Consider the following 57,096-nt stretch of genomic DNA (forward strand, 5'->3'; position numbering starts at 1 on the left):
GCCTCGTAGTGACCGTAGTCCACGTCGCCGTGACCGCCGTCGTAACCCGCGTCCATGTCGCTCATGTGGTGTCTCCCCAGGGGTGTCGTCCTCGTTGGTAAGAACGGTACGGGCGCGGCGGGGTCGGTTGATCCCCGAATCGTGCCACCGTGACCGCCATTCGTACGTTGACAGGGGACGCGGCGGTGACCACCCTTGGCCAGCACGAACTGCTGGTCTGCCGGGGAGTCACCGCTTCATGTCGTACCGTCACCGGATCATCGGCGCCGTCCTCGCCGCCGGGCTGTTGGCCGGGGCCGGCCCCGGAGCGTCCGCGGGCGTTCCGGCGGTCGTCGGCCGGGTCGAGGTCGTCAACAGCGCCACGCACCGGCCGGTCCTGGGGCTCAGCCCGCTCACCGACGGCACCGTGGTCGACCTCTCCCGGCTGGCCGGCATCGACCTCGGGCTGCACGCCGAGGGCGCCCCCGCGTTCACGGTGACCGGGCCGGACGGCGACACCCACGAGTGCGCCGACTCGGCCGGCTGCGCGCCGCTGCACGCCCCGGGCCCGCACACCCTCACCGTGGCGGGCGCGCCGCTCTCGGTGCGCTTCACGGTCACGGCCACGGCCGGCACCGGGCCGGCGCTCGACGTGCTGTTCGTGGGCAACAGCCTGCTCGGCACCATCAACCACGGCTCCGGCGAAAACACCCCCAACCTGGTGCGCCACCTGGCCTCGGCGGCAGGGCGGGCGCTCAACGTCACCGAGGTCATCCACTCCGGCTACACGCTGCGCCAGACCTGGAACGACGGGCTGGTCACGAAGGCGCTCGGGGGCGCGAAGCGGTACGACTTCATCGTGCTGCAGGAGTACAGCACCCTCGTGGCCACGAACCCGGCGGCGGCGAGGGACACGCTGCTCGACGTGTACGGCCCCAGATTCGAGCGCGCGCTCAAGCCGGGCGGCCGGGTGGTGCTGTTCAAGAACTGGGCGCTGGCCGACCCGGCCCCGTTCCCGTCCCGCGCCGCCGCGAAGCGCGCCATCGACGCCAACTACGCGGCCCTGTCGGCCGCCCTGCCCACCCCGAACCTGCTCGCCCCGATCGGCGACGAGTTCGAGACCGTCATCGCCGGTAAGGGCGTGTCGTACCTCATCGTCCCCGACGGCAAGCACCCCAACGACACGGCGATCTACCTGGACGCGGTCACGCTGTACGGCATCCTGTTCCGCGAGTCGCCCCGCGACCTCGCCGACCTGTACGTGCCCGCGCCCGACGCCGCCGAACTCCGCTCGGTCGCGGCCTCCGCGATCGGCTACTGACAGCAAAACGGCCGGGCATCCGCCCGGCCGTTTCGTGTGCTTGGAAGCTGTTAGTTGGAGGCCATGCCCAGGCCGGCCTGGCCGCCGTGGAACTCGGTGCCGTTCATGAACGCGGTGTCGAAGCGCTGCGAGAGGGCGTCCATCTGGCCGAACTCGGCCTGGTGCGCGTTCTCGCTGCCCTCGGCGGCGAAGACGTGGTCGTCGACGTTGGCGTCGTGGCTGTAGTTGGTGTAGTCGTCGGCCTCGTAGTGCACGGCCGGGCCCTGGTCGAACTCGACGTGCGTGCCGTGGTTGTAGTCCGTCGACGTGTCGGCGTGGTGGTCGTTCTCGTACACGCCGAACTGGTTGTTGTAGTCGGCCTCCGACCCCTGGGCCTGGTGCAGCTGGTCCACACCGTCGTGCTCCTGGCCGGCCTCGAAGTGACCGTAGTCGACGTCGCTCATCGTGTTATCCCTTGTTCGTCTTCTTCGTCATCGCTGTTGAGAAGAACGGTACGGGCGCCGCGACCACGACGAATCCCGGAAACGTGCCACCCGGGGTGGCCTGGACAGGGGCATCGCTTTGTGCGGAGATGATCGCAACGAGCTCTGAGGGGTGGCCATGGAGTCGTACGACGTCATCGTGATCGGCATGGGCGGCATGGGCAGCTCGGCGGCGTATCACCTGGCCGCCCGCGGGCAACGGGTGCTCGGGCTGGAGCAGTTCGGGCCGGCGCACGACAAGGGGGCCAGCCACGGCGGCTCGCGGATCACCCGGCAGTCGTACTTCGAGGACCCCGCCTACGTACCGCTGCTGCTTCGAACCTACGAGTTGTGGGAGAAGCTCGAACGCGACTCGGGGCGGGACCTCATGACGCTCACCGGCGGGCTGTTCATGGGGCCGGCGGACTCGCTCACGGTGGCCGGCAGCCGGCGCAGTTCCGAGCAGTGGGGCCTAACACACGAGGTGCTCGACGCGGCCGAGATCCGCCGGCGGTTCCCGGTGTTCCGGCCCGGGCCCGACGACGTGGCGCTCTTCGAGGCGAAGGCCGGGATCCTGCGGCCTGAGGCGGCGGTCGAGGCGAACCTCACGCTGGCCGCCCGGCTCGGCGCGCAGCTGCGCTTCCACGAGCCGGTCGAGGCGTGGTCGGCCGACGGCGACGGGGTCACGGTTCGCACCGGCGTCGCGACGTACCGCGCCGGCTCCCTCGTGATCTGCCCCGGCGCCTGGGCGCCGCGGCTCCTGGCCGACCTGGGCGTGCCGATGACGGTCGAGCGGCAGGTCCAGTTCTGGTTCGCGCCCGAGGGCGGGATCGAGCCGTTCCTGCCCGACCGGCAGCCGATCTTCATCTGGGAGGGGCCGCCGGGCACGCAGGTGTACGGCTTCCCGGCGCTCGACGGGCCCGACGGCGGGGTGAAGGTGGCCTTCTTCCGCCGCGGCGAGGTCACCGACCCGGACGCGATCGACCGCAGCATCCGGCCGGAGGAGGTCGCGTTCATCGCCGAGCACCTGCGCACCCGGGTGCCGGCGGCGGCCGGGCGCTTCCTGCGCGGCAAGACGTGCATGTACACCAACACCCCGGACGAGCACTTCGTCGTCGCCCGCCACCCCGGGCACGAGCGGGTCACCGTGGCCTGCGGATTTTCGGGGCACGGGTTCAAGTTCGTCCCGGTGGTGGGCGAGATCCTGGCCGACCTGGCCCTGACGGGCGCGACCTCCCACCCGATCGCGCTGTTCGACCCGGGGCGGCCCATGCGAGGGTGACGGCGGGGGTCGAGCCCGGCGGATCGGCGATAGCGTCCATCGAGGTAGAGAACAATCTCGATGTGGAGGGTACCGCATGATCCGTCTTCGAAGAGCGCTGCTCGCGGTCGCGCTCCTGCTCGGGCTCGCCGGCGCGGTGGGAGTGGCCGGGCCCGCGGCGGCGGCCGAGACCGACATCAAGGCGCGGCTGGCGGCGGTGCCCGGGCTGACCGTGATCGAGGAGCAGCCGGTCGCTGCGCCCTACCGGTTCTTCATCCTGAGCATCACGCAGCCCGTGGACCACCGCAACCCGCGGGCCGGCACGTTCCAGCAGCGCTTCACGCTGCTGCACCGGGGCACCGACCGGCCGACGGTGCTGCACACCACCGGCTACAACGTGCCCGAGTACGCGTTCCGCTCCGAGCCCACCAGGCTCATCGACGGCAACCAGATCTCGGTCGAACAGCGGTTCTTCACCCCGTCCCGGCCCGCCCGCCCGGACTGGGAACAGCAGCTCACGATCTGGCAGGCGGCCACGGACCACCACCGCATCGTGCAGGCGCTCAAGCCGATCTACTCGCAGAAGTGGATCTCCACGGGGGCGAGCAAGGGCGGCATGACCTCGGTGTACCACCGCCGGTTCTACCCCGACGACGTGGCCGGCACGGTCGCCTACGTGGCGCCCCAGGACGTGGTGAACAGCGAGGACTCGGCCTACGACCGGTTCTTCACCAAGGTCGGCACCCCCGAGTGCCGGGCGGCGCTGGACGCGGTGCAGATCGAGGCGCTGCACCGGCGGACCGAGCTCGTGGCGCGCTACCAGGCCTGGGCCGACGCCAACGGGCGCACCTTCGGCATCGTGGGCAGCGCCGACCGGGCCTTCGAGTTCATGGTCAACGGCACGACGTGGGCCTTCTGGCAGTACAGCCTCCAGAGCGACTGCGCCGATGTGCCCCCGCCGAGCGCGTCCAGCGATGACCTGTGGGCGTGGCTGGACCTCATCTTCGGCGTGGACTCCAACACCGACCAGGGCATCGAGCCGTTCATCCCGTACTACTTCCAGGCGTCCTACCAGCTGGGCTACCCCGACATCAAGCTGCCCCACCTGGCCGGCCTGCAGCACTACCGCGGCCAGGACCGGGCCCAGTCCTACATCCCGCAGGAGCTGGTGCCGCGCTTCCAGCCGCTGGCGATGCTCGACATCGACGCCTGGGTGAAGTTCGCCGGGCAGCGGCTGCTGTTCGTGTACGGCGGCAACGACCCCTGGGGCGCGGAGCCCTTCCGCCTCGGCCCCGGCACGCGCGACTCGCAGTGGTACGTGGCGGCGGGCGCCAACCACGGCGCGAACATCGCGAAGCTGACCCCGGCCGAGACCGCGACCGCCACGGCCGCGGTGCAGCGCTGGGCCGGCGTCTCCGCCCCGGCCGCGTCCCTGGCCGCGCCGGCGCGCATCGCGTCGCTGGACGACCGCGACCCGGTCATGGACCGGCGCTTCAACCGGTAACCGCCGCGCGGCCGGGCCGACCCGCGAGGGCCAGGCCCGGCCGCGCCCGGACTACGCCACGTGATGTTCGCGCTGACGGTCTTGTCGAACAGCACCTGCGGCGCGGTCGCGTAGTCGCCGACCGCTACCGTGACCTGCGCAGCCGCGTCGCGGTCGCCGGTGCCGCCGGTGGCCGCCCCGCTGGCCCGGTCGGTCATGTTTCACCCGCACCGTCGCGCCCGGCCGCAGCGCCACCGCCGCCTGGAAGGACGTCACGCCGCCGTTCCACTGCTCGAAGGCGTTGCGCACCCGGAAGTCCAGCTTCTACGCACCGGCCGGGCATCTGCCCGGCCGGTGCGTAGAAACGTGCCACCCGGCGCACCTGCAAAACGTGGCCCGGACACGACGAAACGGCCGGGCAGCTGCCCGGCCGTTTCGTGAAAAGCTGTTAGTTGGCGGTCATGCCGAACTGGCCGCCGTGGAACTCGGTGCCGTTCATGAACGCGGTGTCGAAGCGCTGCGAGAGGGCGTCCATCTGGCCGAACTCGGCCTGGTGGGCGTTCTCGCTGCCTTCGGCGGCGAAGACGTGGTCGTCGACGTTGGCGTCGTGGCTGTAGTTGGTGTAGTCGTCGGCCTCGTAGTGCACGGCCGGGCCCTGGTCGAACTCGACGTGCGTGCCGTGGTTGTAGTCCGTCGAGGTGTCGGCGTGGTGGTCGTTCTCGTACACGCCGTACTGGTTGTTGTAGTCCGCCTCCGACCCGTGGGCCTGGTGCAGCTGGTCCAGCGCGCCGTGCTCCTGACCGGCCTCGTAGTGACCGTAGTCCACGTCGCCGTGACCGCCGTCGTAACCCGCGTCCATGTCGCTCATCTTCAAGAACCCCCAGGAGAAGTCGCTGTCGTTGGTAAGAACCGTACGGCCGGGCCCGGCCCGTCGAATCCCGGAAACGTGCCACCCGGGCGAGTCACCCGCGGGGTTGTGGGGTGAGGAGCGGTGGCGCCGACGGTGGGTGGAACGGCGGGGGGTTGTCGATGCCGGCCGCCCGGGCCAGCAGCGCCACCAGGCCGGCCCGGGTGGCCACCACGACCATGGTGTGCGTGCGGTCCAGCGTCCGCCAGCGGTTCTGCTCCGGGGCCCAGAAGGTCTGCACGCCGACCCCCAGGCCGGCCCGCCCGGTCTGCACGGCCACCAGGCGGACCAGGCCCGGCTCGCTCACCTCGCGGAAGTACGTGCCCTCCAGCTGGGAGCCGGCGCCGACCGGCACCTCGGCCAGCAGCAGCACGCGGCGGCCGACCGGGATGGTGTCGATGACCTCGCTGCCCACCATGGAGGCGGCGAAGGCGGGCGCGGCCAGGTACGACACGCTGCGCGACAGGTCGATGTCGAACGCGGTCTTGATGCGCCGGGCGAAGTCCTCCTCGAAGAGGCGCAGCACGACCCGCAGCTTGACGTCGGGGTCGGCCCGCCGGGCCAGGTCGCGGCCCAGCAGCGCGGCCTCCAGGTTGGTCACGTCGGCGGTGGTGACCACGACCAGGCAGCGGGCGGTGGCCACGGAGGCGGCGGTCAGCGTGTCCGGGTTGGTGGCGTCGCCGATGATGACCGGCAGGCCGAGGTCCCGGCTGGCCTGCACGCCGCGGGCCCGCTCGTCGCGGTCCACGGCGACCACGTCGATGCCCTGGTCGTACAGCTCGCGCACGACTCGGGTGCCGACGTTGCCCAGGCCGACCACCACGACGTGGCCGGAGACCGGCTCGGTGAGGCCGCCGGAGGCGATGGCCAGGCGGGCCTTGACCACGATGCCGACGACGGCGGCGGTGAGCGCCGGGATGATGGCCACGCCGGCCACCACCAGTACGACGTCGACCGCCTGGGCGGTAGTGGTGGCGTCGGGGTCGGGGTTGGCCCCGCCCAGGGCCGTGAGCACGGCGAAGTACACCGCGCGCCAGACGCCGACGTGCCGGGCCACGGCCACCGCGACCGTGCCCAGGGCCAGGATGGCGAGCGAGCTGACCAGCACGCGGCGCAGCCCGCTGCCACGCAGCAGGATCCGCGTGGCCCGCAGCGGGTGCCGGCGCTTGCGCCGCCGCCGATCCAGCTCCGCGCGGCGGCCGTAGACGCTGGCCAGGACCAGGTCGGCGCGGTCCTCGTCGACCGGCAGGCTGTCCGCGCCGGCGGTGTCGGCCAGGGCGCACCGGATGTCGCCGGGGTTGGCCAGGGACCGGTCGGTCGCCACGAGCTGCTGGCCGTCGGAGAGCCGGACGGTGGTCGGGCTGCTGTCGCCGAGCGCCGCGGCGACGAACGCGGGTGCGGCGATCTCGGAGGCCGACAGCACCGCGCAGTTGGAGAGCCGCTCCACGACGCCGGCGCCGAGGACGGTGTTGAACATGCGCAGGACCACCCGGATGGTCGGGTCGACCTCGCGGGCGATGAGGGCGGCGTCGACGTTGGCCACGTCGTCGGTGTCGACGAAGGCGATGGCGTCGGCGTCGCTCAGGTCGGCGGTCTCGAAGACGGCCTTGGTGAGCTTGCGGGCGGCGATGACGACCGGGCGCTCGCCGGGGTCGTCGTCGGCGCGGATGTCGGCGATCTCGGGAGCCTGGTTGGCGGTGAGGTCCGGCACGATGACCGTGACCTGGGCACTGTACGTGTTGATCAGCTCGCCGACCAGCCGGCGGGCGAGCGCGTTGTCACCCCAGACGACGAACTTGCGCACGATCGCGATCGTATCGACACCGAGCTAGCTGCAGGGTGGGGGAAATCCGTCGAGGAGGTTCACGTTGTACAGCAGAATCGCGTATTTCCCGATGTCGTGCCGCTCGGCCGGCGGGCCCCACACGTGCTCGGCCTGCTCCGGGGTCCCGTAGAACGGGCGGTCTTTCTCCAGGACGACGAACCGGGCGTCGTGCTGTTTCGCGTCGTACATCGCCCCCTTCGACTGCCAGCAGAAGGGCACGAGCCGGTCGCCGCCGCCGGTCACCGGGGCCACGGTGACCGCGCGCTCGGTGGTGACCGTGATGTTGTTCGACGCCCAGTAGGCGCCCAGCCCGTAGCCGAGGTTGCGCGAGCGCAGGTAGTCGGCCGCGACCTGGGCCTCCGCGGGGTCGGCGCGCGGCGGGGAGTAGATCACGACCGTGAGCGTGGCGATGGCGAGGACCGCGGCCAGTACACCTTGGCCGATCTTGCGACGCTCGGCGGTGGCGAGCCAGGGCCCGGCGAAGCGGGCGGCCAGGGCGGCGCTCATCGGGAGCACCGGGGCGATCTCGCGGGCGGCCATGAGGTCGACGGAGATGGTGGAGACGATCTCGGCGCCGAGGTCGCAGGCGATCGCCGCGATCATGATGGTGTCGACCCGGTCGGCGGTGCCGCGCACGGCCCGCACGAGGGTGACCGCGACCGCGGCCAGCGCGACCAGGAAGCCCACCAGGTGCAGGAGGGACAGGAAGACCTCGAGGACCGGCGGGTGCCAGCCGGGGCGGTGGGTGCCGAAGATGACCCCGACCATGCGGGCGGTCATCCAGGCCCGGTGCGGCCAGTCGGCGAGCGGGGCCAGCTCGATCGGCGGGTGCGGCGACTGGAAGGCGCCGAGCGCGTCGAGCAGGTGGCGGAAGCCGCGGGAGACGGCCACCGAGACGGCCGCGGCGAGGATCAGGCTCGCCTCGTACCAGCGCTCGGCGCCGCGGGAGCGGATCGCCCGGTAGGCGCAGACGACGATCACGGGCACCGCGCCGACGAAGGTGACCAGCGGGTCGCCCATCGCGCCGAAGCCGAGCAGCGCGGCCAGCAGGACCGGCGTCCAGATTTTGTGCCGCCACCGGTCCAGGACCAGCCAGGCGAGCAGCAGCGGTACCGCGGTCCCGGTGTGGTTGGGGGAGGAGAGCAGCGTCTGGTAGCCGGTGCCGGGCACGGGCAGCAGCAGGATGGCGACCGCCACGCCGATGCGCAGCCAGGCCTCCAGCCCGGTGGCGCGCCCCTTGGCCAGCCACGCGGCGACGAAGACGATCATCGTGTAGGTGATCGCCGCCGTCACGTGCACCTGGTCCGCGGTGACGCCAGTGAACCACTGCACGATGCCGTACTGCACCAGTTCGGTCGGGTAGAAGGACACGTCCGACAGCGCCCAGCCCTTGAGCAGGGGGTTGCCGTGGAACATGTCCCAGGCCTGCAGCGCGTTGCTCGCCCCGTCGCCGTTGATCGGGAAGGCGCGGGCCATCCTGAGGTACGCCAGGAAGAGCCCGACGGCCGCCACCACGGACCCGACACCGATCAACGCCTTCTGCCGCACCCCGGGAGACTAGCCGATCAGGTGTACTCGTCGGCCAGCTCCCGATACGCGGCGAGCACCACCTCCGTCCGTTCGACCAGATCGGGCTCCGGGCGGGAGCGCAGGGTGCCCAGCAGCGCGTCGGCCGCGCTGACCCGCATCCGGGCCCTGGTCTGGGCGTTGCGCTGGTCCAGGAAGTCCTGGCACAGCACCGCGAGCCGACGCAGCTGGGCGGCCCGGCGGCGTACCTCCGCATCGACCTTGGTCAGCCGGTGTGCGATCTCCGCCTGCCGGTCGGTCACCGCGCTGAAGAGGGTGCCGGCGCCGATCGGGTCGCCGACCGAGGCGCGCAGGTCGCGGTCGGCCGCCCGCAGCTCGCCGCGCTCGGCCAGGGCCTGGGCCAGCTCCCACAGCGCGCGCTCGAGCGTGTCGGTCGGGTCGTTCGGGTCGGCCAGCCGCTCCAGGGCCGGCCAGGTCAGCCGGATGCGGTCGGCGTTGGCCACGGCCGCCTCGAACTCCGTGCGGTCGCGGGGGTCGGTGAGGTACCGCCGCATGGCCCGCCCCCGCCGGGTCGGCGCCGCCACCAGCAGGTAGCCGACCAGCAGGAACATCGTCGCCGCGACGACCGCCAGGAACGTGCGGATGACGGCCGGCGGGGCGAGCCAGTTGATCGCGAGCGCGACCCCGGCGGCCGTGGTGAGCCCGGCGGCATAGAGCGCGTGGACCCACTTGTCGACGGGCCAGAAAGGGCCTGCACCTGTACTGCGGGAGCCTCGCGGCGGCACCTCGTCGCCGACCGCGGCCAGGCTGCGCTCGACGGCGTTCCCGCCCTTGCGCAGTGCCCCGACCCGAAGCCCCCGCAGGTACTCGATCACGTGACCGGTCCGGGCCGGCGGCGCCGGCGCCGGATCCGCGCCCCGATGCTGGCCAGGACCAGGGCGGCCAGGGCGCCGAAGATGCCCCACAACGCGCCGCCGAGGACCACCGCGGCCGCGGCGGCCGGGATGGAGAGCGGGCCGAGCACCCCGGGCGGGTGCTGTGCCGGCGCCGCGGCCAGCGTGACGAGGGCCGCGGCGGCCAGTCCCAGCAGCAGGGAGTGCGGGTGCGGCACCGTGGCGGCCAGGCCCGCCGCGAGCCCCACGCCGAGCAGCGGGCCGAGCCACGGCAGGACCGTGAGCAGCCCGACCGCGACCGCGCCGAGCTCGGCGTGGGTCACGCCGCAGGCCCCCAGCGTGGGCCAGGCGATCGCGGCGGCGAGCGCACCCCAGAGGCAGCGGTGGGTGGCGGCCGTGGCGGCACCCACATCGGCCCCGACGTGGAGCACCTTGACCAGCTGCGCCTGCTTCGCCGTGCTCGCCGGGGAACTGGGACTCACAGGAGTCGCAGTTCCCGGGCGCGCTCGACGGCCTCGCGCCGGCGGCCGGCGTGCAGCTTGCGGTAGATGTTCTTCACGTGGGTCTTCACCGTGTTGACCGACACGTAGAGCGTGGAGGCGATCTCCAGGTTCGACATGGTGCCCTGCAGGTAGCGCAGCACCGTCAGCTCCCGCTCGGTCAGCGGCTCGACCAGGTTGCCCTCCCCGCCGCCGCGGGCCCCGCCGGCCAGCGGTGACGAGCCGGCGGCCAGCTCCGCGGCGAGCGGGTGGTAGACCGGCAGCAGCGGTGCGAAGTTGGCCAGCAGGTCGCGCACGGGGTGCCCACCCACGAGGAACGGCCGGCGGAAGCTCTCCTCCTCGGCGATGTCCAGGGCCACCTCCAGGCCGCGCAGCACGCGGTTGCGGTCGCCCAGGGCCCGCCCGGCCAGGCTGGTGAGGATGGCCGCCTGCACGGTCCACGCCAGCGAGGTGTCCGCCGACGGCGTGGCGAACTGCGCGGCGGTCGTCGCGGCCGCGGCCGCCTTGCCCTCGATGAGCGCGGCCGAGGCGTCCACGCACGCGGCCCAGCCCGGGAACACGTCCGGGTCGCCGCCGGTGGCCACCAGGCGCCGGGCCGCGCCGAGGTCGCCGCCGCTGATGCGCAGCTCGGCCTCGGTCAGCGCGAGGGCCCGGTCGACGGAGGGGGCCAGCGGTGCGCCGCCGAGCTCGCGGCGGGCGGTGTGCAGCACCTCGAGGGCGGAGGCGAGCCGGCCCGAGCCGTGGCGGAGCTTCGCCCGTACCGTCGCGATGGAAACCAGCAGGTCGGGGTCGCCGGCGGCGAGGTCGAGGGCCTCGTCGAGCAGCCGGTCGGCCTCCGCGATGCGGTCCCACTCGCCGTAGACGCCGGCCAGGGCCATGCGCACCCAGCCGAGGTCGGTGGCGTCGGTGATGCCGAAGCGGTCCGCGGTGACCAGCGCCTGGCGGCCGAGCCGGGCGGCGGCCCGCAGCCGGCCGCGCAGCGACTCCAGCACGGCGAGCTGGCTGGCCGCGCAGACCTGGGCCTGCGCCATGCCGGCCCGCTGGGCCAGCACCAGGGCGCCGTGCAAGGGGGCGCCGGCCGCGCCCAGTTCGCCGAGGCGGAGCCGGGCCTCGCCCTCGTCGAGCAGCGCGAGGGCGCGGCTCTCGTCGGTGGGCGTTGCATCGGTATTTGCCGATATTTCGGACATCTCGGAGATCATGCGGTGGGGGTCGCCGGCCAGCCAGGCCTCGGCCGCGGTCAGCGCCTTGAACATCGGCGCCGAGCGGTCCCCGCCGCAGCGGCGCAGGAAGTCGCGGGTGCCCTCCAGGTCGCCGACCCGCAGCCGCTCGGCCGCGAAGGCCAGCGGCAGGCGGGGGTCGGTGCTCTCCTCGGAGGCCGGCGCGTGCGGCGCGGCCTCGTGCGGCCGGTCGTAGCGGACCCCGCCGACGATGTCCGGCCAGTGCCGGTCGAGCGTCTCCACCGCGCCCGCCCAGTCCTCGGCCAGCAGCGCGTGGCGCATCGCCTCGGCCGGGATGCCGTAGGTGCCGTGCCAGGCGGCGGCCCGCCGGTGCAGGTCGGCCACCCGCTCGGGGCTGCGGCGCAGCAGCTCGGCGTGCAGGGTGCGGGCGAAGAGGGGGTGGAAGCGGTACCAGCCGCCGGGTCCCGCGTTGCGGGTCAGGAACGCGTTGGAGCCCTTGAGCTCGGCCAGCACCCGGGCCCCGTCGTCGCGGCCGGTGATCGCCTCGACCAGGCCCGCGTTGAGCCGCGGCGCGATCGCCGCCTCCAGCAGCAGCCGCCGGGTCTCGGCCGGCAGCGGGTCGATCACCTCGCCGGTGAGGAAGTCGCCGACCGCGGTGCTGAACGCGCCGCCGTCGTCGAGCACCCGCTCCGGCTCCGGGTGCCCGCGCATCGCCATCGCGGCGAGGCGGACGCCGGCGGGCCAGCCCTCGGTGATCGAGTGCAGCGCGTACAGCGTCGAGCTCGGCAGGACCACGTCGTGGGCGGCCAGCAGCTGCGCCGTCTCGGTGATGGTGAGCGACAGGTCGGCCGTGCGTACCTCGGTCAGCGAGCCGTTGACCCGCCAGCGGTACAACGGCAGTGAGGGATCCCGCCGGCAGGACAGCACCAGCCGCAGCCGGCCCATGCCGTGGCGCACCAGCGATTCCAGCTCGGCCAGCGCGTCGGGGTCGCTGATCTCGCGCACGTCGTCGACGACCACCACGTGGGGCTGCTGCAGCGAGTCCACCGCCCGCAGCAGGTCGTCGCCGTCGCTCTTCTCCGAGTGCGCCGACAGGGCGCCGAGCAACTGCCCGGGGACGTCCGCGCCGTGCTCGGAGTGTGACGTCACCCAGCGCACCACCGGCACCTCGGTGCTGTCGCCGATTCGCACCGCGCGAGCCCACGCCACCAGGGCGGCGGTCTTGCCCCAGCCGGCCGGCGCCGTCACCAGCGTCAGCGGCGATCGCACCGCGGCGTCCAATTGGGCGACCACCCGCTCCCGCATCACGTACCCCGGCGGGAGATCCGGCACCGCCAATGACGGCGGCGCGAAACCTCGGCGATCCTGCTGTACCAACGCTTGTGACACCCGTGCCCCCCGAAATCGCTTTCCCGGCCTGGTTTTCGCTTCGTCTTTCATCCGGGTCAAACGTGACGAGCAAAGCACCGCCGCACGCTGCGGCGCCTCACCCTGGCTGGGTGGTCTGCCAGCCTCCGGTAAGCCGCATTCCCTTACGTGCCAACGGTTCCATCGACACAATTGCACCGCCACGCGCGCCGCCGGAGGCTCACCCGGAGAGGATGAAGCGCGGTCACCATTCTCATCGGCAGCGTTCGCCTGTCGCCCGTCACGGGAACGGGCCGGGGAGGAGGGTGAGCCAGCATGAGCGCGGTTGTGGGCGAGATCGAACTACGCCCCGAGAACGGCTTCGAGCTGAGCCTGCGGGGCTATCATCGCGCCCAGGTCGACCGGTACATCGCCACCTTGCAGATGCGCCTCACCACGGCGGAGACGGAGGTCGCCTCGGCCCGCTACCGGGAGCAGCAGCTCACCGGCCGAGTGGAGAGGCTCGGCGCCGAGCTCAAGAAGTGCACGTGCGCCGACGAGTCCTCCAAGGTGGTGGGCGGGCGCATCCAGCGGATGATCGAGCTCGCCGAGGAGGAGGCGGGCGCGCTGCGCCTGCAGGCCCAGCAGGACCTCGACAAGGCCCGGGAGGCCGGCGAGGCGCTGCTGGTCGACGCCCGCAAGCACGCCGACAACGCGATGCGGGAGTTCCAGGAGACCCTGTCGAAGCGCCGCGCGGACGAGGCCCGCGCCGAGGCGAACCGGCGGGCCCAGTGGGACGCCCGCCGCCAGCGCCAGCGAGAGGCGGCCGAGAACCTCCTGGCCACCACCCGCTCGGTCGGGACCGACAGTGTGCAGGTGACCAGGCGTCTGCTCGACGCGCTGATCGCCGAGCACACCAAGCTGCTGGCCGAGGTCGAAATGGCCGAGAAGGAGATGGCCAACCTTTCGTCCGCATGATGTCGATCCGGCAGGTGCTTCACCCATGACGGGTGACGACGGATCATCCCGGCAGCAGACAGGATCTCTTACGTGACAAGGCAAACGACGGGTGGAACTGCGACGGTGACTGCTGCACCGTCCACAGTGCACCACCCGGTCCCGCCAGCCGCGGGCGTCGCGTCGTCGGTGGTCCCCGGCGCGACGGACCCAGCTGGGCAGGTCGGTGAAAACCGTTGAGCAGGGGGTACTCAACGGTCCAGGAGTCAGCGGTGAACACGGCCCGCGTCCTGAGCACCGGCCGGCCTTCAGCGAGGGCGGCGGGAGCCGATGGGTGGGCGGCTGATCCGGAGGAGGCCGCCCACCCATCGCAAGTCATGACGCTCGTTTCGTAGGCGTTTCCGCTCCGCACGCGTTCCGCTCCATTCACTCCGTGAAGCGTTCTGCTCCACCAGGACGGCGCTCGGCGCCGGCGCGCTCCCAGGCCCGCGCCGGCGCCATACGCGCCGTTTTTCTGCGATGGTGGAGTCCATGGCTTCGTCTTGGTGGCATCGCGTCCGGCACGCCGTAGCCCCGCACTCGCACGACGCCGCCGACAAGGTCGACCCGGCGATGGAGGGCTCCCGCGAGGGCATCCGGGCGCTGTGGATCTCCCTGGCCGTTCTCGGCCTCACCGCCGCCCTGCAGGCCCTGGTCGCGGCCTGGTCCGGCTCGGTCGCCCTGCTCGGGGACACCCTGCACAACGTGGCCGACGCGCTGACCGCGGTGCCGCTGGGCATCGCCTTCGTCCTGGGCCGCCGCCCGCCGACCCGGCGCTACACCTACGGCTACGGCCGCGCCGAGGACCTGGCCGGCATCGCGATCGTGCTGACCATCGCCGCGTCGGCCGCCCTGGCCGCCTATGCCGCCCTCGACCGGCTCCTGCACCCGGCCGTGGTGACGCGCCTGCCGTACGTGGCCGCGGCCGCCCTGGTCGGCTTCGCCGGCAACGAGCTCGTCGCCCGCTTCCGTATCCGGGTCGGCCGCCGGATCGGCTCGGCCGCCCTCGTCGCCGACGGCCTGCACGCCCGCACCGACGGCCTGACCTCCCTGGCGGTGCTGCTGGGGGCCGGCGGCGTGGCCATCGGGTGGCCGTGGGCCGACCCCGTGGTGGGCCTGCTCATCACCCTGGCCATCCTGTTCGTGCTCAAGGACGCGGCGCGCGAGGTGTACCGCCGCCTGATGGACGCCGTCGACCCGGCCCTGCTGGCCGCGGCGGAGGAGGCCCTGTCCGGCACCCCGGGCGTGCGGCGGGTCTCGGGGCTGCGGATGCGCTGGATCGGGCATCGGCTGCACGCGGAGACGAACCTGGTCGTGGCGGCGGAGCTGTCACTGGGGGAGGCGCACGCGATCGCGGTGGAGGCGGAGCATCGGCTGTTGCACGCGGTGCCCCGCCTGGCGGGCGCCACCGTGCACCCGGACCCGGAGTCGGCGGACGCCCACGCCTCGCTGGCCCACCACCATGCGCCGGCCGCCCATGAGCACCGCCACGCGGAGCTGGAGGAGCCTCGGGGGCATGGCCACCACCACGGCCACGACCATCCTCACCACGGCTGAGGCCGGCAGACACGGAAAAATCCGGCACGCCCTTCTGGCTGGGCGTGCCGGATTTTTCGGCTATGCGGGAGGAGCGGCGGCTCAGGCCGCGCCGGTGCCGTGGCCCGAGGTCGGGGTGGAAGGGGAGGCGGGAGAGCTGCCGTGGCTCGGCGGGTACGGCCCGGCGCCGGGCGCCGACCGGCCCGGCTTCTGGTACTCCGGATACTCGCCGGCCTGCGGCTGCTCGCTGCGCTGCGGCTGCTCGGCGCCCTGCGGCTGCTCGGCGCCCTGCGGGTAGTCGGCGGAGTGGGCCGGGGTGCCGCGGGGCGGGTTCATCGGGAAGGCGGTCTCGCGGGGCTGCTGGTCGCGGTCGGCGCGGTGCACGCCGCCGACCGCCGGCGCCGCCATGGTGTCGATCTCCCGGGGGACCCATTGGACGGTCAGCGCGTAGATGATGATCACGTCGAGGGCGATCATGAGGATGGACCACACCGGGTATGCGCCGATGGACCCGATCTGGGCCAGCACGTGCAGGCAGGAGATCACGATCGCCGCGATCCGGGCCGCCGGGTTACGGAGGAAGAGCCCCATGCCGGCCAGCGTGAGCAGCGCGCCGAAGACGATCAGGACCACGCCGTAGCCGGTCAGGTTGACCACGACCAGGCTGCCGCCGTCGATGAACGTGATCTGGCGCTGTATCAGGGCGACAAGGCCCTCGAGGATGTTCAGCACGCCGAGGACGCAGAGCAGTACCGCCGCGAACGTGATCCAGCCCTGCCAGGCGCCGCTCCTGCGGGTGGTGCCGATCTCTGCCATGACCTCTGTCTCCCTTCGACTGAACGAACGAACGACCCAGGAAGCTCGGGAGGGGTCACGGGGCCCGCCGTCCGGCCGCGGCGGACAAGAGAGGAGGCGCCGCGGCCGAATCCGGCGAAAGCTCGTGTGGCTACCTCCCTCCCTTGCACATGCGCTTGTACCGGTTGTTGGATGCCGTACCGGTCTTTTGAAAGCGATGGTTCGGCCGGCCCGGATGACCGGGCATCACCCCGGACGTGTGAATGCACCCCCGGTACCCTCCGAACAGCTCGGAGTTGCTCGATGGGGCCTCACCCGGGGTGGGTGAGGACCAGTCACCCACGGCCGTTCGCACAATGCGCTGGTGGAGATGGCCTGGATCCCCGGTGGCACCTTCGCCATGGGCGCCGAGGGCTTCTATCCGGAAGAGGCGCCCGTTTGCAAGGTGGCGGTCGATGGCTACTGGATCGACTCGCACCCGGTGACGAACGCGGAGTTCGCCCTGTTTGTGCAGGAGACCGGGTATTTGACGGTCGCCGAGCGGCCGACCGACCAGGGCCCGCCGGGCTCGATGGTCTTCGTGCAGCCGCCGGGCCCGGTGCCGCTGCGCGACTGGCGGGTGTGGTGGGAGCTGCGGCCCGGGGCGTCCTGGCGGCAGCCCTTCGGGCCCGGCTCGGACATCCGCAAAAGGTCCGCGCACCCCGTGGTGCACGTGGCCTACGAGGACGCCGCAGCGTACGCCGCCTGGGCCGGCAAGGACCTGCCCACGGAGGCGGAGTGGGAGTTCGCCGCGCGCGGCGGGCTGGACGGCGTCTCCTATCCGTGGGGTGACGACCCCGAGCCCGGGCGGGCCAACATCTGGCAGGGCATATTCCCCTGGCTGGATCGCAGCGAGGACGGCCACGGGACCAGTCCGGTGGGCGCCTTCGCGGCGAACGCGTACGGGCTGTTCGACGTGGTCGGCAACGTGTGGGAGTGGACCTCGGACTACTACCGCTCCGGCAACGCCCGGTTCGGGGAGGTCGAGGGTGAGATCCCGGAGAACCCGCGCGTAGACTCCCCGCCCGGGGCTAGCGTGTTCGCCAGCCGGGTGGTGAAAGGCGGCTCGTACCTGTGCTCGACGGGGTACGACCACCGGTTCCGGCCCGCGGCGCGGCAGCCCGAGGCGATCGACAACGGTAGTTGTCACGTCGGCTTCCGGTGCGTGAGAAGGCCAGCTCAAGCGAGCGGGTGATCACAGCCCGTCATTGGTTCACCCCCTACGGGTGAGGCGACATCACCTTTTGTCGCCTCACAATCCCGTGGTCATCCGCCGTGCTGCGGTGGGTGGGAGGGGGCGAAAGACGTTGGGGCAGAAAACGCTCGTTGACACCATCACCCGTCCCGCACTGCACTTCGCAGTGCCCGAGCCGCCCCGCTATCACGTGCCGCGACCGCGTCTGCTGGACGCACTGGATCGCGCCGTGGCGGGGCCTTTGACATTGATTTCCGCTCCGGCGGGGTGGGGCAAGACCACCCTGCTGGCCGAGTGGGTGACGGCGGGGCGTGCGCCCTGGCCGCTGGCGTGGTTGACCGTCGAGGCGCACCACGGCCCACGTTTTTGGGAGCACGTGCTCGACGCGATCAGCCAGGTGACCGGCGAGCAGCCGGAGCCCGAGGCGAGTGGTGAGGGACCGGGTGAGGCGCTGGAGGCGCTCATCACCGTGCTGCGCCGGGCGGGGCCGCCCGTGGTCCTGATCCTGGACGACCTCCAGGAACTGTCCGTCGCGCGAGTGTGGGGCGAGCTCGAGACGCTGCTTTCCCAGGCGGGCGACCGCCTCCGTCTCGTCATCGCCTGCCGCACCGATCCGGCGCTCACGCTGTACCGCTTCCGGATCCGCGGCGCGCTCAGCGAGCTGCGCACCGGACCGCTCGGCTTCACCCTCGACGAGACCGCGCAGATGCTCGGCGCGCACGGGGTGCGGCTGGCGGAGTCGGCGCTGGTCGAGCTGCACGCGGTGATGAAGGGCTGGGCCGCCGGCCTGCGCCTGGCCGCGCTCGCGGTGCAGGGGCACCCCGAGCCGGACAGCCTGGTGCCGCGGTTCGCGCTGCAGGACCGGGCGCTGGGGGAGTACCTGGTCGGCGAGGTCTTCGACACGTTGCCGGAGGACGTCCGCGAAGTCGTCCTGTGCACGTCGGTCCTCGACCAGGTCAGCTCCGAGCTCGTGGAGGCGCTCACCGGCCGGGTGGACGGCGCACGCATCCTCGCCCAGCTCGAGCACTCGAATCTCTTCGTGGTGCAGGGCAGCAGCAACGCCGGGATGTACCGGTGCCACCCGCTGTTCGGGCTGATGCTGTACGACGAGCTGCGCCACCGCCGGCCGGAGCAGGTGCGCCAGTTGCACCGGCGGGCGGCCGACTGGTTCGCCGCGCACGACCTGCCGGCCGACGCGCTGCGCCACGCGCTCGCGGCGCGCAACTGGAGCCAGGCCTCGGACCTGCTGGCCGCGAGCTGGCAGGAGCTGGTGCCGGGGGCTCGGATGCGCACCATCAAGGAGCTCGTGCCGCCGCCGCCGCAGGAGGTGCGCAACGATCCGAAGCTGGCCCTGGCCTTCGCCGCCGAGCGGCTCGACGCCAGCGACCCGCAGGGCACGGAGACGTTCCTGCACCTGGTCGACCGTTCACAGCACACGCTCGTCGACTCGGCCCGCGCGGCTTTGCGCCCGATCGTGGACAGCTTTCGGATGGCAGAGGCTCATCAGAGCCAGAAGCCGGAACTGGTACTGGCGACAGCGCCACTCCTGCTGAGGGACGACACCGGCCTCGACGACCAGGACACCGCGCGGATGCGCGCCCTGGCCCTCGTCGCCGTTGGCGGCGCGCGGCTGATTCAGGGTGACCTCAACGCCGCCGAGCACGCGCTGCTGGAGTCGCTCAACCTGGCCCGCCGCTGCGGCGGGGTGCAGTCCCAGCTCGCCGCGCTGCGCCAGCTGGCGCAGCTCAACGCGGCCCGAGGGCGGCTGACGGCGGCGATGCGCTACGGCAAGGAGACCCTTGCCCTGGCCGATCGCGAGGGCCAGACGCAGGGCAGCGACGTGGTGTGGGCCCAGCTCACCGTGGCCGAGGTCTGCTACCTGCAGGCCCGCGTCCGGGCGGCCGAGCACTACCTGGACCGCGCCCTGGACGGGGGCGGCCTGGCCGACCCGGCCCTGGTGGCGGTGGCGACCATGACGAGGGCGCACATCCGCGCCGCGGCCGGCGACGCCCGTTCCGCGTGCACCGAGCTGGCGGCCATCCGCCGGCAGCTCGCCGACTGGCGGTACACGCCGCGGATGCAGCACTGCGTCACCCTCGCCGAGGCGGAGCTGCGCCTTGCGGCGGGTGACGTCGAGGCGGCCAAGCGGCTGCTGAACCTCGACCCGGTGGAGATGCTGGCCCCTTGGCTGGGCGTGGTGCGCGCCAAGGCCCACCTGTCCGAGCGCCGCCCGGCGGCGGCGCTGGGCGCGGTGCAGCCGTACCTGGAGTACACCACGGGCTCGCTGGTCTGGACGGTCGACGCCAACCTCACCAGCGCCCGAGCCCTGCGCGCGCTCGGCGACCGCTCGAAGGCCGGCAGGGCCCTCGAGCAGGCCCTGCGCTTTGCAGACGACGAGACCATCCGCTGGCCTTTCGTCGCCGGCGGGCAGCCGGTGCGGGAGCTGCTCGTGACGTACCTCCCGGCCGGCAGCGGCTACCGCGGCCTGGCCGAGGACATCGCCCAGGAGCTGACCGGCTTCGGGCGTCCCCCGGCCGCGGCGGGCGAGCTCGCCGAGCCGCTGACCGAGCGGGAGCTGGCGGTGCTGCGCTACCTGCAGGGCACGCTGTCGGCGGGGGAGATCGCCTCGATGCTGTACGTCTCGGTCAACACCGTGAAGACGCACATGAAGAACATCTACCGCAAGCTCGGCGTCGGCCGGCGGCGGGAGGTGATCGAGCGCGCGCGTGAACTCAATCTGCTGTAACCCCGCCCGAAGAGGAGCGCGGACCCATTCCCTGGGCCGCGCTCCTTTTTGTATGCCCGCCTTCAGAGGGGTCCGACAGGTCGGGCACCACGGCCACGACATAGCCCGAAGAGGAGCGCGGACCCATTCTCTGGGCCGCGCTCCTTTTGTATGTCCGCTTTCAGAGGGGTCCGACAGGTCGGGTACCGCGGCCATGACATACCTGGCCGGCCCTATGCGTGTCCCGTCAGCGGCTACCGGGGGATTGCCCCGACCGCCCTAACACCCCGGTGGTGGCGGACAGGCACAGAAAAGACAGCGGCGGCGTACCCCCGGAAGGGGAACGCCGCCGCTGTCTGGCGGGGTTTGGGGCTCTCAGCGGTTCACGTACGGCCGGGCGCCGATGGCGGCGAGCGGCTCGCCTTCGCCCGGGCCGGAGACGGAGGCCGCGGCGATGGCCGCCTCGCCGGCCAGGACCATCGGCAGCGGGTCGATCAGCGGGTCCAGGGACTCGAGCGAGGCGCGCTGGATCGGGACTCGCGTCTCGTCGGCCACCTCGTCGTCGAGCGGGACCGGGACCGTGGCCTGGCCGATCGCGCGCACCCACGCCGTCGGGGGCTCGCCGACCAGCTCGGCCTCGACCGTCTCCTCCGCCAGGACGGTGTGGACCGGGGCCCCCACCGAGGCGGTCACGACGACCGTGTCCTGCATCGACAGCGGCGCCCCGTCGGGATCCGAAGCGCTGGTGAGCAGGTCGATGAGGATGATGTCGTCGCGCTCGGTGCTGTGGCGGACCACCGGGCGCCCACCCTTCTTGTGCTTGCCGCGGTACGCGTCCGAGCGGCTGTTGCGGCGCAGGGCCAGCTTCGCCGTCGGGGGGCGGGGCGCGGCGACCGGCGGCTCCTCGTCGAGCGCCGGGGCCGCCTCGACGCTGCCCCTCGGCACCGTCAGGATGAACAGGATGATCACGTCCAGCGTGACCATCAGCAGCGACCACGCCGGGTAGGCCCGCAGCATGGCCAGCTGTGAGATCGCGTGCAGGGCCACCACGCTCACGGCGGCCAGCTTGGCGCTGGGCTTGCGGGCGCGAAGCGCGAAGCCGGTGGCCGCGAGCAGGACGCCCAGCGTCACCGTGGCCGCGGCCCAGGTGCCGGCGCTGGTGAACGCCACGTCATTGCGGTCGAAGCCGACCCCTCCGCTGGCGAAACCCACCAGCAGCCCCTGCGAGACGTTCAGCGTGCCCACCAGCGCGAGCATCGTCGTACCGAACGTCCGAAATTCCTTGACCCGCATCCGCCCGTCTTCTCCCTTGAGTGCTTGAACATGTGGCCGCGACCAAAACCGGAACGCCGAGGAAGACAAGGGCGGGAAAATACGTGAGGCCGTGCCGGTCCCCGGTCGAAACCGAAGACCGGCACGGCCTATATCCCCCGTTACTTGTTCCCCCCGGAACAGGCCCGACCCGTGGTGTCCGGTCCCGCCGCCCGCGGCACCGGACACCGGCGCAGACCCCTCCGCGCCGGGCTGCAGGACACCGGTTGATCCCTCCCGCGGACAGTGGTGGATCCCCCGGCCGCCCCGCTCCCGGACATCGGCGCCTGCCTCAGTCGGCAACGTGTCGTGCCTGGGGACATACTTCGAGCGAGGCGGGTGAATGAGGATCACCCTCGATGGGTGAACGGCCGGGTGGCGGATCTGCAGGTCTAGACGGGCTCGGCGGCGAGCAGACAGGCGTCGTCGTCGGGGTTGCCGATCGGGGCGAGGTCGAGGGCGGTGCGCACGCGCTCGCCGGGTGCGGAGGCGCGCAGGGCCAGCCGGACGTCGTCCGCCAGGTGCCGCACGCCCTCGTCGATGGCCTGGTCGCGCTGCTCGACGACGCCGTCGGTGAACATCAGCAGCAGGTCGCCGGCGTCCACCACCACGCGGGCGGTGTCATAGCGGGCGGCCGGGTCGACGCCGAGCGCCATGCCGCTGGGCTGGGCCAGCTGGCTCACCCCGGCCGCGGTGGCCCGCAGGATCGGCAGGTGGCCGGCCCGGGACCAGGTGAGGGTGTGGTCGGACGGGCGGAAGCGGCCGCACACCGCCGTGGCAAGGGTGGTCTGCGGGCGGCGGCAGAGCATCCGGTTGAGGGCGGCCAGGATCGCCCCCGGCTCGTCGCCGGCCAGCGCGAGCCGGGTCATGGCCGCGCGCAGCCGCATCATCGTCGCGGCGGCGGAGCGGCCGTGGCCCATCACGTCGCCGACGGCGAGCATCACGTCCCCGCCGGGCAGCGGGGTAGTGAGGTACCAGTCACCCCCGAGGCCGCCACAGTGGTCGGCGACGGCGTACCGCACGCCCACCCGAACCCCGTTGACCTGCTCACGCACCGCCATAGCCATGCCGCATATCGTGTCCCCGCCACGGTGTGCGGCGGCTCGCCTAACCCGGGTGAGAGGTTAGATGAGGCTCAGTTCTCGGCCCCGTCGCACGGCGTCGCGGCGGCGGCTGACGCCCAGCTTGCGGTAGACGTGCCGGACGTGGGTCTTGACCGTGTTGGACGAGACGCAGAGCACGGTGGCGATCTCGGCGATGGAGAGCATGCTGCGCAGGTACTGCAGCACCAGCATCTCCCGCTCCGTAAGGGGATCGGCCATCTGCCCGGGCGCCACCTCGAACACGTCGGCGGGCGGCTGGGACGGGGCGCTCGGGGCGCTCGGGGCGCTCGGGGCGTCCGGGGCGGACGGCTCGTCGGGCGCGGACGGCGTGACCTGCGGGGGCGGGTCGTCCAGCAGCTCGGCGATCCAGGCGCCGTGGCCCAGGAACGGGCCGCGGATGCCTTCCGGGCCGGCCAGCCGCAGCGCGTGCTGGATCTGCTCGGCCGCCCCGGCATGGTCGCCCAGCTGCCGCAGGGACTGGGCCAGCAGTACCGTCGCGGACACCGTGGTGACGAGGGAGGCGGGCTGCGCGGCCAGCGCGTCCTCCAGGGTGCGGGCGGCCGGCTCGGGCCGGCCCAGGACGAGGCTCAGCCGGGCGTGGCCGAGTGCCACGGCAGGGGCGCCCGGGAAGTGGCGGGCGAGCTCGTCGAGCACCGCGCGGGCCTTGTCCGGCCGGCCTTCGGCCAGGCACAGGTCGGCCTGCAGCACCCGCGCGCTGATCTCGGGGGTCGGCGGCATGGCGCCGATCCGGCTGCCCAGCAGCGGCTCCAGGGCCTCGGCCGCGCCGGCCAGGTCCTCCTGGTCGGCCAGCAGCTGGGCCAGGCTGATCGCGCCGCTCACCCAGCCGCCGTGCGGGTCGGGCGACGCCTCGGCCGTGATGCTCTCGTCGAGGTGGTAGCGCGCCTCGTCGAGCTGCCCGCGCGCCCGGCAGACCGCGGTGAGCACCAGCCGGGCGTGGCTGATGTTGCGCGACTCGCTGATCCCGGCGTCGCGGGAGCCGTCGAGCACCCGGCGGGCGCAGGCGGCGGCGGCCGAGAGCCGGCCGCGGTGCAGGTGTGCCAGCGCCTGCTGCCGGTTGGCCTGCACGATGAGCAGGTTGAACCCGGACTTGCGGGCCAGCGCCGCGCCCAGCTCCAGCGCGGAGTCGGCGTCGTCGATCACGTCGTGGGCGATGCCGCAGCCGGCCAGGGTCAGGTAGCCGGCGGCGCGGGCGGCGTCGGCGGCGTCGGCGTAGAGGTGCTCGTCGACGGCATCGTCGATGTGGCACAGCAACCGCGCGGCGGCTTCGCCGGAGCGCTCCGGGTCCTCGGAGGTCACCGCCTCGGCAAGCCGCATGGCCGCCAGCACCTCGGCGTCGATCGCCTTGGGCGACTCGCCCAGCGCCCGCTCGCCCAGCCGGATGAAGGCCGACATGCCGGCCACGTCGCCCGTCTCGCGGCAGCAGATGGCCAGCGCGAAGGCGAGCATGGGGCGGTCGGCGATGTCCGCCGGAGGCCGCGGGCCGGTCCGCGGCGCCATCGCGCGCGGTCCCGACCCGCAGAGTTCAGGCCAGTACTGCGCGAATAATCGCTCCGCGGTGACCCAGTCGGCGCCGAGCACGGCGTGCACCACCGCGTCGCCGGGCAGCCCGTTGGCCGCGTACCAGCCAGCCGCCGCCCGGTGCAGGGACCGCTCCTCGGCCGCGAGCGTGGTGCGTACCTCGGCGCGCAGCACCGAGCGCAGCAGGCGGCGGTAGCGGTACCACGAGTGCGAGCCGCCGTAGAAGGTGGCCAGGCCGTTCGCCCGGCTCGCCTGGGCCAGCTGCCGGGCGCCGTTGCGGCTGCCGGTCAGGGCCTCGACGAGCCCGGGGCAGACCGTCTCCACGATCGAGGTGCGCAGCATGACGTCGTACACGTCGGGGTCGAGGTGGGCCAGGATCTCCCGCTGCACGTACTCGGCGAGCCCCACCTGCTCGTTCGGCCCGGCCTCGCCGGCCAGCAGGTCGGTGACGACGCGCTCGGGTTCGTGCCGGCCGACCATCGCCGAGAGTGCCACCGCGACCGCGGCCGCCCAGCCCTCGGTGACGTGCCACAGCGCGTGCCGGAAGTGCTGGGCCAGCCGCACCTCGTGCCACTCCGCGAGCCCGGCGATCTCGGCCTGGGTGAAGGCGAGGTGGTCGGCGCGCAGCTCGGTGAGCTGGCCGCGGACCCGCCAGCGGTACAGCGACAGCGGCGGCTCGCTGCGGGCCAGCAGCAGGAAGCCGATCCGGTCGCCGAGCCGGCTCATCAGGCGCTCGACGCGGCGCAGCACCGTGCGGTTGGTGACGTTGTGCAGGTCGTCGAGGACGACCACCGCCCGCTCGGCCAGCCGGCCGCCGCCCCACGCGTAGGCGGCCGGGTCCAGCGCGATGCCGGCCGCGGTCAGCGCCGAGGTGAGCTGCCGCCAGGCGGCCGAGCCGCAGTTGGGCTCGAAGCGCACGTAGGCGGTGCGCCCGAGCGCACGACCCGCGCGCAGCCACGAGGTGGCGAGCACCGTCTTGCCCCAGCCGGTGGGCGCGCAGACGAGGGTGACAGGCTGCTCCACGGCCGCGTCGAGCTGGTCGAGCAGTCGTCCCCGCTCCAGGTGTACCCCCGGCAGGGCCGGCACCTCCCGATCGGCGACGGCGGCGGGCGGCGCGGGCCGTACCTCCAGGGGCCGGACCGTGGCGGCCCAGCCGGACGAGCCGAGGAACCGCTCGGCGGCGTCGTTGTGCGCCAATCTGTCAAGCGTGGTTTCGCCGTGGTGGCTCGTATGCACCGGCACTCCCGTAGCCGCGGGTTTTCGACGCGTCCGGACTGCGCCCTTCCTGTGTGTGACTGGCCGTGTACCGACGTCGAACACCTTAGAACTCGGAGCGTGTTTCGCGCAGTGCCTCATTCATATATATCGATCAGAGAAGCCGTGGAGTGGCCCCCAGTTTCCGTGCCCGGGTGGCAACTTCTTTGAAGATTATCGATATCTTGCGGCCCTGTGGCAAACGCCCCGTGCCCGCGCGCCGCAGCGTTCGGCGGCGTTTGCCCGGTTTTGCCGACGACGTGAGTTCCGACCGGGTGGCCATCGGTTACGGAGCGTGAGTCTGGCAACAACAGACACCAGTCGTCATCCGGCCGTCATATGCGGCGGCGCGATCGTCCGCGGCGGCGGCCGGGCCTGAATCGCCCTCATTGCGGACAGGCGCGGCGTGTCGTCGCCGATTTTGCTCAAATTCAAGTCGATCATTACTCGGGTAGCGCGCAGTTTATCCGGATTGGCTACCCAGAATTACAAGCCTGTCATCAGTGAAATTCCTCTTAGATCGAGGGCTGTTCACTCAAACGCGTGCCAATCTGCAAATTGCACACGTCAAATATTGTCATATGGCGACAATTCGGTCACCGAGCGACTGCGGGAAACCCGCAGTATCCCGCGGGTGTGCCGCGTCAGCTCGCCTGGGCCGCCGAGTCGCTCTCGACCAGGGGTACCCCGGAGGCGACCGCGAAGGACGACAGGCCCTGCATCAGCGCGGCCCGGTCGTCGGGCGACATGCGCCGCAGCACCGCCGAGATGGTGTCCTGCCGCTGCCGGCCCAGCCCCTCGAGCAACCGGCGCGCGGTCGGCGTCAGCACCAGCCACACCTCGCGCCGGTCCCGCTCGTCGGCGGTGCGCCGGAGGAGGTCGGCCGCCTCCAGCCGGTCGCACAGCCGGCTGGCCGAGGACGGCGCGGTGTGCAGCGCCATGGCGAGCTGGGTCAGGTTGACCGAGCCGGCCTGCGCGACGACGCCGAGCACCCGTAACTGAGCGGCGGACACGCCGGAGTTGTCGTTGGCCGCGCTCGTGGCGAGGACGAGTGCCTGACCGGCCGCATCGACGAGCGCCGCGGCCGTCGCCAGGTCGTCGTGGCCTGACGGGTGCGGTGAGGGTCGGCTCCGCACGATCTCCTCCGGTTGTCGCGGGTCACGGGTCGGCTCGGGGCGACCAGTCCAGGCAGATGATCAACGCATCGTCGAGTGGCTCGTCGCCCGCGTGATAGTCACGAAGGCTCCTCATGACGCTGCTGATCGCCTCGGCCGGAGGCTGCAACCGCGTCGATCGTATGGCACGACTCAACTCCCGCTCACCGTACGTCGCCTCGTTCGGCCGTGCGGCATTGTGCACGCCGTCGCTGACCACGAACAGCCGATCGCCGGGTTCCAGCTGGGTGCTTTCCTCGACGTACCGAGTGTCGCCGAACATGCCGAGCGGCAGCTGCGGATCGAGCTCCATGTCGCGCACCTGACCACCCCGCACGAGCAGCATCCGCGGTGAGCCGGCGTCGATCATGCGCAGCTGTCCGGTGACCGTGTTGAGCGCGAGCAGGAGCGTCGAGAGGTGCTTCGCGCCGCCGTACTGCGAGAAGATCGCGTCCGCTGCCAGCTCCGCCTGGTCGACCAGGTCGCCGCCTTGGCTCTGGCCCGCGGGGACGGAGCGACGGGCGTTGCGCATGGCGTTGACCGCGAGCGAGGTCAGCATCGCCGCGTCCAGCCCGTTGCCCATGCCGTTGAGCGCGGTCACGGTGAGCCAGTCGCCGTTGACCGACCAGTCGAAGTGGTCGCCGCAGACCGCGTACGCCGGCTCCAGCTGTCCGGCGAAGCGCACGCCCGGCTGTGCGTAGCCGCGGGCGGGCAGCAGGTCCCACTGCATCTCCGCGGCCATCGTGAGCCGGCCGGTGCGCCGCCGGGCCATGTGGTAGCGATCGGTGCGCCGGTAGGCGGCGCCCAGCGCGACCGCGAAGCACTCGGCGATCTCCTCCAGCCGGGGCCGCTCCGAGGTCAGCCGGTCCGCGTCGAGGGCGACGCTGAGCACACCCACCCGCTCGCCCCAGGCGGTCACGGGCAGGTGCAGCCGCGCCAGCGCCTGCCCCTCGCGGGTCTCCAGGACCGGCGCCTGGCTGGCGAACGCCCGCTGGGCCGGGGCCAGTTGGTCCGCGACAGCGTCGAGCGCCTCGACGCCGGCCGGTGACAGGGTCGTGGTGCGGTAGTCGGCCAGCCAAACGGTGCTGGTCTTGACCCCGTGGGAAGCGCTGAGGTACACGTCGAGCGTTTCCACCAGCCGGTCCGGTGGAGCCGCGCGCAGTGCCTTTTCGATGGAGCCAACGCCGGACATGCGAGCCTTTCGCCAGCTATTAGTTGCCGTGCGGCAAATAATATAAGGCAGCTATCAGGCTCTTCAGTTACCCACTCCTGGTGCCGGACTACACCCAGCGAGACCCTAACCACATTCGGGCGAACCAGTCCGTGTATGAAATGTCCATTCCGGAGTAGATCGGGTAGAAATAGGCGAAGCAGGCGGCGACCAGCAGGACATACGCTCCCGCCACGACCGCGCCGACCATGCGCTGGTCGCTGTCCGGGCGCAGCCGCCGGGGCGGGCCGATGATCGCGCCGAGCACGTAGACGACGGCCAGGACGAGGAACGGCTCGGCCGGCAGGGCGTAGAAGTAGAACATCGTGCGGTGCTCGGGCATCTCGTTGAACCACGGCAGGATGCCGGTGAGCGCGCCGGCCATGATCAGCCAGGCCCGGCCGTCGCGGCGGGCGATCGCGAGCCAGCCCAGGGCCACCAGCGCCGGCAGGAACGACCACCACAGCAGCGGCGTGCCGAGCAGCAGGATCTCGGAGGCGCAGCTGGCCGCGCCGCACGACCCGGACTGGTCCCAGTAGAAGGCCACCGGGCGGCCCAGCAGCAGCCACTGCCAGGGCCAGGACTGGTACTGGTGCTTCGTGCTCAGCCCGGTGTGGAACTTGTAGGCCTCCTCGTGGTAGTGCCACAAGTTGACCAGCGGGTCGATGAACCGGTCGTGGGGCAGGCCGTTGGACTCGGCGTACCAGTGCCGGAAGTAGCCGTTGTCGGAGAGGTACCAGCCCCACCAGCAGTTGAGGTAGACGAACAGCGCGACGCCGAAGGTGGCGAGGAACCAGCCGGCGCCGTCGCTCCAGACGCCCTCGGCGACCCAGTGCTTGAAGCCGGCGCTGCGCCGGGCGCTCATGTCGAACAGCACCATGGCGATCGCGAAGATCAGCACGTAGTAGACGCCGCTCCACTTGACGCCGCAGGCGAGGCCCAGTGATATCGCGCACAGCAGGCGGTACCACCGGAAGCCCAACTTGAGGCGCGGGCCGGGCTTCTCGGGGTCGTAGCCGTCCTCCAGGGCCCGCAGCAGCCGGGCCCGGCGCTGCTCGCGGTCCAGCACCAGGAAGAAGAACGCCACCACGATCCAGAACATCAGGAAGATGTCGAGCAGGGCCACGCGGGAGAGCACGAAGTGCATGCCGTCCAGCGACATGAGCAGGCCCGCGGTGCCGGCCAGGATGGTGGAGCGGAAGAGGCGGTACGCCGCGATGACGATCAGCAGGATGGAGATCGCGCCGACGATGACCGCCGAAATGCGCCAGCCGAAGGAGTTGTACCCGAAGAGCTGCTCACCGACGCCGATCATCCATTTGCCCAGGGGCGGGTGCACGACGTACTGCGGCGTGTTGTCCTCGGGGTTCCACTCGACCCCGCGCTGGAGGAGGTCCTGCGCCTCGTTGGCGTAGTAGACCTCGTCGAAGATGACTTCCTTGGGGTGCGCCAGGTTGACCAGGCGCAGGACCAGCCCGATGCCCGTGATCAGCGCCGCGACGAGCCAGAAGTTCAGCCCGCCGCGGGGCGGCCGGGCGAGACGCTTGCGGACGATGTCGGGCACCGCGCGCAGGGCCGGCTCGGCGACGGGGCTTTCCGGCTCGCTTGCTTGGGTCAGCACACCCGAGGTCATTGGGCGATCGTAGGGCGCGGGATGCCACCATCGCACATGTGCCGTTGATTCTGCTCGGAGCGCCGCTGGGAAATCCCGAAGACGCGTCGCCGCGCCTGCGTGAAACGCTCGCGACCGCCGATGTGGTCGCCGCCGAGGACACCCGCCGGCTGGGCCGCCTCGCCCAGCATCTCGGCGTCGAGATCAAGGGCCGGCTGGTGAGCTACTTCGAGGGCAACGAGGAGCGGCGCACCCCGGAGCTGGCCGACCTGCTCGCCGAAGGGCTGACCATCGCCGTGGTCACCGACGGCGGCATGCCCAGCGTCTCCGACCCCGGCTTCCGGCTCGTGCGGGCGGCGATCGCGCGCGGCGTGCCGGTGACCGCCGCCCCGGGCCCGAGCGCGGTGGTGACGGCCCTGGCGGTCTCCGGGCTGCCGTGCGACCGGTTCTGCTTCGAGGGCTTCCCGCCGCGGCGGCCGGGGGAGCGGCGGGCGTACTTCGCCGCGCTGGCGGCCGAGCCGCGCACCCTGGTGTTCTTCGAGTCGCCGCACCGCATCGCCGACACGCTGCAGGACCTGGCGCTGGCATTCGGCGAGGACCGCCCGGCGGCGCTGTGCCGGGAGCTCACCAAGACGTACGAGGAGATCCGCCGCGGCACCCTCGCGTCGCTGGCCGCCGACGCCGAGTCGGCCCGCGGCGAGATCACGCTCGTGGTGGCCGGGGCGCCGGCGGCCGCGGCCGAGCGGCCCAGCGACGCCGAACTGGCCGCGGAGGTGGCCGCCCTGGTCGCCGCCGGCGTCGATCGCAAGGCGGCGACCCTGGAGGTGGCCAAGCGCCACGCCCTGGCCAAGCGGGACGTCTACGCGGCGGTCATCGCGCACAAGTAGGCCGCCTCGTCGATCTCCTCGTCGTCGGAGGCCCAGGCCACGTAGCCGTCGGGGCGCACGAGCATCCTCGGCGCCCCCGCGGCGACGGCGTGCGGGCACCCGTCGAGCTTCGTGTTGATCAGCAGCGCCTTGCCGTCGTGGAGGTGCTCCGCCAGGCGCCGCCCGTCGGACAGCTCGAGCTCGGGGGCGGGGCGGCCGGTCAGCGGGTGCCCGCCCGGCAGGTCGTAGCCCTGCCAGACGCCGGAGAGGCGGGTGGCGAGATAGGTGGCGCCGTCCGTGGTGTTCGCCAGGTCGGCCAGGACCGCCCGCAGCGCCCGGGCGTGCGGGTCCGGCCGCATGACGGCGATCTGGGCGCGGGTCCAGTCCAGCACCCAGGCGCCGATCGGGTGCCGCTCGGCCGTGTAGGTGTCGAGCAGGCGCTGCGATGCGCGGCCCTGCGCGACGGCGGCGAGCTTCCAGCCGAGGTTCATCGCGTCGCCGATGCCGAGGTTGAGGCCCTGGCCGCCGAAGGGGGAGTGCACGTGCGCGGCGTCGCCGGCCAGCAGGACCCTGCCCTTGCGGTACATCGTGGCCTGGCGGGCGTTGTCGGTGAACCGCGTGGCCGTGCGGATGCCCGTGACCCGTACGTCGGCCCCCGTGACCCGCCGGATGGCCCCTTCCAGCTCCTCCTCGGTGACCTTGCCCTTTCGCGGGTCGCCTTCGCGGAACTCGACCACGAGCACCCGGCCGGGCATCGGCCCCAGGACGTAGACGCCGGTGTCGGTGGCGTGCCAGCCGCCCGGCAGTCCTTCGGTGCCCTCCATGTCGGCCATCGCCTGGTACGCCGTGATCTCCGGCGACGTCCCGGGGAACTCGAAGCCGGCGTGCTTGCGCACCAGGCTCCGCCCGCCGTCGCACCCGACCAGCCAGCTCGTGGTGAGCGGCCCCTGATCGGTGGCGAGCTCGACCTCGTCGCCGTCGTCGGTGAAGCCGGTCAGCTCGACGCCACGGCGCAGGTCCACGCCCAGCTCCCGGGCCCGCTTCTCCAGGATCGTCTCCAGCTGCTGCTGGCTCACCACCGCGAGCGCGCCGAGCCGGGCCGCGGCGGCCAGCTCGGGGTCGGAGCGGTCGAGCCGGTCGGCGTCGATCATGAGCCCGCCGAAGTGCCCGGCGAACCGCTTGCCCGCCGGCGCCTTGGCGAAGGCCTTGAGGTTGGCCGCGGCCGCCTCCTGCAGCGCCGGGGTCAGGCCCCGGCGGTCCAGCGCCTCGATCGTCGGGCTGTTGAGCGAGCCGGCCTTGATCGTGAGGTCGATCTCGGTCCGGCGCTCCAGCACCGTGACCCGCACCCCGGCCAGCGCCAGCTCGCTCGCGAGCATCAGCCCGACCGGCCCGGCCCCCGCAACCACGACGTCCATGCGTTCCTCCCAAAATCATGCTGTCACTAGAAAGATATAGCGACAGTAAGTTTTCTTCAACTAGAGTTTTCGCCGTGGACAGTGAGTTGGGTCTCCGTGAGCGCAAGAAGCGCCAGACGCGGCAGTTGATCTCCGACGTGGCGAGCGGCCTGTTCGTGCGGCGCGGCTTCGATGCGGTGACCGTCACCGAGGTCGCCGCCGCCGCGGGCGTGTCGCCGAAGACGGTCTTCAACTACTTCCCGCGCAAGGAGGACCTCTTCCTCGACCGCTTGGAGGAGCTGACCGGGCTGTTGACGGCCGCCGTGCGGGACCGGGCGCCGGGCGTGGGGGTGCTCGCGGCCGTGCGGGCGCTGGTTCTCGATCTGCTGGCCCGGCGGCACCCGATGAGCGGGTACGCCGAGCCCTCCTACGTCCATTTCTGGGGCGTGGTGACCGGGTCGCCGGCGCTGCTGGCCCGGGTGCGGGAGTACGTGCAGGAGCTGGAGGAGCTGCTGGCGGGCCTGCTGGCGGCGGAGCGCGGCGGCCCGGTGGGCCTGCGGGAGCGCTTCGCGGCGGCGACCTTCGTGGCGGCGTACCGGACGGTGTACCTGGACAGCGCCCGGCGGGTCTTCGCCGGGGAGGACCACGAGGCGGTGGGCGCGGAGATGGCGTTGCTGTACGGCCGGGCCTTCGACGCGGCGGAGCAAGCGGCCGCGGCGCTGTAGCGGCGCTCAACCCGAAATGCCGGGCCGACGTAGGCGGCCCGGCATTCAGATGTGTACGTCAGTAGGCGGCCAGCACGATGGCGGCGCTCAGCGCCACCGGGGCCGCGGCCGTCAGCAGCCACGCCGTGGCCCGCTCCCGCAGCCGCGCGAACCGCCAGGCCCCCGTCAGCCAGGCCAGCACCACCCCGCACAGCACGATGAGCCCGAGCCCCGCCGCCCAGCGCACCCGCAGCCCCGAGGGGTTGCCCGCGTAGGCGATCCGCCCGCCCGGCAGCATCTCGGCCGCCACCGACGCGCCCGTGGCGCCGTCGACGCCCATCAGCCGGGCGCCGTCCACGGTCTCCCGGCCCGGGGCGGCGAAGTCGGCCCGGCAGTGGCGCAGCAGGCCCGAGCCGTGGCAGGCGGTGACCTCGGCCGTGCCGCGCACGCCGTGCCCCATGTCCAGCCAGAAGGGTTCCGCGCTGGTCCACGCGAAGAACCCGGCCAGCAGCCCGATGAGGAGCATCGCGGTCAGGCCGGCCAGCGGGCCGCGGGGCGGGCGGCTGCGCCGCGGGCGGCGGGTCCGGCGCGGGGGAGAGGTCCGGCGATCGTCGCGCGGCTGGCGCATCGCCCGCATCGCCGGCGGCGGCCACTGCTCGGCCTTGCCCGCGAGGTGGTCGAGCACCGCGGTCCGACCGGCCGCGTGCGCCGCCTCGGCGCCGCCGCCAAGGTCGAGGCCGGGGCCCGGGTCAAGGCTGGGGCCCGGGTCAGGGCCGGGCCCGGCGCCGTGCTCGTGCAGGGCCATGGTGCTCGTCGTGGGCCAGAGCGGGAACACCTCAGGCGGCGTGGCGGCGGTCGGCCCCATGGCTGGTTCGGCTACGGGTGTGGCGACGGCGGCCGGCACCAGGGTCCGGGCCGGCGGAATCCCCGCGGCCTCGCCCCGCCACCCCCGTCGGGCGGGCAATTCGTTCACGTTTTCATTGGACAACGGGCGATCGTCAACATTTCGGACGTGGGTCGCGTGTCGGGATAAACAACCTGTTCGCTGAACGCCCGAGCGGTTCACTACGCTTCTAGCTCATGAGTCGTGTTCTCACCGCGGTCGCCTGGCCCTACGCCAACGGGCCGCGACACATCGGTCACGTGTCCGGATTCGGGGTGCCTTCCGACGTCTTCAGCCGCTACATGCGGATGGCCGGCCACGACGTGCTGATGGTGTCGGGCACGGACGAGCACGGCACGCCGATCCAGGTCCAGGCCGACGCCGAGGGCGTGAGCCCGCGCGAGCTGGTGGACCGCTACAACCGGGTCATCGTCGAGGACCTGCACGGCCTGGGGCTGACGTACGACCTGTTCACCCGCACCACCACCGGCAACCACTACAACGTCGTCCAGGAGCTGTTCCAGGGCCTGTACGACAACGGGTACATCATCGCCAAGACGACCCTCGGCGCGCGGTCGCCGTCGACCGGCCGCACGCTGCCCGACCGCTACATCGAGGGCACCTGCCCGATCTGCGGCTACGACAGCGCCCGCGGCGACCAGTGCGACAACTGCGGCAACCAGCTCGACCCGGACCAGCTGATCAACCCGCGCTCGAAGATCAACGGGGAGACCCCGGAGTTCGTCGAGACCGAGCACTTCTTCCTCGACCTGCCCGCGTTCGCCGAGCAGCTCAACGCCTGGCTCGACACGCGCGACGGCTGGCGCCCCAACGTGCTCAAGTTCTCCCGCAACCTCATCGACGACCTGCAGCCCCGGGCCATCACCCGGGACCTGGAGTGGGGCGTGCCGATCCCGCTGGAGGGCTGGAAGAACCGCGACGACAAGCGGATCTACGTCTGGTTCGACGCCGTGATCGGCTACCTGTCGGCCTCGATCGAGTGGGCCCGCCGGTCGGGCGAACCCGAGGCCTGGCGGAAGTGGTGGCAGGACCCCGAGGCCGAGGGGTACTACTTCATGGGCAAGGACAACATCGTCTTCCACTCGGTGATCTGGCCGTCGATCCTGCTCGGCTACTCCGGCCCGAAGCCGCAGGCCCTGGGCGCGCTGAGCCTGCCGACCGAGGTGGTCTCCTCGGAGTACCTCACCATGGAGGGCAAGAAGTTCTCCTCCTCCCGCCGCGTGGTCATCTACGTGCGGGACTTCCTGGAGCGCTACGACGCCGACGCCCTGCGGTACTTCATCGCCGTCGCCGGCCCGGAGTCCAACGACACCGACTTCACCTGGTCGGAGTTCCGCCGGCGCAACAACGACGAGCTGGTCGCGGGCTGGGGCAACCTGGTCAACCGCTCCATCTCCATGGCCGCCAAGAACTTCGGCGAGATCCCGGCGGCGGGCGAGCTCACGGCGGAGGACGAGACCCTGCTCGCCGCGGTGCGGGCGGGCTTCGACTCGGTCGGCCAGCTGCTCGGCAAGCACCGCCAGAAGGCCGCCATCACCGAGGCCATGCGCGTGGTGGGTGAGGTCAACAAGTACTTCTCCGACCAGGCGCCGTGGAAGCTCAAGGAGGACAAGGCCCGCATGGGCACGGTCCTCCACGTGGCGCTGCAGGCCGTGCAGGACTGCAACACCCTGCTGACCCCGTTCCTGCCCCACGCCGCGCAGCGCATCCACGAGCTGCTGGGCGGCACCGGCGTCCACGCCCCGATGCCCGAGATCCGCGAGGTCGAGGACCTGGACAACGGCGTGACCTACCCGGTCCTGACGGGCGACTACACGGTCGGCACCAAGTGGGAGCACGTGGCCATCGCGCCCGGCACGAAGCTCGAGGCCCCGACCCCGGTGTTCAAGAAGCTGGACGAGTCGATCGTGGAAGAGGAGCTCGCCCGGCTGCAGAGCTAGAGCTGGTACCAGTGATCGCTCTCGTGGGCGTCGACCACCTCGTTGGCCGGCGCCCACGCCTCGTACAGGCCGCGCTCGACGCAGTGGGCGCCCAGGCGGGCGACCTGGTCGCCGTCGGGGCGGGACAGGCGAAGCCGCAGCCAGTCGCCCTCCTGGCGGATGACCGTGCAGCGGGCGTCGCGCCAGGTGGCGCGGGGGACGCGGCGGGCCAGGGACTCCAGGGGATAGCGGGCGGCGCGGGTCTTGGCCGCCACCCGGAACTCGCCCGGCGGGTCCACGATCGCCTCGAAGACGTTGTCGCGGTAGCTGCCGATGTAGCGGGTCATGGGCGGGCTGACCGGGAAGTACTCCTGGTCGGACTGGCCCGGCACCAGGTGGCGCCACTGCGGGCCGTGCATGCGGCTCCAGGCCCGCTGCTCCGGCAGGTACGTGTACAGCGTCACCTCGGTCCCGTCCCCCGTGTAGGCGACCAGCGAGGTGTTCGCGGGCACCGGCAGCTCGGCCAGGTCGGCGGTGACGAACTCGGGGACGATGTGCCGGCCGCTCGGGGCGAAGCCGGTGCCGATCACCGGCGGGCCGAGGCGGTCGTGCGGCGGCATCGAGACCAGGCCGGGGTAGGCGTCGGCCAGCGGGACGTCGTAGTCGTGGGCGTCCACGGCGCGCCAGCGCACGGCGAAGACCACGTCGTCGCTGGGCTCGCTGGACAGGATGGCCAGGTCCTCCGGGGTGCGCAGGTGGGCCACGTCGAAGGCGCGGTAGCAGAAGCCGCTGATCGACCAGCCCTTGAGGTACCCCTGCAGCTGCCGCGCGGAGAGGAACTTGATCATTCGGGTGCCCCGGCGCAGGGCCGCGGTGCGGCGGATCGGGGCGAGCGCGGCGGCGGCCGACGGGGTCTGGCTCAGGCGGTGGATCGTGGCCCAGTCCAGCGCCCGGGTGACCGGCATCAGCAGCGGCTCGTCCTCCAGGCCGTCGAGGGCCGAGGTGACCTCCGTGGCGTGGACGAAGCGCCGGTACGGCCACTTCGCCCCCGGCCGGGGATTGGGCAGGAAGCCCGGGGCGGGGTGGGTGGCGTACAACTCGTAGGCCGCGCCCTGTGCGATCTCCTCGGCCGGATACGCGACCCCGTCGATCGTCACGCTGTGGGTCGCGGACCCTTCCGCGTGTCCGATTACCGTCACTAGCGCGACGCTAGGGGCGGGTGGTTTTCGGGCGGTTAACGCGGGGTTAACTGCGAACCGAGGGTGGCATGCTTGACGCCGATGAGTGCGAGAAGACACAGCCGCCAGGGCAGCTTCCCCCCGGCGCCCGAGCCGTTGCCGGTCGCCGTGCCGGACAGCCACACCCATATCGACATCACGCTCGAGGAGGGCGACAGCGGTGGCCCGGCCACCGTCGAGGACGCCATCGCCCGGGCCGCGGCGGCCGGCATCGACCGGTTGGTGCAGGTCGGGGTGGACGTCGAGTCGTCGCGGTGGGGGGTCGAGGTGGCCCAGCGGCACCCGGCCGTGGTGGCCACCGTGGCGCTGCACCCCAACGACGCGCCGCGCCAGCGCGACCTCGACGCCGCGCTGCGCGAGATCGAGCGCCTGGCCGCCCACCCGCGGGTGCGGGGCATCGGCGAGACCGGGCTGGACTACTTCCGCACCGGCGAGGAGGGGCGCAAGGCGCAGCACGAGAGCTTCCGCGCCCACATCGCGATCGCCAAGCGGCACGGCAAGACGCTGGTCATCCACGACCGGGACGCGCACGCCGACGTGCTGGCCGTGCTCGACGAGGAGGGCGCGCCCGACCAGGTGGTCATGCACTGCTACTCCGGCGACGAGGAGTTCGCCCGGGAGTGCCTGGACCGCGGCTTCCTGCTCAGCTTCGCCGGCACGGTGACCTTCGCCAACGCCGACCACCTGCGCCGGGCCGCCGCCGTCACCCCGCTGGACGGGCTGCTGGTGGAGACCGACGCGCCGTTCCTCACTCCGGCGCCGTTTCGCGGCCGGCCCAACGCCTCGTACCTCATTCCGCTGACGGTGCGCGCGCTGGCCGAGATCACCGGGCACGACCTGGACGCGCTGTGCGCCGCGCTGTCGGCCAACGGCGAACGAGCGTTCGGACGCTGGACGTGACCCTGCTCGGCCCGGCCGACGTGCGGCAGCTGGCGGAGCGGCTCGGCATCCGCCCCACCAAGCAGCTCGGGCAGAACTTCGTGCACGACCCCAACACCGTGCGCCGGATCGTGCGCGCCGCCGAGCTCGCCCCCGACGACGTGGTGCTCGAGGTCGGGCCGGGGCTCGGCTCGCTCACCCTGGCGCTGCTCGAGCACGGGAACCCGGTCTGCGCGGTCGAGATCGACCCGCCGCTGGCCGCGGCGCTGCCGGAGACCGTGGCCAAGTTCGCCCCGGAGCACGCCGACCGGCTGACCGTCGTGGCGGGGGACGCGCTGCGGGTCGACCTCGGCGAACACGCGCCGACGGCGTTGGTGGCCAACCTGCCGTACAACGTCGCCGTCCCGGTCGTGCTGCACCTCCTGGCGACCGTGCCCTCGCTGCGGCGGGGGCTGGTGATGGTGCAGAAGGAGGTGGCCGACCGGCTCACCGCCGGCCCCGGGTCGCGGGTCTACGGCGTGCCGAGCGTGAAGCTGGCCTGGTACGCGACCGCGCGCCAGGCGGGCAAGGTGCCGGCCTCGGTCTTCTGGCCGGTCCCGAACGTCGAGTCCGGTCTGGTCGGGTTCGTCACCCACGATGGGATTAACGGGGACAAAAAGGCGACATTCGCCGTGATCGACGCCGCGTTCGCGCAGCGCAGAAAGACGTTGCGAGCGGCGCTGGCCGGCTGGGCCGGGAGCGCGGCGGAGGCGGAAACGCTGATACGAGCGGCCGGGGTCGACCCCGGGCTGCGCGGCGAGCAGCTCACGGTGGAGGACTTCACGCGCATCGCGAGCCAGCGCCGCCCGGCGGAGGCGTCCGGGTAGGGTGCAGCAGTGACCGAGCCGCTCTTCTCCGAGGACGAGGAGTTCGACCGGCCGCGCCTGGCCGCGCACGGACCGGTCCGAGTGCGCGTGCCCGCGAAGATCAACCTCCACCTGCACGTCGGCCCCACCCGGCCCGACGGCTACCACGAGCTGACCACCGTCTACCACGCGATCGGCCTCTACGACGAGATCACCGCGCGCCGTGGCGACACGCTGACGCTCACCATGGAGGGCGAGGGCACCGGCGAGCTGTCCCTCGGCGAGGACAACCTCGTCGTGCGGGCGGTGCGGGCGCTGGCCGCCGAGACCGGTCACGACCCGCACGCCCGGCTGCACCTGAAGAAGCAGATCCCCATCGCGGCCGGGCTGGCCGGCGGCAGCGCCGACGCCGCGGCCGCGTTGGTGGCCTGCGACCAGCTGTGGGGGACCGGCATGTCCCGCGACGACCTGGCCGTGGTGGCCGCCACGCTGGGCTCCGACATTCCCTTCCTGGTCCTCGGGGGTACGGCCCTGGGCACCGGCCGGGGCGAGCTCGTCAGCCCGATCCTCACGGGCGGGCACACCTGGCACTGGGTGCTGGCCGTCGCCGAGGAGGGGCTGTCCACGCCGGTGGTGTACCGGGCCTTCGACGAGCTCGGCGGGCGCACCAACGCCGGCCCGCCCGACGGGCTGATGGCCGCCCTGCGCCAGCGCGACCCCGAGGTGCTCGCCGGCGAGCTGGCCAACGACCTGCAGGCGGCCGCCCTGCACCTGCGCCCCGAGCTGCAGCAGGTGCTCGACGCCGGCATCGAGGCGGGCGCGCTGGCCGGGCTGATCTCCGGCTCCGGCCCGACCTGCGTCTTCCTGGCCGAGGACGGCCGGCACGCCGCGCTCATCGCCGCCGACCTGGAGGAGCGCCGGTGCTGCCGCGCGGTGCGCACCGCCGTCGGCCCGGTCCCGGGAGCGAGGGTCCTGTAGTGGCCAACATCGTCAACCTGGACAAGGTCTCCAAGACGTACCCCGCCGGGCGCATCTTCGACGAGGTCTCCCTCGGCATCGACGACAGCGACCGCATCGGCATCGTCGGGCTCAACGGGGCCGGCAAGACGACCCTGCTGCGCATGCTCACCAAGGCCGAGGAGCCGGACGAGGGCCGGGTCACCCACCGGCGGGACCTGCGCGTCGCCGCCCTCCCGCAGCGCCTCGACCTGCCGCCCACGGCGTCGGTCCGGGATGTCATCGTCGGCACGGCGTGGCTGCCGGCCGGCTTCGCGGCGGAGCACGAGTGGGCGGGCGACGCCGGCGTGCGCACGGTGCTCAACGGCCTGGGCATGCCGCACCTCGGCCTGGACGCCCCCGTCGGCCCGATGTCCGGCGGCGAGCGGCGCCGCATCGCGCTCGCCGCGCTGCTGGTCCGCCCGGCCGACCTGCTCATCCTCGACGAGCCGACCAACCACCTCGACGTGGCCGGCATCGCCTGGCTGGCCCGGCACCTGCTGCAGCGCCGCGGCGCGCTCATCGTGGTCACCCACGACCGGTGGTTCCTCGACGCGGTGTGCACGACCACGTGGGAGGTCGCCGACGCGACCGTGCGCTCGTACGAGGGCGGCTACGCGGCCTGGACCCTGGCCCGGGCCGAGCGCGTGCGGGTGGCCGCCGAGACCGAGGCCCGCCGGCAGAACCTCCTGCGCAAGGAGATCGCCTGGCTGCGCCGCGGCCCGCCGGCCCGCACCAGCAAGCCCAAGTTCCGCATCGACGCGGCCAACGCGCTCATCGCCGACGTCCCGCCGGCCCGCGACACCGTCTCCCTGCAGCGCCTCGCCGTGACCCGGCTGGGCAAGCAGGTGTACGAGCTCGACGGGCTGCGCCTGCAGGCGGGGGAGCGGACCCTGCTCGACGGCGTGGACTGGATCGTCGGCCCGGGCGACCGGATCGCCATCCTCGGCGCCAACGGGGCCGGCAAGACGACGCTCCTGCGCGTGCTGGCCGGCCTGCGCGAGCCCGACGGCGGCCGGGTGCTGCGCGGCACCACGGTCCGCCCCGCGTTCCTGTCCCAGGAGCTGCACGAGCTGCCCAACAACCTGCGCCTGCTGGAGGCGGTCGAGGAGGTCGCCAAGCGGGTCAAGCTCGGCGACCGCGAGCTGTCGGCCGCCCAGCTGGCCGAGGTCTTCGGCTTCACCGGCGCGCGGGTCTGGACCCCGGTGTCCGACCTCTCCGGCGGCGAGCGGCGCCGGCTGCAGCTGCTGCGCCTGCTGGCCACCGAGCCCAACGTCCTGCTGCTCGACGAGCCGACCAACGACCTCGACATCGACACGCTGGCCGCGCTCGAGGACCTCCTGGACACGTGGCCGGGCACGCTGGTGGTGGCCAGCCACGACCGGTACCTCGTCGAGCGCGTCGCCGACACCGTCTACGGCATGCACGGCGACGGCCGCCTGGTGCACCTGCCCGGCGGCGTCGACGAGTACCTGGCCCACGTCTCGGCCTCCTCGGGCTTCGCGCCGTCCGCTGCGGCTGCTGCGGCTCCCGCCGCCTCGGCCGACCGCGCCGCCGACCTGCGGGCCAGCGAGAAGGACCAGCGGGCCGCGCGCAAGGAGCTGGCCAAGCTCGAGCGCAGCATCGACCGGCTGAGCCAGAAGGAGGAGGCGCTGCACGCCCAGCTGGCCGAGCACGCCACCGACTACACGAAGATCACCGAGCTGGACACCCAGCTGCGGGCCGTACAGCAGGAGAAAACCGAAATCGAGGAGCAATGGCTCGCCCTGGCCGAGATCGCCGGCTGAGCGCATCTTAAGATCTCCCCATGGCGTCTCACTTCCCGATCAACCACCACCTCCGGCCCCTGTACCGGCTGCTCAGTGCGGTGGCAGGCCTCTACATGCTGGTCTTTGGCGTGGTCGGCTTCGTGCAGACCTCCGGCGCCCCGTTCTTCACCCGCGACGAGACCGCCTGGGCCCTTGGCCTGCGCACCAACCCGGCCTTCGCGGTGCTGTCCATCATCGCCGGCGTGGTCGTCCTCGGCGCGAACGTGATCGGCCGCAACATCGCCCACCAGATCAACCAGCTGGCCGGCATCGTCCTGACCATCGTCGGCATGGGTTCGCTCGCCGTGATGCAGACCGAGGCGAACATCTTCGCCTTCTCGATGGTCAACGTGATCGTCACCTTCATCCTGGCCGGCGTGGTCGGCACCGCAAGCCTCTACGACCGGGTCGGCTCGACGACCGCCGAGGAGCACCACCACGCCCACGCGTAACGAGCGCTGCTTTCGAGAGCGGCAGGCCCGGCGCCTGCCGCTCTTTCTGTTGGCGGCCGGGCCGTTTTGCACGAAATGTCGGGCGCTGGCGCGCCACGACATTTCGGACTTATAACCTGACGGGGTATAAATCCGATAAGTCGCGGCGCGGAGCGCCCGACTTATCGCTTCGGCGGTCTTTGTCGGAGTTCTGGTCGCCGTTGCTTCGCCGGGCGTTCGCCGGGGGCTCGACTTCGTCGTGTTCGCTTGGGGGCGTGGGAGCCTCGACCCTGCTGATCGACGGTGACGGGGCGGCGCACGGCCCCGGCGAGCTCCTGCTCCACGCCGATCTGCACAACCACACGGCGCTGTCCGACGGGGACGGCGCGGCCGAGGACGCGTTCGCCTCGATGCGGGCCGCGGGGCTGGACGTGGCGGCGCTGACCGACCACGCGTACGGGCCGGTCGAGCCGGCCAAGACCATCGACGAGGACGGGTGGCGGCGGCTCGGCGAGCTCGCCGACGGGGCCGACGAGCCGGGGGCGTTCGTGGCCGTGCGCGGGTTCGAGTGGTCCAGCACGTCGCTCGGGCACATGAACGTGTGGGGCGGGGCGCGCTGGGTCGAGCCGCTGCCGCAGCAGGGGTTGCCGGCCGTGCTCGCGCTCCACGACTGGCTGGCGGCGGGGGACGAGCTGGCCGGGTTCAACCATCCGGGGCGGGAGCGGGGGCGGTTCGGCGCGTTCCGGTACGACGCCCGCCTCGCCGGACGCATGGTCGCGCTCGAGCTGTTCAACCGCGACGAGGACTACCTCTTCGAAGGAGACGTCTCGCCGCTGGTCGAGTGCCTGGACGCCGGCTGGCGGGTCGGCGTGGTCGGGGTGACCGACGAGCACCGGACGGGCTGGGGCTTCCATACGGGGCTCGGGCGGACCGGGCTCTGGGCGCCCGAGCGCAGCCGGGCCGGGGTCCGGGCGGCCATGCTGGGGCGGCGCATGTTCGCCACCCGGGAGCGCGGCCTGAGCGTCGACGCGACCATGGACGGCGCGGCGATGGGGGGCACCGTGCGGTACCACGGCGGCATCGCGACCATCGTCGTGGACTTCGCGGCGCCGCCCGAGTGGGCCGGGCACACCCTCCGGCTGCAGGCGCTGCAGTCCGGGCGCCCGATGCCGGCGGTGGTGGCCGAGCGGGACTTCCGGGTCGGGGCGCCGGTCGCGCTGCGGACCCCGCTGGCCGAGGGGGACTGGGTGGTACTGCGCATCAGCGACCCGGCCGAGCCCGCCGACCCGCGGGCCGAGGCCCTGGAGGGCTTCCGCTCGGCCGGCCGCAGCGTCGCCTACCTGAGCCCGTTCTTCATTTCCCGGACCGGGTGACCAGGGTCGGCTTGCCTTCCATGTTGGACAGGCCGTTCCACGCCAGGTTGACCAGGTGCGCGGCCACGACCTCCTTCTTGGGCTTGCGCACCTCCAGCCACCACCGGCCGGTGAGCGCGACCATGCCGACCAGCGCCTGGGAGTACAGCTCGGCGAGCTTGGGGTCGAAGCCCCGGCGCTTGAACTCGGCGCCGAGGATGTGCTCGGCCTGGTGGGCCACGTCGTTGAGCACGCTCATGAAGTTGCCGGTCGGCGACATCACCGGCGACTCGCGCACGAGGACCCGGAAGCCGTCGGTCTCCGCCTCGATGTAGTCCAGGAGGGCCAGCGCGGCCTGCTCGAGCAGCTCGTGCGGGTGGCCGGCGGTCAGCGCGTTGGTGATCCGATCCAGCAGCGAGCGGACCTCGCGGTCCACCACCACCGCGTAGAGGCCCTCCTTGCCGCCGAAGTGCTCGTAGACCACCGGCTTGGAGACCTTCGCCCGCGACGCCACCTCCTCGATGGAGGTGGCGTCGAAGCCCCGTTCGGCGAAGAGCGCGCGGCCGATGGAAATGAGCTGCTCGCGGCGCTGGGCGGAGGACATCCGCACCCGCGACTTGGTCGAGATCGACGGCGGCGGGGTGGGTGGCCTCGGCTGTTCGTCGTCCTCCGGGCGCTCGGTCACCCGTTCATCGTGCCAGCCCCGACGCGCTTGGCGTCGAGCCGGTCGCGCTTCGGCCAGCGGACGTCGGTCGCCCAGCCCAGCTTCTCGAAGATCCAGATGAGGCGCGCATTGATGTCGATCTGGCCCCGGTCCACCCCGTGGCGGGCACAGGTGGGGTCGGCGTGGTGCAGGTTGTGCCAGCTCTCGCCGAAGGACAGGATCGCCAGCGGCCAGAAGTTGCTGGCCCGGTCGCCGTCGCGGGTCTCGAACGGGCGCTCGCCGTACACATGGCAGATCGAGTTGATCGACCAGGTGACGTGGTGCAGCAGGCCGATGCGGATGAGGCCGGCCCAGAAGAACGCCGACAGCGCGCCCTGCCACGACCAGGTGACCAGGCCGGCGATGATCGCGGGCAGGGTGGCCGACAGGGTGACGATCAGCGGGAACGCCTTGTCGATGCGCCGGATGTCCTTGTCGGCCACCAGGTCGGGGGCGAAGCGCTCGCGGTTGCTCAGCTCGCGGAAGAACAGCCAGCCCACGTGGGCGTAGAACAGGCCCTTCACCAGGCCGCCGAAGGACTCCCCGAAGCGCCACGGCGAGTGCGGGTCGCCCTCGCGGTCGGAGAACGCGTGGTGGCGGCGGTGGTCGGCGACCCACTGCGTCGGCTCGCCCTCGATCGCGGTGCTGCCGGCAATGGTGAGCGCGATGCGCAGGCCGCGGTTGGCCTTGAAGGAGCCGTGGGTGAGGTAGCGGTGGAATCCGGTCCCGATGCCCAGGCCGCCGATGACGTAGAACACGAGGCCGAGGACGACGTCGAGCCAGCTCAGGCCCCATCCCCAGGCGACCGGGACGGCGGCCACCAGCGCGACGAACGGCAGGACCACGAAGGCCCACAAGGCCACGATGATGCCGGGGTTCTGCTTGCCCTCGGTGAGTGGCTTCGGCCCGCGATCGGGGCTGTCGCTGTGCGCGGGGTCAAGGACCGAAACGGACATGGCACCTCTCAAGGAAGTCGTCACCGGCGGGGGCTACGCCTACGTCACCGTAACTTACGGGGGCGTAGGTTGGCCATACGAAGCCCGTGTCAAGTCGATTACCCGTCGCTTCGTGTGATCTTCGTCGGTCCTTTGCCCTGACAGGATCGGCTGAACCGTGCCGAGGGTGAGACAAGGTGAGGGAACGTTGCCCTGGGGGCAAAAGGGATCGACGCGCAAGTTAGGCTTCGAGGGCGCGCGCGATTGGGGTGTGGGGTAACGGCAGCCCGCAGGCCTTTGGAGCCTCGCAGTCCTGGTTCGAATCCAGGCACCCCAGCCACCTGACTACGATGAGGCGCACCGACACCGTCGAGGAGCCCTCCGTGAGAAACGTGATCATCCTGGCCGCCGGCGAAGGCAAGCGGATGAAGTCGTCGGTTCCCAAAGTCCTGCACCCCCTGCTCGGCCGCACGCTGCTCGGGCATGTGCTGGCCGCCGCCGAGCCGTTCCTGGAGAGCGGCACGGTGACGGTGGTGGTGGGGCACGGGGGCGACCAGGTCCGCGAGCACCTCGCCCGGGTGGCCCCCGAGGCGGTGCCGGTCACCCAGACCGAGCAGCGGGGGACCGGGCACGCCGTGCGCATCGCGCTGGACGCCAGCCCCGAGCTGTCCGGCACCGTGGTGGTGCTCAACGGCGACATCCCCCTGCTGCGGGCCGAGACCCTGGCCGCGCTGGTGCACGCCCACGAGACCGCCCAGGCGTCGGCCACCGTGCTGACGGCCGAGGTCGACAACCCCACCGGCCTCGGGCGGATCGTGCGCAACGCGGGCGGCGAGTTCGCGGCCATCGTCGAGGAGCGCGACGCGACGCCCGAGCAGCGGGCCGTCCGCGAGATCAACTCGGGCGCCTACGTCTTCGAGGCGGCCGCGCTGCGGGAGATGCTCGGGAAGCTCTCCACGAACAACGACCAGGGTGAGGAGTACCTCACCGACGTCATCGGCATGCTGGCCGCGGCCGGCGCCCCGATCGTCGCGCACCGCGCCCCCGACGCCACCGAGACCCTCGGCGCCAACGACCGGGCGGAGCTGGCCGGCCTGCGGGCGCTCATGCGCGACCGGATCAACGACGAGTGGATGAAGGCCGGGGTGGCCATCATCGACCCGGCCACCACCTGGATCGACGTGACCGTGACGCTCGAGCGCGACGCGGTGATCGAGCCCAACACCCACCTGCGCGGGGCGACCAGCATCGGCGAGGCCGCCGTGATCGGCCCCGACACCTCGCTCATCGACGTGGTGGTCGGCCCGGGCGCCGCGGTCGTGCGCACCCACGCCGTCTCCTCCGAGATCGGCCCGCAGGCCTCCGTCGGACCCTTCGCCTACCTGCGTCCCGGCTCCCAGCTGGGTCGCAAGTCGAAGGTCGGCACGTTCGTGGAGACCAAGGCGGCGACCCTCGGCGAGGGGGCCAAGGTTCCGCACCTGTCCTACGTCGGCGACGCCACCATCGGCGAGCACACCAACATCGGTGCGGCCACCGTCTTCGTCAACTACGACGGTGTGCGCAAGCAGCGCTCGGTGATCGGTGCCCACGCGCGCACCGGCGCGGACAACATGTTCGTCGCCCCGGTGCACGTGGGCGACGGCGCCTACACCGCCGCCGGCAGTGTGATCGTCAAGGACGTCCCGGCCGGTGCGCTCGGCGTTTCCCGCGCCACGCAGCGCAACATCGACGGCTGGGTCGAGCGCAAGCGGGCCGGCACCGCCGCGGCCGAGGCGGCCAAGGTGGCCCGAGCACGTGAAGAAAACCACGCCGAGGCCGGTCAGGTGGCTGAATCGAGTCCACGCGACGAACAATGAGCGCAACGACGAGATCGGGAGCGGACGACCCCAATGGCCAGCATTAGTTCGGAGAACCGCAAGAACCTCATGCTCTTCTCCGGCCGGGGTTTCCCCGCGCTGGCCGAGGAGATCGGCGCCGTGCTCGGGGTGGACCCGACCCCGATGGACGCCTACGACTTCGCCAGCGGTGAGATTTTCATCCGGTACCGCGAGTCAGTCCGCGGTTCGGACGCGTTCGTGGTCCAGTCGATGGTCTCGCCGATCAACGACTGGCTGATGGAGACGCTGATCATGGTCGACGCGCTCAAGCGCGGTTCGGCCAAGCGCACCACGGTCGTGCTGCCGTTCTACCCGTACGCGCGGCAGGACAAGAAGCACCGCGGCCGTGAGCCGATCTCGGCCCGGCTGATCGCCGACCTGCTCAAGACGGCCGGGGCCAACCGGATCCTCACCGTCGACCTGCACACGGCACAGATCCAGGGCTTCTTCGACGGGCCGGTCGACCACCTGTTCGCCATGAACACGCTGGCCGACCACATCGACGCGAAGTACGCGGGGCGGCCGATCACCGTGGTCGCCCCCGACTCCGGCCGGGTGCGGGTGGCGGAGCGCTGGACCGACCGGCTGGGCGGCTGCCCGCTGGCCTTCATCCACAAGACCCGCGACCCCAGCAAGCCCAACCAGGTGGTGGCCAACCGGGTCGTCGGCGAGGTCGAGGGCCGGGTCTGCCTGATCGTCGACGACATGATCGACACCGGCGGCACGATCGTCAGCGCGGCCGACATCCTCTTCAACGAGGGCGCCGCCGACGTCGTGGTCGCCGCCACCCACCCGGTGCTGTCGGACCCGGCCTGCGAGCGGCTCGACGCCAGCCGGATCAGCGAGGTCGTGGTGACCAACACACTGCCGCTGCCGGCCGACCGCAAGGTGGAGAAGATCACCCAGCTGTCCATCGCCCCGCTGCTGGCCCGCGCCATCCGCGAGGTATTCGACGACGGCTCCGTAACGACCCTTTTCGGTGGTCTGTCGTAATTCCCGCAATAAGAACCACCCCCCTGTAACCCAGCCACCCCGGCCGGGCCGGTCCTCCGGCCCGGCCGGTCCCGTCCGGGCAGGTCCTCTGGCCAAGGCCAGTCCTCCGGCCGCGCCCAGAGCACGACGAACCCGCACATTTCCGACAAGAGCGAGCACGTGTGCCAGGGGGTGTGGGTGGGCGGAGCCCCCCACTTGGAGCGAAGCGACGGCAGCTCAGCGTGATTCGCGCAACCGGGCGGGGAGGGTGTTAGAGAGCCCCCCAGGCTTTGGGTAAGATAGTGCGGTTGCCACGGCGAGGGTGCTCCCACGGGCCGGGCGTGCGGTTCCTGTGTGACCGCCGGGTGGTTGCCACCCCGGCGGCCACACAGGAACCGGCATGACGGCCGAGCGGGCTCCGTGATCGACGCGGTGCTCCGGGCTGCTTGTGCCCCGTGCGCCCCCTCGCCCGAGCGCCGCACCAAGACAAACTGTTACCGGTCGCGCCGGCCGGTGCCCGCCGCACAACCGCATCAGGAGTTTTGTCGTGTCCGAGGTAAAGATCAGCGCCGAGCCCCGCACCGAGTTCGGCAAGGGTGGTGCCCGCCGCACGCGCCGGGCCGGCAAGGTGCCCGCCGTGCTGTACGGCCACGGCGAGAAGCCCCGCCACATCGCCCTCCCCGCCCGTGAGTTCGCCGCGGCGATCCGCCACGGCGGCATGACCCAGGTCTTCAACATCGAGATCTCCGACGGCAGCGCCGCCCTGGCCCTGCCGAAGGCCATCCAGCGTGACCCGATCAAGGACACCTTCGACCACGTGGACCTGCTCGTGGTCCGCCGCGGCGAGAAGGTCACCGTCGACATCCCGGTCCAGCTGACCGGCGAGGCGGCCCGCGACACGCTGATCATGCACGAGAGCAGCACGCTGTCCGTCCTGGCCGACGCGACCAAGCTGCCCGACCACCTCGAGGCCTCGATCGAGGGCCTGGAGGCGGGTAGCCACGTCACCGCCGCGGACGTCCAGCTCCCGGCCGGCGTCGAGCTCGCCGCCGACAGCGAGCTGGTCATCGCGGTCGTCACCGTGGCGCCGACCGGGGCCGTCGAGGCCGAGGGCGCCGAGGCCGAGGGTGCCGAGGCTGGCGCCGAGGCCGAGTCCGCCGCCGCCGAGGCCTGATCAATCCGTAACGAGTGAGGCCGCGGATCGCCGGGAACGGCGGCCGCGGCCTTCATCGTGTGAGGAGGCACGCGTGACGGACGCCGCTCCGTGGCTGGTCGTCGGCCTGGGCAACCCCGGGCCGGAGTACGCCCGGCACCGCCACAACGTCGGCTTCATGGTCGTGGACCTGCTCGCGCAGCGGGCCGGCCTGCGCTTCGGCAAGCACCGCCGGGTGGTCGCCGACGTGGCCGAGGGCCGGCTGCGCGTCGGCGGCCCGCGCCTGGTGCTGGTCAAGCCGCTGACCTTCATGAACCTCTCGGGCGGCCCGGTGGCCGGGCTGGCCCAGTTCTACAAGGTGCCGCGGGAGCAGATCATCGCGGTACACGACGAGCTGGACATCCCCTGGACCCAGCTGCGCCTCAAGCAGGGCGGCGGCGAGGGCGGGCACAACGGCCTGCGCTCGATGTCGAGCTCGCTGGGCGGCAAGGACTACCTGCGGGTGCGCTTCGGCATCGGCCGCCCGCCGGGCCGGCAGAACCCCGCCGACTTCGTCCTGTCCGACTTCTCGTCGGTCGAGCGCAAGGAGCTCGACTTCTTCGTGGACCGGACCGCGGACGCGGTCGAGATGATAATCGACCAGGGCCTGGAGGCGGCCCAGAACCGGTATCACGCGGACTGAACATCGCGGTCATCCATCGACCGAACGTACTGTTCCGCTCGTCCCGCCCCGCGCGGTGTCGTGACGAATGTCCGACTTGCACGTTGTACTCAAGGTTGCACCGTAAGGAACGGTTCCCCTTGAGGAGGCGGCGTGGCGATCGACAGCGGGCGAGCTCGGGAAGGCTTTCACCGGCCGGCCCACCTCCGCCGCGAGGACCGCCCCGGCACCGCCCGCCGCGAAGAGCACGCCGTCGCGGCCCGCCGCGAGGAGCGCCCGGGCGCGGCCCGCCGCGAGGAGCACACCGCTGTTGCCCGCCGCGAGGAGCGAACGGGTGCGGCCCGCCGCGGGGAGCACACCGCTGTTGCCCGCCGCGAGGAGCGCACCGTTGCCGCCCGCCGCGAGGAGCGCGCCCCGAACGTCCGCCGCGAGGAGCGCCCGCCGTCCCAGCAGCGCGCGCTCGCCCCGGACGACCAACCGGGCAGCCCAGGCGGGCGGCCCGCCGCCCCCGCGGCCGGGACCGCGCCGACGTCCCCCGCCCAGCGGCCGGCCGCCGACCCGATCGTGCACCAGCCGGCCCCGGTCTACGGCCGCCCGGCCGCCCCGGCCCGCGGCCGCCGCCCCAGCCCCGCGACCGGCCCCCGCCTCGGAAACCGCCGTTCGCATGCCGGGCGGCCCGCCCGGGCGCGGGTCGCGGCCCCGGTTTCGCCGGCGCCGGGCCCGGTCCCGCCGGCCGAGGTCGATCCGGAGCTCGCCGCCCAGGTCGAGGACGCCGTCCAGGGCAGCACCCCCTTCGTCAGGACGCGCGACCCGAAGCCGGCCGTCGCGCCCGAGCCGGGGCGCGCGTCCCGGCACCGGGCGCGGTGGGCGTGGGAGGGGCGCTACCTGCGCACCCTGCTCGTGCTGGACTTCGCGATCGGCCTGATCGCGGGCGGCGTCGCCTTCCAGGCCCGCTTCTCCAACGGCCTCACGACGTACAACCGCTGGTACGTGCTGCTGTCGGCGCTCCTGCCGATCGCGTTCACCGCGAGCCTCGCCGCCAACCGGGCGTACGAGAAGCGGTACCTCTTCGTCGGCACCGACGAGTACCAGCGCGTGCTGCGCGCCGGCCTGGCCCTGACCGCCGCCGCCGTGTTCGTGGCCTACGCGACCGAGACCCGCATCGCCCGCGGCTGGTTCGTGATCGCCCTGCCGCTGGTCACGTTCGCCTGCCTGCTGGCCCGGTTCGTCCTGCGCAAGCTGCTGCACCGGGCCCGCAAGCGCCGGGGCGCCTGCATGCGCCGGGTGGTGGTGGTCGGTCACGAGCTCGCCGTCGAGGCCATGGCGCGGCAGTTGCACCGCGAGCGGTACCACGGCCTGAAAGTCGTCGGCGCGTGCCTGCCCACCGCCGGCGAGGTCGCCGACGTGCCGGTCCTGGGCACCTTCGACGAGATCGCGGCCGCGGTCCGCCGGGCGCGGGCCGACACCGTGCTCGTCCTGTCCTGCCCGGAGCTGGACGGCCACGCCCTGCGCCGGCTGGCCTGGCACCTCGAGCGCGACGACATCGACCTGATCGTGGCCAGCACCCTGATCGACGTGGCCGGCAGCCGCACGACGATCCGCCCCGTGGACGGCCTGCCGATGCTGCACGTCGAACACCCGACCCTGACCGGGGCCCGTCGATTGGTCAAGTCCTTCGTCGATCGGGTGGGCGCGGCGGTACTCCTGGTGCTCACCAGCCCCTTGTTGGCCTTCTTGTCGCTAGCGGTTCGCGTGGACTCCACCGGCCCGGTACTGTTCCGTCAGGTACGAGTGGGCAAGGACGGTCACGAGTTCGTGATCTTCAAGTTCCGCACTATGCACATCGACGCCGAAGCCCGCCTGGCCGAGCTGCGGCACCTCAACGAAGTCGACGGCGCGCTGTTCAAACTGCGCAACGACCCGCGGGTGACCCGCGTCGGGCGGCTTCTGCGCAAGTTTTCACTCGATGAGCTGCCGCAGTTACTCAATGTGATCGGCGGCAGCATGTCACTGGTCGGGCCCCGCCCGCCGCTGCCCGAGGAGGTCGCCGTGTATCCGGACGACGCTCGGCGCCGGCTGGCGGTGCGGCCCGGGATGACCGGCCTCTGGCAGGTGTCCGGACGGTCGGACCTATCGTGGGACGAAGCGGTCCGCCTCGACCTGCAGTACGTGGAGAACTGGTCCCTTTCCCTGGACCTGGTGATCATGCTGCGGACGTTGAGCGCGGTGACCCGAGGGGCTGGAGCGTACTGAAATGACCGACTTACCACCTGCCACGGACGGTGGGTTCGCCCGCTGGCTTGCCCAGCGCTCCGGCGACCTGTTGCTGAAGCTGCGCGAGGAGATGGGCTACGCCGACCCCGACGCGCTGCGCAAGGCCGGCGACCGGCTCTCGCACGAGTTCCTGGTCGCCCAGCTCGCGCGCTGGCGCCCGGCCGACGCGGTGCTCTCCGAGGAGGGCGCCGACAGCCCGGCCCGGCTGAGCGCCGAGCGCGTCTGGATCGTCGACCCGCTGGACGGCACCCGCGAGTTCGGCGAGGAGGGCCGGGCCGACTGGGCCGTGCACGTGGCCCTCTACGCCGGCCGCCTGGTCGCCGGCGCGGTGGCGCTGCCGGCCCAGCACTGCGTGCTCGGCACCGACGTCCCGCCGCCGTTCCCGCCGATGCCGGGCGTGCTGGGCGAGCCGATCCGGCTGGCCGCCTCCCGCACCCGCCCGCCGGCGCTGCTGGCCGAGCTGGCCGAGAAGCTGCCGATCGAGCTGGTGCCGATGGGCTCGGCCGGTGCCAAGATCGCCGCGGTCATCGACGGGGCGGTCGACGCCTACGTCCACGCGGGCGGCCAGTACGAGTGGGACTCCGCCGCGCCGGTCGCTGTGGCTCTCGCCACGGGTTTGCACGCTTCCCGTATCGACGGGACTACGTTGGAATACAACCAGCCCGACCCCCGCCTGCCCGACCTGGTGGTGTGTCGGAAGGCATTGGCGCCGCAACTGCTGGCCGCGATCAACAGCTGAAAGGTCCTCGCCGACTCATGAGCGGTACGAAGCAGAGCGGAGTGGCCGCTCGTCAGGTAAGAAGCCTCGAGTCCAGTGAAGCGGAGGTGCTCGCGTGAGCCGCGTGCCCTACCGCGTCTCCCATCTGGACGCGCTCGAGGCCGAGAGCCTCTTCATCATGCGCGAGGTGGTCGCCGAGTTCGAGCGGCCCGTGCTGCTGTTCTCCGGCGGCAAGGACTCGATCGTGATGCTCCGGCTGGCCGAGAAGGCGTTCGCGCCGGGCCGGATTCCTTTCCCGGTCATGCACGTGGACACCGGTCACAACTTCCCCGAGGTCCTGCAGTACCGGGACCGGCGGGTGAACGAGCTCAACGTCCAGCTGATCGTGGCCAGCGTGCAGGAGGCGATCGACTCCGGCATGGTCCGCGAGGCGCCCGACGGCACGCGCAACCGGATCCAGACGCCGGTGCTGCTCGACGCGGTGGAGAAGTACCGCTTCGACTCCCTCTTCGGCGGGGCGCGGCGGGACGAGGAGAAGGCGCGCGCCAAGGAGCGGGTGTTCAGCTTCCGCGACGACTTCGGCCAGTGGGACCCGCGCAACCAGCGGCCCGAGCTGTGGGCGCTGTACAACGCGCGGATCGCCTCCGGCGAGTCGATCCGGGTCTTCCCGCTGTCCAACTGGACCGAGCTGGACGTGTGGCACTACATCGCCCGCGAGAACATCGACCTGCCCAGCATCTACTACGCCCACGACCGCGAGGTCGTCGACCGCGGCGGGATGCTGTATGCGATCAACGAGTTCCTGCCGCTCAAGGCCGGGGAGACGCCGTTCGTCGAGCAGGTGCGCTACCGGACCGTCGGCGACGCCAGCTGCACGGCGGCCGTGCGCAGCGACGCCGACACGATCGACAAGGTCATCGACGAGGTGGCGGCGACCCGGATCACCGAGCGGGGCGCGACCCGGGGCGATGACAAGGTGAGCGAGGCGGCGATGGAAGACCGCAAGCGTGAGGGGTACTTCTAGATGACCGCCGTGATCGAACGCCAGATGGACCTGCTTCGCTTCGCCACCGCCGGCTCGGTCGACGATGGCAAGTCGACGCTGATCGGGCGGCTGCTGTACGACTCGAAGGCCATCTTCGAGGACCAGCTGGAGGCCGTCGAGGCGACGTCCCGCTCGCGCGGCGACGAGTACACCAACCTCGCGCTGCTCACCGACGGCCTGCGGGCCGAGCGGGAGCAGGGGATCACGATCGACGTGGCGTACCGATACTTCGCCACGCCCCGCCGCAAGTTCATCATCGCCGACACGCCCGGGCACATTCAGTACACCCGGAACATGGTCACCGGGGCGTCGACCGCCGACCTCGCGCTGATCCTCGTCGACGCCCGCAAGGGCCTGGTCGAGCAGTCCCGCCGGCACGCCTTCCTGTGCTCGCTGCTGCGGGTGCCGCACCTGGTGCTCTGCGTGAACAAGATGGACCTGGTCGACTACTCGCAGGAGGTCTTCGAGCGGATCGCGGACGAGTTCACCTCGTTCGCCGCCAAGCTCGAGGCGCCCGACCTGACGGTCATCCCGATCTCCGCCCTGCACGGCGACAACCTGGTCAGCCGCAGCGAGAACATGCCCTGGTACGAGGGGCCCTCCCTGCTGCACCACCTGGAGCACGTGCACATCGCCTCCGACCGCAACCTCGTCGACGTGCGGTTCCCGGTGCAGTACGTGATCCGCCCGCAGTCCACCACGGTGTCGGACTACCGCGGCTACGCCGGCCAGATCGCCAGCGGCGTGATGAAGCCCGGCGACGAGGTCATGGTGCTGCCGTCCGGCTTCACCACCCGGATCACGCACATCGAGACGGCCGACGGCGAGCTGACCGAGGCCTACCCGCCGATGTCGGTGACCATCCGGCTGGCCGACGAGATCGACATCGCCCGGGGCGACATGATCTGCCGGCCCCACAACGCGCCGGCCGTCGCCCAGGACATCGAGGCGATGATCTGCTGGATGGACGAGACCCGCCCGCTCACCGTGGGCGGCAAGTACGCCATCAAGCACACCACCCGCTCGGCCCGCACGGTGGTCCGCGGGCTGCAGTACCGGCTGGACGTCAACACGCTGCACCGGGACGACTCGGCGACCCAGCTCGCGCTCAACGAGATCGGCCGCGTGAAGCTGCGCACGACGGTGCCGCTGCTGGCCGACGAGTACCGGCGCAACCGCACCACCGGCGGCTTCATCATCATCGACGAGTCGACCAACCGCACGGTCGGCGCCGGGATGATCATCGAGGCCGGCTGAGGTCTACGACGGCTGGCGCGGCGGGGGAACCGGCCGCGCCACCGCGATCCGGGCCACCCGGCGCCCCTCCACCGTGCTCACCCGCAGCTGCCAGCCGTCGTGGCGCACGTGGTCGCCGACCGCCGGCACCCGGCCCAGCCGCGCCATGAGGAAGCCGGCCACCGTCTCGTAGGGGCCGCTCGGCAGCGCCAGCCCGACGCGCTCGGCCAGGTCGGCGAGGTTGAGCCGGCCGTCGACCTCGTCCACCCGGGGCGGGGCGGGCGGCGCGTCGTACTCGTCGTGGATCTCCCCGACGAGCTCCTCGATCAGGTCCTCGAGGGTCACGATGCCGGCCGTGCCGCCGTACTCGTCGACGACGACGGCCAGGTGATGGCCCTCCCGCCGCATCTCCGACAGCGCGGCGAGCACCCGCTTGCTGGCCGGCAGCCGCTTTACCTCGCGCGTGAGGTGGCGCAGCGTGACGGCCGGGTCGACGACCGGCGGCAGGGTCAGGTCGCGCACGTGGACGAAGCCGAGGACGTCGTCCGGGTCGCCGTCGATCACCGGGAAGCGGGAGTGCGTGGCCCGTCCCACGGCGCAGATGGCGTCGGGGACGGTCAGCGACGCGTCGAGGAAGACCACGTCGGTGCGCGGCACCATCAGCTCGCGCACGTGCGCCGTGCCCGAGCTCACCGTGATGAGGGTGCGCAGCTCGGCCTCGGATATCCGGGCGGCGGCCGGGGTAGCGTGACCGTAAAGGCGCTCAGCCCAGCGGCTCAGCAGGGCGGCCACAGCCTGCCGTATGGTTCCGGGGCCATTCTGATGCTGGCCGGGCTCCGGCATGACACAAAGTGTAGGCGGCCCGCTCCCGCACGTTCATGGGCGACGTGTAAATTTGTTGGAACACGTCGATTTTTGGGGAGGTTTTCGTGAAGCTGCTCGTCACCGGGGGTGCCGGCTACATCGGCAGTATCGTCACCGCACTGCTGCTGGATGCCGGCCACGAGGTGGTGGTGCTCGACGATCTCTCCACCGGGCACGCCGAGGCGGTGCCGTCCGGGGCCCGGTTCGTGCGCGGCCGGGTGCACGACGCGATCGGCGAGGTCCTCGTGCCGTCCGAGGGCTTCGAGGGTGTACTGCACTTCGCCGCCTTCATCGCGGCGGGGGAGAGCGTGCAGCGGCCGGAGAAGTACTGGGACAACAACGCGATCGGCACCCTGCGCCTGCTCGAGGCCATGCGCGCGGCCGACGTGCGGCGCCTGGTGTTCTCCTCCACGGCCAACGTGTACGGCGACCCCGACGAGGTGCCGATCCCGGAGACGGCCGCGGTCCGTCCGCCCAACCCCTATGCGACCTCCAAGCTCGCCGCCGACCACGCGCTGACCGGCTACGCGACGGCCCACGGGCTGGCCGCGGTCAGCCTGCGGTACTTCAACGTCGCCGGCGCCCTGCGCCGCCCCGACGGCTCGATGATCGGCGAGCGGCACGACCCGGAGACGCACCTCATCCCGATCGCGCTGCAGGTCGCGGCCGGCCGCCGGGAGAAGCTGCAGCTCTTCGGCGACGACTACGAGACCTTCGACGGCACCAACATCCGCGACTACATCCACGTCGCCGACCTGGGCGCGGCGCACCTGCTGGCGCTGTCCACCATGGACGGGCCGGGGCACCGGGTCTACAACCTCGGCAACGGGACCGGGTTCTCCAACCGGCAGGTGGTCGAGGTGGTGCGGGAGGTCACCGGGCACGCGATCCCGGTCGAGATGGCGCCGCGGCGGCCCGGCGACCCCGCGCAGCTGGTCGCGTCGTCGGAGAAGGCGAAGCGGGAGCTGCGCTGGACTCCCCAGCACCCGGAGCTGGCCACCATGGTCGCCGACGCCTGGGACTTCATGCAGCACGCCTGATCAGGCACTCCGATCAGCCGGGCACGCCGTGCCCGGCTGATCGCGTTCATCGGCCGCTACTGGGCGTTGATCTTCTGCCAGGTCGAGCCGTCGACCGAGAACGCGGTGTAGATGGAGTACATCTGATAGGCCACGTAGCCGGCCTGCGTGCGGGCCAGCCGAAGGGTCGGGTGCAGCCCCTCCAGGCGGTGCCACGACGCGCCGCCGTCCGCGGAGACCAGCCAGTGGCCGTACCCGTCGACGATCAGGAGCCGGCCGTCGAGCAGCGGCACGGCGTCGCCGCCGATGGTGGCCTGGCCCGCGGTCGGGTGTACGGCGCCGAAGGTAGCCCCGCCGTCCACCGACCGGGCCACCGCCAGCAGGTGGTCCACCCCGGCGGTGGCATCCGGCGGGCTCACCACGGTGGCGAACACGGTCCGGCCCAGCATCGCCGCCCGCGCGTAGGCGTTGGCGGGGAAGCCCGGGAAGGCGTGCACCGCCCAGGTGGCCCCGCCGTCCCGGCTCACGGCGAGCGCCGGGCGCCCGTCCGCGTCGCGGCCGCCGACCCACCACGCGCCGTCGCCGCCGCGCACCGGCGACCACCAGCAGGCGGTGATCGGCGGCTGGGCCGGGACGGGGGCGAGGGCGTCGCCGGCGACCGCGGCCGTGGCGGCGCCGCACCCGCTGCCGAGCGGCAGGAGCCGGGCGGTGCCGGAGGGCGCGGCCGGCGGGCCGGGCGGGGTCGCCACCGGCGCGCTCCAGTGCTCCCCGTCGACGCTGCTCGCCCGGCTGTAGGCCGGGGCGGGGCCGACGATCGTCACGCCGGCCGGGCCGGCCGCGAGCGTGGGCACCCCGGCGATCGGTGAGGGCAGGGTGTGCCAGGTCCGCCCGCCGTCGGTGGTGGCGCTGACCCAGGCGTGGCAGCAGTCGGCGGTGAGCAGGAAGCCCCGGTCGGCGTCGAGGAACTCGGCGGCGCGGATCGACCCGGGAAGGTCGCGCGGCGCCTCGGGCAGGCCCTCGATGGTGATCCCCTCGGCGCTCCAGGTCTGGCCCGGTTCGGCCGCCGACGCGGCGACCACCGGCGGCGGGGAGCCGCGGCCGCGCAGCGCGGTCAGCGCCGTCCCGGCGACCGCGAGGACGGCCAGCGCGGCC

The 57,096-nt window shown here is 72.3% G+C and carries 46 protein-coding genes and 1 tRNA gene; 26 read left to right on the plus strand and 21 right to left on the minus strand.

The window, feature by feature from the left end; all coding sequences use genetic code 11:
• Nucleotides 1-238 precede the first annotated feature (238 nt).
• A complete protein-coding gene (locus tag ABD352_RS45600; RefSeq protein WP_344618868.1) occupies nt 239-1,300 on the plus strand; it encodes a hypothetical protein in 1,062 nt (353 codons plus the stop codon).
• Nucleotides 1,301-1,350: 50 nt separating this feature from the next.
• Here ABD352_RS45600 and ABD352_RS45605 read toward each other — a convergent pair whose 3' ends face one another.
• Nucleotides 1,351-1,743 (minus strand): hypothetical protein, encoded by a 393-nt coding sequence (locus ABD352_RS45605; protein ID WP_344618869.1) that lies wholly within the window; start codon nt 1,741-1,743, stop codon nt 1,351-1,353.
• Nucleotides 1,744-1,900: 157 nt separating this feature from the next.
• On the opposite strand from ABD352_RS45605, the gene solA reads away from it, so the two are divergent.
• The gene (gene solA / locus ABD352_RS45610) at nt 1,901-3,043 is read left to right on the plus strand and encodes an N-methyl-L-tryptophan oxidase (RefSeq protein ID WP_344618870.1); all 1,143 of its coding nucleotides are present in this window, start codon (nt 1,901-1,903) and stop codon (nt 3,041-3,043) included.
• Between the two features lie 76 nt (nt 3,044-3,119).
• Nucleotides 3,120-4,526, plus strand: coding sequence for a S28 family serine protease (locus ABD352_RS45615; RefSeq protein ID WP_344618871.1), 1,407 nt, complete (start codon nt 3,120-3,122; stop codon nt 4,524-4,526).
• A gap of 427 nt (nt 4,527-4,953) precedes the next feature.
• Here ABD352_RS45615 and ABD352_RS45620 read toward each other — a convergent pair whose 3' ends face one another.
• The 6 genes from ABD352_RS45620 to ABD352_RS45645 all read right to left on the minus strand — a co-directional run bounded on the left by ABD352_RS45620 (nt 4,954) and on the right by ABD352_RS45645 (nt 12,667).
• The gene (locus ABD352_RS45620; protein ID WP_344617828.1) at nt 4,954-5,373 is read right to left on the minus strand and encodes a hypothetical protein; all 420 of its coding nucleotides are present in this window, start codon (nt 5,371-5,373) and stop codon (nt 4,954-4,956) included.
• A 94-nt stretch (nt 5,374-5,467) separates the two neighbouring features.
• Entirely contained in the window at nt 5,468-7,216 is a 1,749-nt protein-coding gene (locus tag ABD352_RS45625; RefSeq protein WP_344618872.1) for a potassium channel family protein, read from the minus strand.
• A gap of 24 nt (nt 7,217-7,240) precedes the next feature.
• The gene (locus tag ABD352_RS45630) at nt 7,241-8,785 is read right to left on the minus strand and encodes a hypothetical protein (RefSeq protein ID WP_344618873.1); all 1,545 of its coding nucleotides are present in this window, start codon (nt 8,783-8,785) and stop codon (nt 7,241-7,243) included.
• 17 nt (nt 8,786-8,802) lie between these two features.
• The gene (locus tag ABD352_RS45635) at nt 8,803-9,639 is read right to left on the minus strand and encodes a hypothetical protein (RefSeq protein WP_344618874.1); all 837 of its coding nucleotides are present in this window, start codon (nt 9,637-9,639) and stop codon (nt 8,803-8,805) included.
• A complete protein-coding gene (locus ABD352_RS45640; RefSeq protein ID WP_344618875.1) occupies nt 9,636-10,139 on the minus strand; it encodes a hypothetical protein in 504 nt (167 codons plus the stop codon). The genes ABD352_RS45635 and ABD352_RS45640 overlap by 4 nt, the downstream gene beginning before the upstream one ends.
• Entirely contained in the window at nt 10,136-12,667 is a 2,532-nt protein-coding gene (locus ABD352_RS45645; protein WP_344618876.1) for a helix-turn-helix transcriptional regulator, read from the minus strand. Before ABD352_RS45645 ends, ABD352_RS45640 begins: the two co-directional genes overlap by 4 nt.
• 351 nt (nt 12,668-13,018) lie before the next feature.
• Here ABD352_RS45645 and ABD352_RS45650 point away from each other — a divergent pair, with 351 nt between their 5' ends.
• Nucleotides 13,019-13,660 carry a hypothetical protein gene (locus ABD352_RS45650; protein ID WP_344618877.1) on the plus strand — a complete coding sequence of 214 codons (642 nt, stop codon included), beginning with the start codon at nt 13,019-13,021 and terminating at the stop codon, nt 13,658-13,660.
• Between the two features lie 510 nt (nt 13,661-14,170).
• Nucleotides 14,171-15,235: a cation diffusion facilitator family transporter gene (locus tag ABD352_RS45655; RefSeq protein ID WP_344618878.1), complete on the plus strand. Its 1,065-nt coding sequence runs from the start codon at nt 14,171-14,173 to the stop codon at nt 15,233-15,235.
• Between the two features lie 81 nt (nt 15,236-15,316).
• On the opposite strand, the gene ABD352_RS45660 is transcribed toward ABD352_RS45655, so the two are convergent.
• Nucleotides 15,317-16,030: a DUF7144 family membrane protein gene (locus tag ABD352_RS45660; protein ID WP_344618879.1), complete on the minus strand. Its 714-nt coding sequence runs from the start codon at nt 16,028-16,030 to the stop codon at nt 15,317-15,319.
• Nucleotides 16,031-16,379: 349 nt separating this feature from the next.
• Between ABD352_RS45660 and ABD352_RS45665 the strand changes: the two genes are divergently transcribed.
• Both ABD352_RS45665 and ABD352_RS45670 read left to right on the plus strand, forming a co-directional pair.
• Nucleotides 16,380-17,243 (plus strand): formylglycine-generating enzyme family protein, encoded by an 864-nt coding sequence (locus ABD352_RS45665; RefSeq protein WP_344618908.1) that lies wholly within the window; start codon nt 16,380-16,382, stop codon nt 17,241-17,243.
• 190 nt (nt 17,244-17,433) lie between these two features.
• A complete protein-coding gene (locus tag ABD352_RS45670; protein ID WP_344618880.1) occupies nt 17,434-19,989 on the plus strand; it encodes a winged helix-turn-helix domain-containing protein in 2,556 nt (851 codons plus the stop codon).
• 354 nt (nt 19,990-20,343) lie between these two features.
• Here the strand turns inward: ABD352_RS45670 and ABD352_RS45675 are convergent, their stop codons facing one another.
• The 6 genes from ABD352_RS45675 to ABD352_RS45700 form a co-directional block, all read right to left on the minus strand.
• Nucleotides 20,344-21,261, minus strand: a complete 918-nt coding sequence (locus tag ABD352_RS45675) for a DUF7144 family membrane protein (protein ID WP_425553923.1) — start codon at nt 21,259-21,261, stop codon at nt 20,344-20,346.
• Nucleotides 21,262-21,671: 410 nt separating this feature from the next.
• A complete protein-coding gene (locus ABD352_RS45680; protein ID WP_344618882.1) occupies nt 21,672-22,346 on the minus strand; it encodes a PP2C family protein-serine/threonine phosphatase in 675 nt (224 codons plus the stop codon).
• Between the two features lie 57 nt (nt 22,347-22,403).
• Nucleotides 22,404-25,118, minus strand: a complete 2,715-nt coding sequence (locus ABD352_RS45685) for a winged helix-turn-helix domain-containing protein (RefSeq protein WP_344618883.1) — start codon at nt 25,116-25,118, stop codon at nt 22,404-22,406.
• Nucleotides 25,119-25,819: 701 nt separating this feature from the next.
• Nucleotides 25,820-26,311 (minus strand): MarR family transcriptional regulator, encoded by a 492-nt coding sequence (locus tag ABD352_RS45690; protein WP_344618884.1) that lies wholly within the window; start codon nt 26,309-26,311, stop codon nt 25,820-25,822.
• Nucleotides 26,312-26,333: 22 nt separating this feature from the next.
• Nucleotides 26,334-27,464, minus strand: a complete 1,131-nt coding sequence (locus ABD352_RS45695; protein ID WP_344618885.1) for a PP2C family protein-serine/threonine phosphatase — start codon at nt 27,462-27,464, stop codon at nt 26,334-26,336.
• Nucleotides 27,465-27,609: 145 nt separating this feature from the next.
• Nucleotides 27,610-29,172, minus strand: a complete 1,563-nt coding sequence (locus ABD352_RS45700; protein WP_344618886.1) for a dolichyl-phosphate-mannose--protein mannosyltransferase — start codon at nt 29,170-29,172, stop codon at nt 27,610-27,612.
• A gap of 38 nt (nt 29,173-29,210) precedes the next feature.
• Between ABD352_RS45700 and rsmI the strand changes: the two genes are divergently transcribed.
• On the plus strand, nt 29,211-30,038 hold the full coding sequence (rsmI, locus tag ABD352_RS45705) for a 16S rRNA (cytidine(1402)-2'-O)-methyltransferase (RefSeq protein WP_425553924.1): 828 nt from the start codon (nt 29,211-29,213) through the stop codon (nt 30,036-30,038).
• On the opposite strand, the gene ABD352_RS45710 is transcribed toward rsmI, so the two are convergent.
• On the minus strand, nt 30,011-31,432 hold the full coding sequence (locus ABD352_RS45710; protein ID WP_344618887.1) for an FAD-dependent monooxygenase: 1,422 nt from the start codon (nt 31,430-31,432) through the stop codon (nt 30,011-30,013). The genes rsmI and ABD352_RS45710 overlap by 28 nt on opposite strands.
• A 74-nt stretch (nt 31,433-31,506) precedes the next feature.
• On the opposite strand from ABD352_RS45710, the gene ABD352_RS45715 reads away from it, so the two are divergent.
• A complete protein-coding gene (locus ABD352_RS45715) occupies nt 31,507-32,136 on the plus strand; it encodes a TetR/AcrR family transcriptional regulator (protein WP_344618888.1) in 630 nt (209 codons plus the stop codon).
• A gap of 58 nt (nt 32,137-32,194) precedes the next feature.
• Here the strand turns inward: ABD352_RS45715 and ABD352_RS45720 are convergent, their stop codons facing one another.
• Nucleotides 32,195-33,088 (minus strand): hypothetical protein, encoded by an 894-nt coding sequence (locus ABD352_RS45720; protein WP_344618889.1) that lies wholly within the window; start codon nt 33,086-33,088, stop codon nt 32,195-32,197.
• A gap of 107 nt (nt 33,089-33,195) precedes the next feature.
• Here ABD352_RS45720 and metG point away from each other — a divergent pair, with 107 nt between their 5' ends.
• A complete protein-coding gene (metG, locus tag ABD352_RS45725) occupies nt 33,196-34,959 on the plus strand; it encodes a methionine--tRNA ligase (RefSeq protein ID WP_344618890.1) in 1,764 nt (587 codons plus the stop codon).
• On the opposite strand, the gene ABD352_RS45730 is transcribed toward metG, so the two are convergent.
• Nucleotides 34,956-36,137, minus strand: a complete 1,182-nt coding sequence (locus tag ABD352_RS45730; RefSeq protein ID WP_344618891.1) for a hypothetical protein — start codon at nt 36,135-36,137, stop codon at nt 34,956-34,958. The genes metG and ABD352_RS45730 overlap by 4 nt on opposite strands.
• An 81-nt stretch (nt 36,138-36,218) precedes the next feature.
• Between ABD352_RS45730 and ABD352_RS45735 the strand changes: the two genes are divergently transcribed.
• The 6 genes from ABD352_RS45735 (at nt 36,219) to ABD352_RS45760 (ending at nt 42,508) form a co-directional block, all read left to right on the plus strand.
• Entirely contained in the window at nt 36,219-37,076 is an 858-nt protein-coding gene (locus ABD352_RS45735; protein WP_344618892.1) for a TatD family hydrolase, read from the plus strand.
• Nucleotides 37,073-37,921: a 16S rRNA (adenine(1518)-N(6)/adenine(1519)-N(6))-dimethyltransferase RsmA gene (gene rsmA, locus ABD352_RS45740; protein ID WP_425553925.1), complete on the plus strand. Its 849-nt coding sequence runs from the start codon at nt 37,073-37,075 to the stop codon at nt 37,919-37,921. The genes ABD352_RS45735 and rsmA overlap by 4 nt, the downstream gene beginning before the upstream one ends.
• 9 nt (nt 37,922-37,930) lie before the next feature.
• Entirely contained in the window at nt 37,931-38,878 is a 948-nt protein-coding gene (locus ABD352_RS45745; protein ID WP_344618893.1) for a 4-(cytidine 5'-diphospho)-2-C-methyl-D-erythritol kinase, read from the plus strand.
• A complete protein-coding gene (locus ABD352_RS45750; protein WP_344618894.1) occupies nt 38,878-40,683 on the plus strand; it encodes an ABC-F family ATP-binding cassette domain-containing protein in 1,806 nt (601 codons plus the stop codon). Before ABD352_RS45745 ends, ABD352_RS45750 begins: the two co-directional genes overlap by 1 nt.
• 20 nt (nt 40,684-40,703) lie before the next feature.
• The gene (locus tag ABD352_RS45755; protein ID WP_344618895.1) at nt 40,704-41,156 is read left to right on the plus strand and encodes a DUF4383 domain-containing protein; all 453 of its coding nucleotides are present in this window, start codon (nt 40,704-40,706) and stop codon (nt 41,154-41,156) included.
• Between the two features lie 254 nt (nt 41,157-41,410).
• Nucleotides 41,411-42,508 (plus strand): CehA/McbA family metallohydrolase, encoded by a 1,098-nt coding sequence (locus ABD352_RS45760; RefSeq protein WP_344618896.1) that lies wholly within the window; start codon nt 41,411-41,413, stop codon nt 42,506-42,508.
• On the opposite strand, the gene ABD352_RS45765 is transcribed toward ABD352_RS45760, so the two are convergent.
• Together ABD352_RS45765 and ABD352_RS45770 are read right to left on the minus strand one after the other, a co-directional pair.
• The gene (locus tag ABD352_RS45765; protein ID WP_344618911.1) at nt 42,489-43,091 is read right to left on the minus strand and encodes a TetR family transcriptional regulator; all 603 of its coding nucleotides are present in this window, start codon (nt 43,089-43,091) and stop codon (nt 42,489-42,491) included. The genes ABD352_RS45760 and ABD352_RS45765 overlap by 20 nt on opposite strands.
• A gap of 77 nt (nt 43,092-43,168) precedes the next feature.
• Nucleotides 43,169-44,146 carry an acyl-CoA desaturase gene (locus ABD352_RS45770; RefSeq protein WP_344618897.1) on the minus strand — a complete coding sequence of 326 codons (978 nt, stop codon included), beginning with the start codon at nt 44,144-44,146 and terminating at the stop codon, nt 43,169-43,171.
• A 244-nt stretch (nt 44,147-44,390) separates the two neighbouring features.
• Here ABD352_RS45770 and ABD352_RS45775 point away from each other — a divergent pair.
• The 9 genes from ABD352_RS45775 (at nt 44,391) to cysN (ending at nt 54,082) form a co-directional block, all read left to right on the plus strand.
• A tRNA-Gln gene (locus tag ABD352_RS45775) sits at nt 44,391-44,465 on the plus strand.
• A 10-nt stretch (nt 44,466-44,475) separates the two neighbouring features.
• Nucleotides 44,476-45,981, plus strand: a complete 1,506-nt coding sequence (gene glmU, locus ABD352_RS45780) for a bifunctional UDP-N-acetylglucosamine diphosphorylase/glucosamine-1-phosphate N-acetyltransferase GlmU (protein ID WP_344618898.1) — start codon at nt 44,476-44,478, stop codon at nt 45,979-45,981.
• A 33-nt stretch (nt 45,982-46,014) separates the two neighbouring features.
• Nucleotides 46,015-46,995 carry a ribose-phosphate diphosphokinase gene (locus tag ABD352_RS45785; protein WP_344618899.1) on the plus strand — a complete coding sequence of 327 codons (981 nt, stop codon included), beginning with the start codon at nt 46,015-46,017 and terminating at the stop codon, nt 46,993-46,995.
• A gap of 526 nt (nt 46,996-47,521) precedes the next feature.
• On the plus strand, nt 47,522-48,148 hold the full coding sequence (locus ABD352_RS45790) for a 50S ribosomal protein L25/general stress protein Ctc (protein ID WP_344618900.1): 627 nt from the start codon (nt 47,522-47,524) through the stop codon (nt 48,146-48,148).
• Between the two features lie 73 nt (nt 48,149-48,221).
• The gene (gene pth / locus ABD352_RS45795; RefSeq protein WP_344618901.1) at nt 48,222-48,809 is read left to right on the plus strand and encodes an aminoacyl-tRNA hydrolase; all 588 of its coding nucleotides are present in this window, start codon (nt 48,222-48,224) and stop codon (nt 48,807-48,809) included.
• Between the two features lie 132 nt (nt 48,810-48,941).
• Entirely contained in the window at nt 48,942-51,041 is a 2,100-nt protein-coding gene (locus ABD352_RS45800) for an exopolysaccharide biosynthesis polyprenyl glycosylphosphotransferase (RefSeq protein WP_344618902.1), read from the plus strand.
• 1 nt (nt 51,042) lies between these two features.
• Nucleotides 51,043-51,801 carry a 3'(2'),5'-bisphosphate nucleotidase CysQ gene (locus ABD352_RS45805; RefSeq protein WP_344618903.1) on the plus strand — a complete coding sequence of 253 codons (759 nt, stop codon included), beginning with the start codon at nt 51,043-51,045 and terminating at the stop codon, nt 51,799-51,801.
• Nucleotides 51,802-51,895: 94 nt separating this feature from the next.
• Nucleotides 51,896-52,804 (plus strand): sulfate adenylyltransferase subunit CysD, encoded by a 909-nt coding sequence (gene cysD / locus ABD352_RS45810; protein WP_344618904.1) that lies wholly within the window; start codon nt 51,896-51,898, stop codon nt 52,802-52,804.
• Entirely contained in the window at nt 52,805-54,082 is a 1,278-nt protein-coding gene (gene cysN / locus ABD352_RS45815) for a sulfate adenylyltransferase subunit CysN (RefSeq protein ID WP_344618905.1), read from the plus strand.
• Nucleotides 54,083-54,085: 3 nt separating this feature from the next.
• Here cysN and ABD352_RS45820 read toward each other — a convergent pair whose 3' ends face one another.
• A complete protein-coding gene (locus ABD352_RS45820; protein ID WP_425553926.1) occupies nt 54,086-54,904 on the minus strand; it encodes a hemolysin family protein in 819 nt (272 codons plus the stop codon).
• 86 nt (nt 54,905-54,990) lie between these two features.
• Between ABD352_RS45820 and galE the strand changes: the two genes are divergently transcribed.
• Nucleotides 54,991-55,965: a UDP-glucose 4-epimerase GalE gene (galE, locus tag ABD352_RS45825; RefSeq protein WP_344618907.1), complete on the plus strand. Its 975-nt coding sequence runs from the start codon at nt 54,991-54,993 to the stop codon at nt 55,963-55,965.
• A 56-nt stretch (nt 55,966-56,021) separates the two neighbouring features.
• Here the strand turns inward: galE and ABD352_RS45830 are convergent.
• Nucleotides 56,022-57,096: sialidase family protein (locus ABD352_RS45830; RefSeq protein WP_486303855.1), on the minus strand; the 1,075-nt coding region annotated here is incomplete at its 5' end.

This window comes from Dactylosporangium salmoneum, from assembly GCF_039532525.1.
GTDB classification, from domain to species: Bacteria; Actinomycetota; Actinomycetes; order Mycobacteriales; family Micromonosporaceae; genus Dactylosporangium; species Dactylosporangium salmoneum.

Bases quoted from the DNA above. Each gene is read 5' to 3' on its own strand.
- ABD352_RS45805 (WP_344618903.1), top strand. From the start codon at position 51,043: ATGACCGACTTACCACCTGCCACGGACGGTGGGTTCGCCCGCTGGCTT.
- ABD352_RS45615 (WP_344618871.1), top strand. From the start codon at position 3,120: ATGATCCGTCTTCGAAGAGCGCTGCTCGCGGTCGCGCTCCTGCTCGGG.
- ABD352_RS45605 (WP_344618869.1), bottom strand. From the start codon at position 1,743: ATGAGCGACGTCGACTACGGTCACTTCGAGGCCGGCCAGGAGCACGAC.
- ABD352_RS45785 (WP_344618899.1), top strand. From the start codon at position 46,015: ATGGCCAGCATTAGTTCGGAGAACCGCAAGAACCTCATGCTCTTCTCC.
- glmU (WP_344618898.1), top strand. From the start codon at position 44,476: ATGAGGCGCACCGACACCGTCGAGGAGCCCTCCGTGAGAAACGTGATC.
- solA (WP_344618870.1), top strand. From the start codon at position 1,901: ATGGAGTCGTACGACGTCATCGTGATCGGCATGGGCGGCATGGGCAGC.
- ABD352_RS45755 (WP_344618895.1), top strand. From the start codon at position 40,704: ATGGCGTCTCACTTCCCGATCAACCACCACCTCCGGCCCCTGTACCGG.
- ABD352_RS45710 (WP_344618887.1), bottom strand. From the start codon at position 31,432: ATGGACGTCGTGGTTGCGGGGGCCGGGCCGGTCGGGCTGATGCTCGCG.
- ABD352_RS45765 (WP_344618911.1), bottom strand. From the start codon at position 43,091: ATGTCCTCCGCCCAGCGCCGCGAGCAGCTCATTTCCATCGGCCGCGCG.
- ABD352_RS45700 (WP_344618886.1), bottom strand. From the start codon at position 29,172: ATGACCTCGGGTGTGCTGACCCAAGCAAGCGAGCCGGAAAGCCCCGTC.
- ABD352_RS45680 (WP_344618882.1), bottom strand. From the start codon at position 22,346: ATGGCTATGGCGGTGCGTGAGCAGGTCAACGGGGTTCGGGTGGGCGTG.
- ABD352_RS45665 (WP_344618908.1), top strand. From the start codon at position 16,380: ATGGCCTGGATCCCCGGTGGCACCTTCGCCATGGGCGCCGAGGGCTTC.
- metG (WP_344618890.1), top strand. From the start codon at position 33,196: ATGAGTCGTGTTCTCACCGCGGTCGCCTGGCCCTACGCCAACGGGCCG.
- ABD352_RS45675 (WP_425553923.1), bottom strand. From the start codon at position 21,261: ATGCGGGTCAAGGAATTTCGGACGTTCGGTACGACGATGCTCGCGCTG.
- ABD352_RS45660 (WP_344618879.1), bottom strand. From the start codon at position 16,030: ATGGCAGAGATCGGCACCACCCGCAGGAGCGGCGCCTGGCAGGGCTGG.
- ABD352_RS45655 (WP_344618878.1), top strand. From the start codon at position 14,171: ATGGCTTCGTCTTGGTGGCATCGCGTCCGGCACGCCGTAGCCCCGCAC.
- ABD352_RS45600 (WP_344618868.1), top strand. From the start codon at position 239: ATGTCGTACCGTCACCGGATCATCGGCGCCGTCCTCGCCGCCGGGCTG.
- ABD352_RS45735 (WP_344618892.1), top strand. From the start codon at position 36,219: ATGAGTGCGAGAAGACACAGCCGCCAGGGCAGCTTCCCCCCGGCGCCC.
- ABD352_RS45650 (WP_344618877.1), top strand. From the start codon at position 13,019: ATGAGCGCGGTTGTGGGCGAGATCGAACTACGCCCCGAGAACGGCTTC.
- cysN (WP_344618905.1), top strand. From the start codon at position 52,805: ATGACCGCCGTGATCGAACGCCAGATGGACCTGCTTCGCTTCGCCACC.
- ABD352_RS45770 (WP_344618897.1), bottom strand. From the start codon at position 44,146: ATGTCCGTTTCGGTCCTTGACCCCGCGCACAGCGACAGCCCCGATCGC.
- ABD352_RS45620 (WP_344617828.1), bottom strand. From the start codon at position 5,373: ATGAGCGACATGGACGCGGGTTACGACGGCGGTCACGGCGACGTGGAC.
- ABD352_RS45820 (WP_425553926.1), bottom strand. From the start codon at position 54,904: ATGCCGGAGCCCGGCCAGCATCAGAATGGCCCCGGAACCATACGGCAG.